50 protein-coding genes (2 of these 50 only partly in view) are annotated in these 56,476 nt (G+C 75.2%); 27 read left to right on the top strand and 23 right to left on the bottom strand.

Annotation, left to right across the window (positions count from 1 at the left end; genetic code table 11):
• The 3 genes from QSK52_RS00680 to QSK52_RS00670 all read right to left on the bottom strand — a co-directional run.
• Nucleotides 1-1,824 carry the 5' portion of an APC family permease gene (locus tag QSK52_RS00680; protein WP_285733390.1) on the bottom strand. The gene continues 138 nt to the left of window position 1, outside the view, so only the first 1,824 of its 1,962 coding nucleotides appear in the window; it begins with the start codon at nt 1,822-1,824; its stop codon lies off the left edge, out of view.
• Nucleotides 1,825-2,042: 218 nt separating this feature from the next.
• Nucleotides 2,043-2,603 (bottom strand): DUF421 domain-containing protein, encoded by a 561-nt coding sequence (locus QSK52_RS00675; protein WP_285732276.1) that lies wholly within the window; start codon nt 2,601-2,603, stop codon nt 2,043-2,045.
• Nucleotides 2,604-2,699: 96 nt separating this feature from the next.
• Nucleotides 2,700-3,275 carry an O-methyltransferase gene (locus QSK52_RS00670; protein ID WP_285732273.1) on the bottom strand — a complete coding sequence of 192 codons (576 nt, stop codon included), beginning with the start codon at nt 3,273-3,275 and terminating at the stop codon, nt 2,700-2,702.
• A 230-nt stretch (nt 3,276-3,505) separates the two neighbouring features.
• On the opposite strand from QSK52_RS00670, the gene QSK52_RS00665 reads away from it, so the two are divergent.
• Entirely contained in the window at nt 3,506-5,746 is a 2,241-nt protein-coding gene (locus QSK52_RS00665) for a SpoIIE family protein phosphatase (RefSeq protein WP_285732271.1), read from the top strand.
• A gap of 116 nt (nt 5,747-5,862) precedes the next feature.
• A complete protein-coding gene (locus QSK52_RS00660; RefSeq protein WP_285732269.1) occupies nt 5,863-6,645 on the top strand; it encodes a VOC family protein in 783 nt (260 codons plus the stop codon).
• An 89-nt stretch (nt 6,646-6,734) separates the two neighbouring features.
• Here QSK52_RS00660 and QSK52_RS00655 read toward each other — a convergent pair whose 3' ends face one another.
• On the bottom strand, nt 6,735-7,637 hold the full coding sequence (locus QSK52_RS00655) for a M56 family metallopeptidase (protein WP_285732267.1): 903 nt from the start codon (nt 7,635-7,637) through the stop codon (nt 6,735-6,737).
• Nucleotides 7,634-8,014: a BlaI/MecI/CopY family transcriptional regulator gene (locus QSK52_RS00650; RefSeq protein ID WP_285732264.1), complete on the bottom strand. Its 381-nt coding sequence runs from the start codon at nt 8,012-8,014 to the stop codon at nt 7,634-7,636. The genes QSK52_RS00655 and QSK52_RS00650 overlap by 4 nt, the downstream gene beginning before the upstream one ends.
• Nucleotides 8,015-8,178: 164 nt before the next feature.
• Here QSK52_RS00650 and QSK52_RS00645 point away from each other — a divergent pair, with 164 nt between their 5' ends.
• Entirely contained in the window at nt 8,179-9,201 is a 1,023-nt protein-coding gene (locus tag QSK52_RS00645; RefSeq protein WP_285732262.1) for a C40 family peptidase, read from the top strand.
• Here the strand turns inward: QSK52_RS00645 and QSK52_RS00640 are convergent.
• The 3 genes from QSK52_RS00640 to QSK52_RS00630 form a co-directional block, all read right to left on the bottom strand.
• A complete protein-coding gene (locus tag QSK52_RS00640; RefSeq protein ID WP_435053138.1) occupies nt 9,177-10,043 on the bottom strand; it encodes a helix-turn-helix domain-containing protein in 867 nt (288 codons plus the stop codon). The genes QSK52_RS00645 and QSK52_RS00640 overlap by 25 nt on opposite strands.
• A gap of 139 nt (nt 10,044-10,182) precedes the next feature.
• Complete coding sequence (locus QSK52_RS00635; RefSeq protein ID WP_285732260.1) at nt 10,183-10,998, bottom strand: alpha/beta fold hydrolase; 816 nt, start codon at nt 10,996-10,998, stop codon at nt 10,183-10,185.
• A 67-nt stretch (nt 10,999-11,065) separates the two neighbouring features.
• Nucleotides 11,066-11,884, bottom strand: a complete 819-nt coding sequence (locus QSK52_RS00630; RefSeq protein ID WP_285732257.1) for an MBL fold metallo-hydrolase — start codon at nt 11,882-11,884, stop codon at nt 11,066-11,068.
• A gap of 119 nt (nt 11,885-12,003) precedes the next feature.
• Here QSK52_RS00630 and QSK52_RS00625 point away from each other — a divergent pair, with 119 nt between their 5' ends.
• A complete protein-coding gene (locus tag QSK52_RS00625; protein ID WP_285732255.1) occupies nt 12,004-12,639 on the top strand; it encodes a helix-turn-helix domain-containing protein in 636 nt (211 codons plus the stop codon).
• A 124-nt stretch (nt 12,640-12,763) separates the two neighbouring features.
• Nucleotides 12,764-13,975, top strand: coding sequence for an aminotransferase class V-fold PLP-dependent enzyme (locus QSK52_RS00620; protein WP_285732254.1), 1,212 nt, complete (start codon nt 12,764-12,766; stop codon nt 13,973-13,975).
• A 10-nt stretch (nt 13,976-13,985) separates the two neighbouring features.
• On the opposite strand, the gene QSK52_RS00615 is transcribed toward QSK52_RS00620, so the two are convergent.
• The 5 genes from QSK52_RS00615 to QSK52_RS00595 all read right to left on the bottom strand — a co-directional run bounded on the left by QSK52_RS00615 (nt 13,986) and on the right by QSK52_RS00595 (nt 18,968).
• Nucleotides 13,986-14,393 (bottom strand): DUF3224 domain-containing protein, encoded by a 408-nt coding sequence (locus QSK52_RS00615; protein ID WP_285732253.1) that lies wholly within the window; start codon nt 14,391-14,393, stop codon nt 13,986-13,988.
• Between the two features lie 102 nt (nt 14,394-14,495).
• Complete coding sequence (gene lepB / locus QSK52_RS00610; RefSeq protein WP_285732252.1) at nt 14,496-15,203, bottom strand: signal peptidase I; 708 nt, start codon at nt 15,201-15,203, stop codon at nt 14,496-14,498.
• Nucleotides 15,204-15,312: 109 nt separating this feature from the next.
• Nucleotides 15,313-16,536, bottom strand: a complete 1,224-nt coding sequence (locus QSK52_RS00605) for a serpin family protein (protein WP_352230262.1) — start codon at nt 16,534-16,536, stop codon at nt 15,313-15,315.
• A gap of 365 nt (nt 16,537-16,901) precedes the next feature.
• Nucleotides 16,902-17,780 carry a carbohydrate-binding protein gene (locus tag QSK52_RS00600; RefSeq protein ID WP_285732250.1) on the bottom strand — a complete coding sequence of 293 codons (879 nt, stop codon included), beginning with the start codon at nt 17,778-17,780 and terminating at the stop codon, nt 16,902-16,904.
• 288 nt (nt 17,781-18,068) lie between these two features.
• A complete protein-coding gene (locus QSK52_RS00595) occupies nt 18,069-18,968 on the bottom strand; it encodes an AraC family transcriptional regulator (protein WP_285732248.1) in 900 nt (299 codons plus the stop codon).
• Between the two features lie 168 nt (nt 18,969-19,136).
• On the opposite strand from QSK52_RS00595, the gene QSK52_RS00590 reads away from it, so the two are divergent.
• Nucleotides 19,137-20,300, top strand: coding sequence for a hypothetical protein (locus QSK52_RS00590; protein ID WP_285732245.1), 1,164 nt, complete (start codon nt 19,137-19,139; stop codon nt 20,298-20,300).
• Nucleotides 20,301-20,328: 28 nt separating this feature from the next.
• On the top strand, nt 20,329-21,054 hold the full coding sequence (locus tag QSK52_RS00585) for a hypothetical protein (RefSeq protein ID WP_285732242.1): 726 nt from the start codon (nt 20,329-20,331) through the stop codon (nt 21,052-21,054).
• A 12-nt stretch (nt 21,055-21,066) separates the two neighbouring features.
• Here the strand turns inward: QSK52_RS00585 and QSK52_RS00580 are convergent, their stop codons facing one another.
• The gene (locus QSK52_RS00580; protein WP_285732240.1) at nt 21,067-21,849 is read right to left on the bottom strand and encodes a DeoR/GlpR family DNA-binding transcription regulator; all 783 of its coding nucleotides are present in this window, start codon (nt 21,847-21,849) and stop codon (nt 21,067-21,069) included.
• A 146-nt stretch (nt 21,850-21,995) separates the two neighbouring features.
• On the opposite strand from QSK52_RS00580, the gene galK reads away from it, so the two are divergent.
• On the top strand, nt 21,996-23,153 hold the full coding sequence (galK, locus tag QSK52_RS00575; protein WP_285732238.1) for a galactokinase: 1,158 nt from the start codon (nt 21,996-21,998) through the stop codon (nt 23,151-23,153).
• Nucleotides 23,154-23,218: 65 nt separating this feature from the next.
• Here the strand turns inward: galK and galT are convergent, their stop codons facing one another.
• A complete protein-coding gene (galT, locus tag QSK52_RS00570; protein ID WP_285732235.1) occupies nt 23,219-24,301 on the bottom strand; it encodes a galactose-1-phosphate uridylyltransferase in 1,083 nt (360 codons plus the stop codon).
• Nucleotides 24,302-24,455: 154 nt separating this feature from the next.
• Nucleotides 24,456-26,099 carry a phosphoglucomutase (alpha-D-glucose-1,6-bisphosphate-dependent) gene (gene pgm / locus QSK52_RS00565; protein ID WP_285732233.1) on the bottom strand — a complete coding sequence of 548 codons (1,644 nt, stop codon included), beginning with the start codon at nt 26,097-26,099 and terminating at the stop codon, nt 24,456-24,458.
• A 347-nt stretch (nt 26,100-26,446) separates the two neighbouring features.
• Here pgm and QSK52_RS00560 point away from each other — a divergent pair, with 347 nt between their 5' ends.
• Nucleotides 26,447-27,580, top strand: a complete 1,134-nt coding sequence (locus tag QSK52_RS00560; protein ID WP_285732231.1) for a PQQ-binding-like beta-propeller repeat protein — start codon at nt 26,447-26,449, stop codon at nt 27,578-27,580.
• A 10-nt stretch (nt 27,581-27,590) separates the two neighbouring features.
• Here the strand turns inward: QSK52_RS00560 and QSK52_RS00555 are convergent, their stop codons facing one another.
• On the bottom strand, nt 27,591-28,391 hold the full coding sequence (locus tag QSK52_RS00555) for a LysR family substrate-binding domain-containing protein (RefSeq protein WP_285732229.1): 801 nt from the start codon (nt 28,389-28,391) through the stop codon (nt 27,591-27,593).
• Nucleotides 28,392-28,484: 93 nt separating this feature from the next.
• On the opposite strand from QSK52_RS00555, the gene QSK52_RS00550 reads away from it, so the two are divergent.
• Both QSK52_RS00550 and QSK52_RS00545 read left to right on the top strand, forming a co-directional pair.
• The gene (locus QSK52_RS00550) at nt 28,485-28,913 is read left to right on the top strand and encodes a DUF5997 family protein (RefSeq protein ID WP_285732227.1); all 429 of its coding nucleotides are present in this window, start codon (nt 28,485-28,487) and stop codon (nt 28,911-28,913) included.
• Nucleotides 28,914-29,058: 145 nt separating this feature from the next.
• Nucleotides 29,059-30,624, top strand: coding sequence for an adenosine deaminase family protein (locus QSK52_RS00545; RefSeq protein WP_285732225.1), 1,566 nt, complete (start codon nt 29,059-29,061; stop codon nt 30,622-30,624).
• A gap of 76 nt (nt 30,625-30,700) precedes the next feature.
• On the opposite strand, the gene QSK52_RS00540 is transcribed toward QSK52_RS00545, so the two are convergent.
• The 5 genes from QSK52_RS00540 to QSK52_RS00520 form a co-directional block, all read right to left on the bottom strand.
• The gene (locus QSK52_RS00540) at nt 30,701-33,640 is read right to left on the bottom strand and encodes a tetratricopeptide repeat protein (RefSeq protein WP_285732223.1); all 2,940 of its coding nucleotides are present in this window, start codon (nt 33,638-33,640) and stop codon (nt 30,701-30,703) included.
• Nucleotides 33,640-35,514, bottom strand: coding sequence for an HSP90 family protein (locus QSK52_RS00535; RefSeq protein ID WP_285732221.1), 1,875 nt, complete (start codon nt 35,512-35,514; stop codon nt 33,640-33,642). The genes QSK52_RS00540 and QSK52_RS00535 overlap by 1 nt, the downstream gene beginning before the upstream one ends.
• Nucleotides 35,515-35,650: 136 nt before the next feature.
• Nucleotides 35,651-36,664: a hypothetical protein gene (locus tag QSK52_RS00530; protein ID WP_285732219.1), complete on the bottom strand. Its 1,014-nt coding sequence runs from the start codon at nt 36,662-36,664 to the stop codon at nt 35,651-35,653.
• 344 nt (nt 36,665-37,008) lie between these two features.
• A complete protein-coding gene (locus QSK52_RS00525; RefSeq protein WP_285732217.1) occupies nt 37,009-38,649 on the bottom strand; it encodes an amidohydrolase in 1,641 nt (546 codons plus the stop codon).
• Between the two features lie 46 nt (nt 38,650-38,695).
• Nucleotides 38,696-40,240: an APC family permease gene (locus QSK52_RS00520; protein WP_435053137.1), complete on the bottom strand. Its 1,545-nt coding sequence runs from the start codon at nt 40,238-40,240 to the stop codon at nt 38,696-38,698.
• A 230-nt stretch (nt 40,241-40,470) separates the two neighbouring features.
• Between QSK52_RS00520 and QSK52_RS00515 the strand changes: the two genes are divergently transcribed.
• The 8 genes from QSK52_RS00515 to QSK52_RS00480 all read left to right on the top strand — a co-directional run bounded on the left by QSK52_RS00515 (nt 40,471) and on the right by QSK52_RS00480 (nt 45,713).
• Nucleotides 40,471-41,187 carry a TetR/AcrR family transcriptional regulator gene (locus QSK52_RS00515; protein ID WP_285732215.1) on the top strand — a complete coding sequence of 239 codons (717 nt, stop codon included), beginning with the start codon at nt 40,471-40,473 and terminating at the stop codon, nt 41,185-41,187.
• Nucleotides 41,188-41,509: 322 nt separating this feature from the next.
• Nucleotides 41,510-41,692 carry a hypothetical protein gene (locus QSK52_RS00510; protein ID WP_285732213.1) on the top strand — a complete coding sequence of 61 codons (183 nt, stop codon included), beginning with the start codon at nt 41,510-41,512 and terminating at the stop codon, nt 41,690-41,692.
• Between the two features lie 44 nt (nt 41,693-41,736).
• Nucleotides 41,737-42,126 carry a VOC family protein gene (locus QSK52_RS00505; RefSeq protein ID WP_285732210.1) on the top strand — a complete coding sequence of 130 codons (390 nt, stop codon included), beginning with the start codon at nt 41,737-41,739 and terminating at the stop codon, nt 42,124-42,126.
• Between the two features lie 52 nt (nt 42,127-42,178).
• Nucleotides 42,179-42,958: a hypothetical protein gene (locus QSK52_RS00500; protein ID WP_285732208.1), complete on the top strand. Its 780-nt coding sequence runs from the start codon at nt 42,179-42,181 to the stop codon at nt 42,956-42,958.
• Between the two features lie 70 nt (nt 42,959-43,028).
• Nucleotides 43,029-43,706 carry a hypothetical protein gene (locus tag QSK52_RS00495; protein ID WP_285732206.1) on the top strand — a complete coding sequence of 226 codons (678 nt, stop codon included), beginning with the start codon at nt 43,029-43,031 and terminating at the stop codon, nt 43,704-43,706.
• Nucleotides 43,707-44,004: 298 nt separating this feature from the next.
• Nucleotides 44,005-44,682, top strand: coding sequence for a hypothetical protein (locus QSK52_RS00490; protein ID WP_285732205.1), 678 nt, complete (start codon nt 44,005-44,007; stop codon nt 44,680-44,682).
• Nucleotides 44,683-44,872: 190 nt separating this feature from the next.
• On the top strand, nt 44,873-45,067 hold the full coding sequence (locus QSK52_RS00485) for a DUF1272 domain-containing protein (RefSeq protein ID WP_285732203.1): 195 nt from the start codon (nt 44,873-44,875) through the stop codon (nt 45,065-45,067).
• A gap of 115 nt (nt 45,068-45,182) precedes the next feature.
• Nucleotides 45,183-45,713, top strand: coding sequence for an NUDIX hydrolase (locus QSK52_RS00480; RefSeq protein ID WP_285732201.1), 531 nt, complete (start codon nt 45,183-45,185; stop codon nt 45,711-45,713).
• 117 nt (nt 45,714-45,830) lie between these two features.
• Here QSK52_RS00480 and QSK52_RS00475 read toward each other — a convergent pair whose 3' ends face one another.
• Nucleotides 45,831-47,042 carry a hypothetical protein gene (locus tag QSK52_RS00475; protein ID WP_285732199.1) on the bottom strand — a complete coding sequence of 404 codons (1,212 nt, stop codon included), beginning with the start codon at nt 47,040-47,042 and terminating at the stop codon, nt 45,831-45,833.
• Nucleotides 47,043-47,580: 538 nt separating this feature from the next.
• Between QSK52_RS00475 and QSK52_RS00470 the strand changes: the two genes are divergently transcribed.
• The 8 genes from QSK52_RS00470 to QSK52_RS00435 form a co-directional block, all read left to right on the top strand.
• On the top strand, nt 47,581-49,149 hold the full coding sequence (locus tag QSK52_RS00470; protein WP_285732196.1) for an amino acid adenylation domain-containing protein: 1,569 nt from the start codon (nt 47,581-47,583) through the stop codon (nt 49,147-49,149).
• Nucleotides 49,150-49,307: 158 nt separating this feature from the next.
• Complete coding sequence (locus tag QSK52_RS00465) at nt 49,308-49,598, top strand: acyl carrier protein (RefSeq protein ID WP_285732194.1); 291 nt, start codon at nt 49,308-49,310, stop codon at nt 49,596-49,598.
• Nucleotides 49,595-50,986, top strand: a complete 1,392-nt coding sequence (locus QSK52_RS00460; RefSeq protein WP_285732192.1) for a flavin monoamine oxidase family protein — start codon at nt 49,595-49,597, stop codon at nt 50,984-50,986. Before QSK52_RS00465 ends, QSK52_RS00460 begins: the two co-directional genes overlap by 4 nt.
• Before the next feature lie 104 nt (nt 50,987-51,090).
• Nucleotides 51,091-52,800 (top strand): class I adenylate-forming enzyme family protein, encoded by a 1,710-nt coding sequence (locus QSK52_RS00455; protein ID WP_285732190.1) that lies wholly within the window; start codon nt 51,091-51,093, stop codon nt 52,798-52,800.
• On the top strand, nt 52,800-54,218 hold the full coding sequence (locus tag QSK52_RS00450) for a KamA family radical SAM protein (protein ID WP_285732188.1): 1,419 nt from the start codon (nt 52,800-52,802) through the stop codon (nt 54,216-54,218). The genes QSK52_RS00455 and QSK52_RS00450 overlap by 1 nt, the downstream gene beginning before the upstream one ends.
• Nucleotides 54,215-55,213, top strand: coding sequence for an ATP-grasp domain-containing protein (locus QSK52_RS00445; RefSeq protein WP_285732186.1), 999 nt, complete (start codon nt 54,215-54,217; stop codon nt 55,211-55,213). Before QSK52_RS00450 ends, QSK52_RS00445 begins: the two co-directional genes overlap by 4 nt.
• Nucleotides 55,210-56,433 carry a phenylacetate--CoA ligase family protein gene (locus QSK52_RS00440; RefSeq protein WP_285732184.1) on the top strand — a complete coding sequence of 408 codons (1,224 nt, stop codon included), beginning with the start codon at nt 55,210-55,212 and terminating at the stop codon, nt 56,431-56,433. The genes QSK52_RS00445 and QSK52_RS00440 overlap by 4 nt, the downstream gene beginning before the upstream one ends.
• Before the next feature lie 11 nt (nt 56,434-56,444).
• Nucleotides 56,445-56,476, top strand: the 5' end (the start) of a protein-coding gene (locus tag QSK52_RS00435; protein WP_285732182.1) for an MFS transporter. It continues 1,300 nt past the right edge of the window; only the first 32 of its 1,332 coding nucleotides appear in the window; the start codon lies at nt 56,445-56,447; its stop codon lies off the right edge, out of view.

Genomic DNA, 56,476 nt, shown 5'->3' with positions numbered 1-56,476 from the left:
GAGCCACAGGGCGGACTGGTTGTGCAGCAGGTTCTCCCACCAGTGGCCGACCACGTACTCGGGGACGATGACGGCCACCGCGTCGCCGGGGCGGGCGGCGGTCAGCTCCCGGACGTGCGCGACGACCGGCTTGGTGATCTCCCGGAACGGCGAGTCGAGCACCCGCAGCGGCACGTCGAGGCCGCTCTCCTCCCAGCGGGCGCGCAGGTCGGCGGTGGACTCGGGCTCGACGTCCACGGTGAGGGCCTCCAGCGTGTCGGGCCGGAACGCCTGGGCGTAGCCGAGCGCACGCAGGGTCGGCCGGTGCAGCTGGGAGACCAGCACGACGGCGTGCACCTGCCGGGGGCGGGGCGCCTCCGGGGCGTCCTCCCCGAGGGCCAGCTCGGCGGCCACCGCGTCGTAGTGGCGGCGGACGCCGCGCATCGTCAGCCACAGCAGCAGGGCGGCGACCACGGCCAGCCAGGCGCCCTGGGTGAACTTGGTGATCAGCACGATGACCAGCACCAGCGCGGTGGTGACGGCACCCAGCCCGTTGATCGCCCGGGAGCGCCGGGCGGCGGAGCGGGCGGCCGGGTCGGGCCCGGCGGCCAGGGCGCGGTTCCAGTGCCGGACCATGCCGATCTGGGAGAGCGTGAAGGAGGTGAACACGCCCAGGATGTACAGGTGGATCAGGCTGGTGACGTCCGCCCGGTAGAACCACAGCAGCGCCCCGGCCACCAGGGCGAGCGCGAGGATGCCGTTGGAGAAGGCCAGCCGGTCGCCGCGGGTGTGCAGCTGCCGGGGCAGGTAGCGGTGCTGGGCCAGGATCGAGGCCAGCAGCGGGAAGCCGTTGAACGCGGTGTTCGCGGCCAGGATCAGCACCAGCGCGGTGACCGCCTGGACGAAGTAGAACAGCACGCTGTCGGAGCCGCCGAAGACGGTCGCGGCCAGCTGCGCGATCACGGTCTGCTGGGTGTAGGAGTGGCAGTCCCCGGCCAGGCCGGTCAACTGGCAGGCGTCCTCGACGTAGTGCACGTGCGAGGTCAGTGCGAGCAGCGTGACGCCCGCGAACATCACCACCGCGACGACGCCCATCACCGCCATGGTGGCGGCCGCGTTGCGGGACTTCGGGGCCCGGAAGGCGGGCACGCCGTTGGAGATCGCCTCGACGCCGGTCAGCGCCGTGCAGCCGGAGGCGAAGGCGCGCAGGCCCAGCATCAGCAGCCCCAGGCCCTGCAGGGCGTCCCGGCCGCCCTCGGCCGCGACGCCCAGGTGCGCGGTGGGCGCCTGCGGGCTGTCGCCGAACGCGAGCCGGACCAGGCCGGTGACCACCATCAGCAGGATGCCGCCGATGAACAGGTACGTCGGCGCGGCGAACGCCCGGCCCGACTCGCGCACCCCGCGCAGGTTCACCGCGGTCAGCAGCAGGGTGAAGCCGAGCGCCAGCGCGACCCGGTGCCCGGCCAGCGAGCCGAACGCCGAGATGACGTTGTCCACGCCGGAGGCCACCGACACCGCGACCGTCATCACGTAGTCGACCAGCAGCGAGGCCGCCACCACCAGCCCCGGGCCCGCCCCCAGGTTGCGCGACACCACCTCGTACGAGCCGCCGCCGCTCGGGTAGGCGTGCACCACCTGCCGGTAGGACAGCACCACCACGGCCATCAGCGCGACCACGCCGAGCGCGATCCACGGCGTCAGGTACAGGAAGGCGGTGCCGCCGACGGTCAGCACCAGCAGGATCTCGCCGGTCGCGTACGCCACCGAGGAGAGCGGGTCGGAGGCGAAGATCGGCAGCGCCAGCCGTTTGGGCAGCAGCGTCTCGCCGAGCTCTTCGCTGCGCATGGCGCGGCCGATCACGAGGCGCTTGAGCGCCTGGGGGAGGTTGAACACAGCACGGGAGCGTATGCGCCACCGATGATCCGGCAATCAGCCTGTCCGATCGGCTGATTTTCCGCATTTCCGCAGGCCAGCGGCGGTTTCGTCGGCCGAATCGAAGGCTTGTGCCCGAAATGGGCCTGCCGTTAAGGATTCGTCAATATCGCGGGCGGAGGGCCCGGCGGTCAGTCCCCGGCGGGCAGCCGGGCCTCGATCGCGGCCAGCGCGGCCCGGAGCGCCGCCACGTCGTCCTTGTCCGCGACCTGGTCGCCGTCCTTCAGCCGCACCAGCAGCGTCCCGCCCGGCTCCAGCACGATCAGCGAGGTCTCCTCGATCGCGTCCCCGCCCTGGTGGCGCACCGCCACGTCCAGGTCGGCCACCCGGATGCCCTGCCGGGCGATCTGCCGCCGGTCGTACGCCCCGTCCCGGGCGAGCACCGTCGGCGTCCCGTTCAGCAGCCGGTTGAACCACTCCCGGCGGACCGCCTGCCGCACCAGCAACCAGTCCGCGGCCAGCAGCACCAGCGCCCCGTACACGCCGCCGGTCACCGAGTTGTCGTTCCCGATCACCGCGTTCTGGACGACGTTCGACAGCAGCAGCATGACCACCAGGTCGAAGGTGTTCAGCTGCGCCAGCCCGCGCTTGCCGATCACCCGCAGCAGCACCAGCAGCGCCAGGTACACCAGCAGGGTGCGGATGGTCTTCTCGACGTACGGGATGCCCGCGACGAACATGGCCTGCCACATGGCGGCCACCGTAGGCGCCGGTACGACCGTCGTACCGGCACCCACGCCAGCCGTCCCCCGGACGGCCCACGGGCGCGTCGGTCCGCGGGCGGCGGACTACCGGCGGGTGGCCAGCAGCAGGCCGCTGGCGCAGTCCAGGCGCGCGGCGTGCAGGCGGGGATCGGTGGTCAGGCGCTCGACCAGGGCGGTGACGGCCCGCGCGTGGTCCTCCGGCCAGGTCGGCTGCGGGAGGAGGTCGTCGACCAGGTAGAGGCCGCCCGGGGCGAGCAGCTCCAGCGCCTGGTCGAGGTGGTGGAACTTGCCGGGCCAGGTGTCCGCGAAGACCAGGTCGAAGCTGCCGGGCGCCTGCGCGTCGATCAGCTCCGCGCCGTCCCCCACCACCAGCTCCAGCCGCGGGTCCGCCCCCAGCTGCTCGGCGGCGACGGCGGCCACCGCCGCGTCCAGCTCCACGCTCAGCAGCGCGGCCCCCGCGTCCATCCCGCTCAGCAGCCAGCTCGTCCCCGCCCCGGCGCCCGTCCCCAGCTCCAGGATCCGCCCGCCGGGCCGGGCCGCCGCGAGCGTCCGCAGCAGGTGGCCGGTCTCCCGGTCGCAGGACATCGCGAACCCGAGCGCCGCGCACCGCTCGGCGATCGCGGCCAGCACGGCGGGGTGGGAGTCGGTGGTGAGCGTCAAGGCGCGGCCCTCCGGGGCGGTGATCCGTCAGTGGTCGCGACACGCTAGCGGCGGCCCGGCGCGCCGCACAGCGAATTCCGCCCTGCGGACGGGGCCGCACCGGTCGGCACCGCCGGGTGTTTGGCGAATCCGACATAAGCGATAAATATGACTTATGTGACCTTCTTCCCTTCTGGTCGCTCCGGGTCTCTGGAAGCCTTGCACCCACCCGACCTGCCGAAGGAGACCCCGTGACCGGCACCCCCCGGCGCGCCGTCCGGCTGCTGCTGGTGGCCGCCGCCTCGCTGTGCGTGCTGCTGCCGCTGCTGCGCGGGGCCACCTCCGAGGGGGCCGTCGCGGAGTTCGGGCTGGGGCGGAACGAGGCGGTCGCGGCGCAGCTGGGCTCGGCGCTGGCGATGCTGACGGCGTTCCTGGTGTCGGGGCGGGCCGTGGACGCCCGGGGGTGGCCCCGGGTGCTGCGCTGGACGCTGGGGACGATGGTGGTCGGCGGCGCGGTCTCGGTCACGGCCGGACACCCCTGGGCGTACCTGGCCGGACGGGCCGTGGAGGACGCCGGTTCCGCCGGGGTGCTGATCGCCGCACTGGCCTCCGTCCCGGTGCTGAACCTGCCCGGGCGGATCACCCGGGTGGTGGGCGGGGCCGTCGCGGGCGTCGCCACCGCCTTCGTGCTGGGCGCGAACATCGCGGTGCGGATCGACGCGGTCGCGGGCTGGCGGGTCGGCGAGGCGGTGGTTCCGGCCGCCGCGGCGCTGCTGCTGCTCGCTGCGCTGCGCCTGCTGCCGCGCGAAGGGCTCCCCCGCTCGCGGCCCGGCGCCGCCCCGGTGTGCGGGCCCGGGGTCGCGGCGGCGGCGCTGCTGGCCGTCGCGGGGCTGGAGCTGGGCCCGCTGCTCGACTGGTCGGACCCGCTGGTGGGCGCGCTGCTGTGCGCCTCGGCGGTGCTGTTCGCGGCCTGCCGGGCCCGGAGCGTGCTGCTGGCCCGGCGGCACCCGGAGCCGCTGCCGGTGCCCGGCGTCCCGGCCCGGGCCGCGGGCGGGGCGGTGGCGGCGGGCGCCACGCTGGGCTTCACCCAGCTCGCGCTGACCGCGGCCCTCCCCGTGGTCCTGCTGCAGCGCGGCGTGACGCTGGGGCACGTGTCGCTGTCCATGTCGGGCTACGGGCTGGGCATGCTGGCGGCCGGGCTGGTCGCCCGGCACTGGCGGCTGACCCCGCTGACCAGCGCCTCGCTGGGCCTGCCGCTGGCCGCGGTCGGCCTGGCCTCGCTGCACTTCCTGCCCGCCGGGGCCGGACGGGCCGCGCTGGTGGCGGGCGCGGTGTCACTGCTGGTCGGCTTCGGGCTGGTGGTCGCGCAGATCCCCTACCTGGCGGGTTTCCTGGCGGCCCTGCCGCGGCAGCGCCGGGCGGCGGCCTCGGCGCTGTACCCGGTGGCGATCCTGTTCGGCGGGGTGCTGGGGCAGGCGGTGCCGGGCAGCACGGAACTGGTGACCGGCGAGGGCGGCCCCCCGGAGCTGGGCACCGTGCTGTGGGTGGCCTGCGGCGTGGTCGCGCTGGTGGCGATGCTGCTGGGCCGCCCGGTGGTGTCGCTGGCGGTGGCCGCGGGCGCCGGGCTGCAGCACCTGCTGCTGGTGTCGCTGGCGGGCGAACGGGTCGCGGACCGTCCGGGCGCGGCGGTGGCGGCGCTGGCGGTGGGCGCGGCGATGGGCCTGGTGGCCTGGAGCCGGCGCCAGCAGTCGGAGCGGCTGGCGCGCGTCCGGGCCAGCGAGATCGCCCTGCAGCAGGCCGTGCTGCACCCGATCCCGGCGCGGCTGGGCGAACTCCGGCTGGTCGGGCACTACCAGCCCGCGACGGCCGGCACCGGCGTCGGCGGCGACTTCTTCGAGGCGGTGCGCACCCCGCACGGCACCCGGCTGCTGATCGGCGACGTCCGCGGCAAGGGCCTGCAGGCCGTGCAGACCGTCACCGACCTGCTGGGCTGCTTCCGCTCCCAGGCGCACGAGACCGCCGACCTGGGCGAGCTCGCGGCCCGGCTGGACCGGCAGCTGACCCGGCTGGCGGCGGCCCGCGGCGACGAGGAGCTGTTCGCCACCGCCCTGCTGCTGCAGCACCGGGACGGCGGCACCCAGGTCGAGGTGGTCAACTGCGGGCACCTCGCCCCGCTGCGGGTCGGCCCGGACGGGGTGCGCACCACCCCCGTCCCGGCCCTGCTCCCGCTCGGTCTGGGCGCGCTCGGCCTCGGCCCGGCCCCCGTCCCGACCCCGCTGGCCCTGCCGGGCGGCTCGGCGCTGCTGCTGCACACCGACGGGCTGAGCGAGGCCCGCAACTCCTCCGGCGAGTTCTACCCGCTGGGCGAGCGGCTGTCCGTCCTGCGGGCCGCCGACCCGGGCCGGCTGGTGCACCGGCTCACCGAGGACGTCCGCGACTGGACGCACCAGCTCTCCGACGACATCGCCCTGATCGCCCTCACCCGGGCGTAGCCCCTGCGGGCCGCCGCCGCGGGGCTCCGGCGGGTTCCGGTGGCGGATTCGGGGCCGCGCCGGGAGGGTGGCTGGCGGGGGACGCACCGGAGGAACCGAACCGGAAAGAGCGAGAGATGCCCGAAGTCACCACCCCGTACGCGACCGGCACCCCGTGCTGGGTCGACTTGATGGCGAAGGACCAGCAGGCGGCGCTGGACTTCTACCGCGACCTGCTCGGCTGGCAGGGGAAGCCCGGCCCGGCCGAGTTCGGCGGGTACGCGGTCTGCGAGCTGGACGGCCGGGCCGTCGCCGGGATCGGCCCGGCGATGTCGCCCGAGGGGATGCCGGAGCCGCCGACCGTCTGGACCGGCTACCTGGCCAGTACCGACGCGCGGGCCACCCAGGACGCGATCGTCGCCGCGGGCGGCACGCTGCTCGTCCCGACGGTGGACGTCGGCGACCTGGGCCGGATGCTGGTCGCCGCCGACCCGCAGGGCGCGGTGTTCGGCGTGTGGCAGCCCGGCGAGTTCTCCGGCGCCCGGGTGGTCAACGAGGCCGGGGCGCTGACCTGGAACGAGCTGCACACCAGCGACGTGCCGGCCGCCACCGCGTTCTACGGCGAGGCGTTCGGCATCGAGATCGAGCCGCTGGACGGCGCCGACTCGTACTGGGAGCTGCGGGTCGGCGGCCGCGCGGTCGGCGGCGTCACCCTGCTCGCCAACGACCCGCCCGGCACCCCGGCGCACTGGCTGACGTACTTCGCCGTCGACGACGTGGACTCCACGGTGGACGCCCTGGTGAGGCGGGGCGGCACGGTGCTCGCGCCGCCGTTCGACATGATGGCGGGCCGGATGACGGTGGTCGCCGACCCGCAGGGCGCGCCGTTCGCGCTGATCAGGCCGCAGCCGGCGGCGTAGCACCGCTCGCCGGACCGCCCGTCCGCCCGTCCCGGTTCGGTGCCGGGGCGGGCGGACGCGCGTGCCGCGGGGGCGGGGCGGCGCCGGGCTCAGGGCAGGACCGGGCCGCAGGTGACCAGGAGCGGGAGGACCGGGGCGGCGGCCGAGGCGAGGGCGGCGGCGGCGCGCAGGGCGGGGTGCGGGGCGGCGGCGGGGGCCAGCAGGCGGCGGACGCGCAGCAGGGCGGCGGGGCCGCCCGCGGCGAAGGCGGTGCGCGGGACCTGGCCGTCGGCGACCCGGTACATGGCGGCGGCCAGCACGGTGCGCGGGTGGCGGCGCACGGCCCGGTCGTCGGCGGCCATCTCCAGCAGCAGCGGGGTCTCCCGGGCGGCGAGCCGGGCCAGCGGCAGGAACGGGAACGCGGCGGCGAACGCGTCCGCGGCGGTGCGGGCCAGGTGGTGGCGGCCGGTGACGTGCGCACGCTCGTGGGCGAGGACCGCGGCCACCTGCTGGTCGGTGAGCAGTTCCAGGGCGCCGCGGGTCAGCACGATCCGGGAGCGGCGGCCGGGCAGGCAGTACGCGGCCGGGGTGGCGTGGTCCAGGACGTGCGCGCCGAGGTCGCGGTCGCGGGCGGCGACCAGGTCGAGCACGGCGCGGTGGCGGCGGCGGTGCCGGGCGGTGCGGGCCAGGGCGGCGGCCAGGCGTCCGAGCGGCCAGAGCGCGACGGCCGCGGGCAGCAGCAGCCGCCAGCCGGTGCCGGAGGCGAGCGAGCCCGGGTGGTCGACGCCGCAGACGTGCATCAGCCCGGCCAGGCCGAGGTGCAGGTGGACGCCCGGCACGGCGAGGTGGTGGACGGCCAGCACCAGGGCGGTGACGAAGGACAGCGCGAGCGCCTGCCAGAGCGCGACGGCCAGCCGGGGCGCGCGGTGCGCCCAGCCGGAGCGGGCCAGCGGCAGCGGGGCGAGCGCGCCGACCAGCAGCGCGTAGCCGAGCAGCGCGAGGGCCGCCGTCACCGGGGGCCGTCCCCGGGTGCTCCGCGGTCGACCGAGTCGAGGGCGCTGCGCAGTGCGGCGAGCTCCTCGGGGGTGAGCTGCTCGACCAGGTGCGCCAGCGCGCCGCCCGGGTTGGGACTCTCGCCGAGCACGTCGCGCATCAGGGCGGCGCTGTACGCCTCGCGGGTGCAGGCGGGCCGGTAGCTCCAGGCCCGGCCGGACTTCTCGCGGCGCAGCATGCCCTTGCGGTGCAGGATGTCGGCGACCGTCATCACGGTGGTGTACGCGAGCGGCCGGGTGCGGTTGAGGTCGTCGACGATCTCGCGGACGGTCGCGGGGCGGTCCCAGGTCCACAGGCGGTCCATGATCTCCGCCTCCAGGTCGCCGAGTCTGCGCACCGTTCCCGCTCCCGCCTCTCCTGGCCTGGCCGCTCCGGGTGCTCATCGTAGTGGGTGGGGGGTGGGTTGCCCGCCTTTCTACTGAACTACTAAGTTGTCTCGTACTGATGGCCCGGACGTCGCCCGGACGGCGGGTGCCCGACCCCGAGGAGAGAACGCCCCCGATGGGAACGCACCGCAGGCCCCGCCCCGCCGGACGCGCCAGGACCGCCGTGCTCGGCGCCGCCGCCGGAGCCGCCGTCCTGCTGCCCGCCACCGGCGCCACCGCCGAACCGGCGCCCGGCACCGCCCAGGTCAAGGCCCGGGTCGACGGCCTCTACGAGGAGGCCGAGGCGGCCACCGAGCAGTACAACAAGCTCGACGAGCAGGCCCGCCGGCTCCAGGACGAGGCGGGGCGGCTGCAGGACCGGCTGGCCCGGCAGCAGGAGAAGGTCCTGCAGTACCGGGAGACCCTCGGCGCGCTCGCCGCCGAGCAGTACCGCAGCGGCAGCATCGACCCGGGCGTCCGGCTGGTGCTCAGCTCCTCCCCCGACGAGTACCTGCAGCAGGCCGGGCTGCAGACCCTGGCGGGCGACCAGCAGGCCGAGGCCCTGCGCGACGCGCTGCGCCTGCAGCGGTCCGTGGACCAGGAGCGGGCCGAGACCGCCGCCAAGCTCGCCGAACTCGAACAGGCCCGCAGCGCCCTCGGCGCCAAGAAGGCCGAGGTGCAGGCCAAGCTCGGCGAGGCCAACCGCCTCCTGTCCGGCCTCAAGGCCGCCGACCGGGCCCGCGTCCTCGGCGACGACTCCCCCGCCGCGTCCCGGAGTTCGGCCCGCGGCGAGACCTACGACGGGCCCGCGACCGGCCGGACCAAGGCGATCCTCGACTACGCCTACGCCCAGATCGGCAAGCCCTACCAGTGGGGCGCCGAGGGCCCGAACTCCTTCGACTGCTCCGGCCTGACCCAGATGGCCTACCGGGCCGGCGGCGTCAGCCTCCCCCGCGTCACCCAGGACCAGTGGAACGCGGGCAGGCACGTCGCCCGCGCCGACCTCCAGCCCGGCGACCTGGTCTTCTACTACAACGACCTGCACCACGTCGGCATCTACGTCGGCAACGGCAAGCTGCTGCACGCCCCGCGCACCGGCAAGAACGTCCAGATCGTCGACCTGGACGTGATGCCCTACGTCGGCGCCGTCCGCCCCTGACCCCGGCGGGCCGGCCACGCGACGTCGTCGACGGCGAGCCACGGCGCGACGGCCACGGCGGCGGGCGTCACCCCGGTGAACGCCCTGACCTCGCGGTGGAGGTGGGCCTGGTCGGTGTACCCGCTCGCGGCCGCCGCCCGGGCGGCGGGGCGGCCCGCCGCGAGGAGGCGGGCGGCGTGGTCGAAGCGCACCAGCCGGGCGGCGTGCTTGGGGGTGAGGCCGATCCGGGACCGGAAGCGGGACCACAGGTGCTGACGGCTCCAGCCCACCTCGTCCGCCAGCGCGTCGACGCGCACCCGCCCCCGGCCGGCGAGCAGCAGCCGCCAGGCGGCGGACACCTCCGGGTCGAGCGGGGGGCGGGCGGCGATCCGCCGGCCGAGGGCGTCCGCCGCGATCGCGAACCGCTCCTCCCACGACGCGGCGGCCCGCAGCTCCCCCTCGACCCGCCCGGCGTCGCGGCCCCAGACGTCCTCCAGGGGCACCGCGGCCCCGGTGAGGGCGGCCGACTCGCCGAAGACGGCGGGCGCCAGGACCGGCGACAGCCGGATCTGGAGGCACTCGGTCCCCCCGTTCCCCCCGCCGCCGAGCCGGAGGTCGCCCGGCAGCAGTCCGATGACCGTACTGCCGCGTTCGCGTCGGCCCCGGGCCCGGCAGGACAGGCCGTCCCCGTCGCTCAGGTCGATCAGCAGGGTGACCGAGGGGTGCGCGACCATCGCGATGTCCGCGCGCTCCGGCCCGCGTTGGCGGAACCCGGCCATGCGGACCCCGGGCAGCCGGCCCGGCCGCCGGGGCACGGCGACCTCCACCGACGCCCGGTCAGGTGGTGGTTCGGCGGACCTCACGGCACCAGGGTAGGCGGTGGGGAGTCCGGTGGCCCCGGTGTTCCCGGAGGCCGCGACCGGGGCGATCGGCGAGGCGGCCGTCGGGGCCGCACCGGCCCGCGGGTCCTCCTGCACGGCGGCGCGGACCGACGCCGCGCCCTCACCCCCGGAGCTGCACCGCCGCGAAGCGCAGCAGCGACTCGGCGGTCGCCTCCGGCGCCTCGAGCATGGGGAAGTGGCCGACGCCGGGCAGCTGTTCGACCCGTGCGTTCGGCACCGTGGCGTACTGGTGCGCCGAAGCCGGGTCCCAGCGGGGGTCGGCGGCGCCGAAGAGCGCCAGGACCGGGAGGTCGAGGGCGGTCAGGCGGGCGGGCAGGCTCCGCTCGGCGATGTACGCGCCGTTCTGGCGCAGCACCGCCCTGAACGCGGGGTAGCCGATGCCCCGGACGTCGGCGACCAGCTCGTCCGGGACGTCCACCGGGCGGTGGCAGACCGAGGTCACGCCCCGGCGGAGCACCGCGTCGGAACGGGCCCTCCACAGGAGCGGCCCGAGCGGCGGTCCGAGCAGGGCCCGGAGGAGGAGGGGCTGCGGGAGGAGCGCGTCGGGGCTCGGGCCGCTGCTGATCAGGGCGAGCGAACCCACCAGGTCCGGGCGCCGTTCGGCGAGGGCGGTGGCGACGTACCCGCCGCTGGAGTGCCCGGCCGCGGTGACCGCGCGGACGCCGAGCTCGTCGAGCACCGCGGCCAGCCCGGCCGCCTGGCCGGGCACGTCGTACGACGGCGCGGGCGGGGACTGGCCGTGGCCCGGGAGGTCGATCCGGATGACGCGGTGCCGCTCGGCCAGGGCCGGCACCACCGGGCCCCAGGAGCTGCCCGCGGCCCCCGATCCGTGCACGAGGAGCAGCGGCGGCGCCTCCCGGGGGCCGTCGTGGACCACGCGCGTCCCGTGCACGTACCTGTCTTCGTGGGTTCCCATGCACGGAAGGGTGCCGGGGGCGCCGGCCCCCGGTCTTGTACGAATGTCGCCGCCGCCCCGGGCCGGGTCAGCCGAGCGGCGGGGCGAGGTACTCCAGGGCGTAGCCGTCGCCGTCGGGGGTGACCCGGGCGACGCCCGGGGAGTCGAGGTGGGCGCCGGCCACGTAGTGGTCGGGGGTGGCGAGCCGCTCCAGCAGGGCCAGGCGGGCGGCTCGGGCACCGGGCCGGTCGGCGTCGTACTCCCAGGTGACCCCGGGGCGGCCGAACTGGAGGGTGGGGACGTGGACGGTGTCGCCCCAGACGAGGAGGTGGCCGGCGGTGCTGCGGATGTCGTAGACGGTGTGGCCGGGGGTGTGCCCGGGGGCGGGGAGGGCGGTGGCCCAGTCGTTGAGGGCGGTCTCGGCGGTCAGCGGGACGGCCCGGTCGCGGAACGGGGCGAGCCGTCCGGTGAGGACCGCGGCGTCGCCCGCGCCGATCCACACCCGTTCGAGGGCGGGGAACGCCTCCGTGCCGTCGGGGGCGACCAGGCCGCCGACGTGGTCCTCGTGGTGGTGGGTGACGGCGACGTCGGTGACGGTCGCGCGGTCGATGCCCGCCTCGTCGAGCGCCTCGTGCAGCAGGCCCATGCCCGGCTCGGGCCAGACGTCGGAGCCGCCGGTGTCGACCAGCAGCGAGCGGGTGCCGTCGGTGACGTGGAAGGCGTTGACCGCCAGCCGCAGGTTGCCCCCGACCAGCGGGACGCCCTCGGGCAGCACGTCGAACCCGCACCCGTCCTCGTGGCGGAGCCGGGCCGGCGGCATGTCGATGTGGCCGTCCCGCAGCGCGACCACCCGCAGGGCGCCGAACTCGAACACGGTGTGCAGCCGGCCGGTGGAGACCAGGCGCATGGAACCCCCCTCGTGACGGGACGCGCAGGGCGCGTCTCTCATGGAAGAACAGGTCTTCTATGAGAGAAACACTACACTGTGGGCCGTACGGGCAGGCACCCCATCGACCGAGGAGCACGGTGGCCGAGCAGGACGGAACCGCGGCCGGAGCACCGCACGGCGACGAGCCCGCCGGGGCGCCCCGGGACGACGAGCTGGCCGGGGCGTTCGGCGGCCGGGTGCGGCGGCGGCGCGAGGAGGCGGGCCTGACGCTGGAGCAGCTCTCCGCTCGGTCGGCGGTCAGCCGGGCGATGCTCTCCAAGGTCGAGCGCGGCGAGAAGAGCCCGACGATCGGCGTCGCGTCCCGGATCGCCCACGCGCTCGGCGCCACGCTCTCGGAGCTGACCGGTGCCCCGGCCGCCGCCTCGCCCGGCGTGGCCGTGGTGCTGCGCGCGGAGCACCGCCCGGTCTTCCGCGACCCGGAGACCGGGTTCGAGCGGCACGTGGTGTCGGCGGCCCCGGGCGCGGGCGGGGCCGAGATGGTGCTGCACCGCCTCCCCGCCGGGGTCTCCACCGGGCTGCTGCCCGCGTACCCGGCGGGCGCCGAGAAGCAGCTCCTGGTGCTCGCGGGCGCCCTCACCGTCGAGCTCGGCGGCGCCGACGAGACCCTGCGGGCCGGTGACTCGCTGTTCCTGCAGGCCGACGCGGACCACGGCTTCGCCAACCGGACGGACGCCCCCTGCGAGTACGTCATGTTCATCTCCCGCCGGGCCTGAGCGGCGCGCTCCCCCACCACGGCTCCCGGGGCCGGGGGCCGCCGGTCGGGGCAGGTCCCGGTTGTGCCAGGATCTCCGCAGGTCAACGGGGCACTGTCGCTCCCGGCCGGATGGGAGAGAAGTCGTGGGCACCCTCGTCGCGCCCGAGCCCCTGCTGCTGCGGGACGGGCGTCCCGCCGCCGCCGGATGGTCGCTGGACCCGGGGATGCGGCACCTGAACCACGGCTCGTTCGGCGCGGTGCCGGTGGTCGCGCAGCGGGAGCAGCAGCGGCTGCGCGAGGAGATGGACGCCTCGCCGGTGGTGTGGTTCCCCGGGCTGCCGCGGCGGGTGGCGGCCGCGCGGGCGGCGATCGCCGACTTCCTGGGCGTACCGGCCGAGTTCACCGCGCTGGTGCCGAACGCCAGCGCCGGGGCGAGCACCGTGTACGGGAGCCTGCCGCACCGGGACGGCGGGGAGGTGCTGGTGACCGACCACGGGTACGGGGCGGTGACGATGGGTGCGGCCCGGCTGGCCCGGCGCTGGGGCGGGTCGGTGCGCACCGTGCACGTGCCGCTGGGGGCGGGCCCGGCCGAGGCCGCGGCGGCGGTGACCGGGGCGGTGGGCGACCGGACGGCGCTGATCGTGCTGGACCGGATCACCTCGGCGACCGCCCGCTACCTGCCGGTCGACCTGGTCGGCGCGTTCGCCCGCGAGCGCGGCGTCCCGCTGCTGGTCGACGCCGCGCACGTGCCCGGCCTGGACGAGGACCCGCTGGCCGGGGTGGACTGCGACGCCTGGGTCGGCAACCTGCACAAGTTCGGCTGCGCGCCGCGCGGCACCGCCGCGCTCGTCGCCCGCGGTGAACTCCGGCACGCACTGCACCCGTTGATCGACTCGTGGGGCGCCCAGGAGCCGTTCCCGGAGCGCTTCGACACCCAGGGGACGCTGGACGTCACGGGCTACCTGGCCGCACCGACCGCGCTCGACTTCGTCGCCGGGCAGTGGGGTTGGGCCGAGGCCCGCCGCTACATGGGCGAACTCGCGGACTACGCCGAGCAGTTGATCGGCGCCGAGATCGCCGCCGCGACCGGCGAACCGGCCGCGGCGGACGTCGGCATGCCCGTGAACGCCCTGCGCCTGGTCAAGCTCCCGGCCGGACTGGGCCGCACCCGCCTGGAGGCCGACGCCCTGCGGGACCGGCTGGCCGCCGAGTTCGGCGTCGAGGCGGCGTTCACCAGCTTCGGCGGGACGGGGTACTTCCGGCTGTCCACGCACGTGTACAACACCGCGGAGGACTACGAGTACTTCGCGGAGCGGTGCGTGCCGGTGCTGTGCGCGTGGGCGCGCGAGGGCTGAACCCGGGCCGCTACGCGGGGAGTTCGTAGTCGAGGTGGATGCGGTGGGTGCCGTCCTCGTCGATGACGATGGAGCCGGTGCCGGTGATGCCGACGAGGGCCCCGGTGCCGCTGCCCGGGACGATGACGAAGTACTCGTCGTCCCGGGCGACGCCGAGGGTGGTCGCCGAGTGGGCGAAGTTGAAGGTGCCCTCCGCCCCGCCCAGGGTGCCCGCGAAGGACTCCATCGCGAGGTAGGTGCCGACGCCCGTGACCTGGTCGAAGGCGGCGGTGAACAGGGTGTCGGCACGGCCCGCGACCTCGCCGCGGAACTCCTTGCGCATGGTGGCGACGCCGACCCCCGCGGCGGTCTTGACGTCGCCCTCCGGGACGGGCGCGGGGGTGAACTCGGCGACGGTGAAGGTTCCTGATGCTCGCATGGCCGCGATGGTAGGCCGCCGCACCGACAATCCGGCGGAGACTCGGGGCAGTTGGGCTCGGGACAGTTGGGATCGGGACAGTTGGGATCGGGACAGTTGGGCTCAGGGCGCCTTGTCGAGGGAGGTCGGGGCCGCGGGCTGCGGGGCCGCGGGGGGCGTCGCGCCGAGCACCCAGGCCGGGTAGGCGAGGGCCTCGGGCGGGGCGGTGCGCCGACGGCGGCGGGCGATCAGGGAGAGCACCAGGGCCACCGGGAGGAGCAGCACGCCGAGCAGGAAGAGCAGGCCGACGGTGGCCAGGGCGGCGGTGCTCCCCTGGGTGCGGCTGATCACCGAGGCGACCGGGAAGGTGCCCCGGTACCGGGAGTCGTAGGCGGCGGCCCGGTGGTCGCCCATCACGAACATCTCCCCGGTGGGGACGGTGGTGTCGAAGCAGTCCCCGCCGTTGGGCGCGCCGCCCTGCAGGTAGGGCTCGTCGAGCGGGGCTCCGTTCAGTTGGACGGGCCGGTCGCCGCACTGGGAGACGTGGTCGCCGCCGAGGGCAACCACCCGGCTGAGGGTCTTCTCGGGCGGGCCTCCGGGCTCCATGGCGGCCGTGAAGAGCACCACGTCGCCGCGCCGGACCTCCCCGGGGTCGACGGCGTACGTGGTGACCCGCTGACCGGCGTGGTAGGTGGGGGCCATGCTGCTGCTCCCCAGCACGATCACGTGCGGCCGCAGGGAGATCCCGTAGCCGATCGAGGCGGCCGGGAGTGCCAGGCCGAGGATCAGGAGGACCAGCGCCGCCTTGCCGAGTCCGCTCCATCGTTTCACGTTCGCGTCAACTCCCCGTGCCCCGCACCCCGGTACGACCGCGCCGTGCGCGCGGACAGACCGGGGAGTGTAGCGAGCGGGCCGGACGGTGCCGCGCGGCGGGGGGAGGTCACCACTGGTCTTCCGGGTCACCCTCCTCGGAGTCGTACGGGTCCGGGTCGGCCGGTTTCGGGTCGGCCACCCAGCCCGCGGCCAGGACCAGGCGGGAGGTGCGGTGGACGGCGAGGAAGGCGAACGGGCGGTCGAACTCCGCGGTGAGGCGCCGGGCCGCGTACGGGGGCCGTGCGGCGGCCCCGGCGGCCACGCCGAGGGCGGTGACCGAGGCGGCGCGGAAGCCGCGCGGGCCGAAGACGGCGGTGGTGGTCTGCCGGGCGGAGTCGACCGCCAGCGGTGCGGCGCTGATGCCGGGGAAGTGGCCGCGGGTGGTGTCGGAGGCGGCGCGCAGGCCGAACAGGTCGGGCCGTTCCAGCAGGTCGTGGTCGTCCGTCAGGTCGAACTCGACGGTGCCGACCAGGAGTTCGGGCTCACGGGAGTAGCTGCGCACCCAGCCCGCGGTCAGGCCCGGTCCGGGGGCGCCGTCGGGGAGTTCGGTGCCGGGGCGCAGCAGACCGGGCCGTTCGGCGGTGCGGACGGCGGCGGCGAGGACCGCGCCGGGGGCGGCGTCCGCGGGGCCCAGGCAGAGGTGGACGTCGACGCCGCGCAGGCCGAGCACCTTGAGGACGGTGAGCGGTCCGGCCTCGGTGCCGTCGGCGACGCCGACCCGGTCGAGCAGTCCGGTGCGGCGGTGCAGGCCCGCCACGGGACGGCCCTGCCAGGGGCCGGCCTCGGGCTCGTACGGGTGGGAGTGGAAGCGGCGGATCCAGTCGGTGCGGACGGTGAGGGCGCCGGCCAGCAGGAGTTCGGTGTCGGGCGTGACCTCGGCGGGCATCCGGGGGATCGCGCCCGCGGTCCGCTCGGCGGCCCAACCGTCCAGCGCGGCGCGGTCGGCGGCCGGGTCGCCGGTGATCCGGCGGTGGCTGTGCGGGGGCAGCGCCGCCGTCCAGGCCGGTTCGAGCGGGAGGCGTTCCCCGGTCCAGAGGCCGAGTGCGGCGGTGACGCCGGGCGTGCGGTCGAGGGCGGCGAGCAGTTCGCGTCCGGCCGCGGCGGCACCGGCGGTCGGGACGCCGAGGGCGTCGGCGAGTTGGCGGGCGGCGGGGCCGGTGGCGCCCGCGGCGAGGAGGGCGAGCGGGGCCCAGGCGCCGGGGGCGCTGAAGGCGGTGTTGCGGCCGTCGGCCGGGGCGGTGCGCCCCCAACGGGCGGTCAGCTCGTTGACGGCGCGGACGGTGTGGTGCATCGGCACGGTGCGGCTCTCCCCGGTGGCGGTCCTGTGCCGGAGGGTAGGCGCTGCGCGGGCCCGGCGGCGAGCGGTTATCGGCGGCGGTCGTCCGCGGCCTCGCCGCCCCGCCGGCGCACCGAGCGGGTGGGGTGGTTCCGGGGTGGGCGGCGGGGGGTTCGCGGACGCGCGGGGGTCGGGAGGGTGGTGCGCCATGGCGGCCCGGGCACCCCGCGCTCGGGCCGCCATGGCGCTGGCGGGCGCGGCCCCCGGTCTCCCGGTTTTCCCCTCCCGGGGAGTGGGGGCCGCGCCGCCGCTTCGGGTGGCTGTCGCCGCTGACCGTCCGCGTGGGGGTGGGGCCGGTCAGCGACGGGACCGGGGGCCGGTCAGCGGCGCTGCCAGAGGGCCGGGACGTTCGGCGGCTCCCACCCGGCGTACGCGATGTGGCCCTGGATGCAGACGTAGGTGACGCCGTTGTAGGTGACCACGTCGCCGGCCTTGTAGCTGGCGCCGACCGTCCAGGTGGTGGAGCCGCCGCCCGTGCTGCTCGGGCTGGGGCTGGGCGAGCCCGGGTTCGAGTTGCTGGGGCTGGGGCTGGGCGAGCCCGTCCCGTTGACGTTGAGCACGAAGTCGAAGCTGGCCTCGCGCCCGTTGCCGACCTGGCGGACCGTCATCAGCAGCGCCGGGTCGTAGATGGTGTCGGTGGCGTTGCGGGGCTCGTTCGGGAAGTACAGCTGGGTGGTGAGGATCGGCTGGTTGGGGGCCTGCACCTTGACGTGGATGTGCCGGGTGCGGCCCGGGTAGAGGCCCGGGACGATCGTGGTCAGGGTGTACGCGCCGTTGGCGGCGCTGAACTGGTGGCCGCGGAAGGTGTAGCCGGAGTTGTCGTAGGCGCCGTTGGTGTCGGCCTGCCAGAAGTCCAGCAGGGCGCCGGCGATCGGCAGGCAGTTCCGGCCGAAGACGTAGCCGCTGAGCGTCAGCGGGGTGCCGGGGGTGCCGCTGGTGACCAGGCTGGTGCGCAGCGGGGAGCCGGGCTTGAAGTACGGGCCCTCGATCTGCTCACCGGTGACGTGTCCGTCGGTGCACTCGGGGGTGAGCGGGGCCGGGGCGTCGGCGGCGACCGCGTCGCGGGCCAGCGCGACTCCGGTGCCGACCAGGACGGGGGCGGCGGCGGCCGCGGCGGCCGCCTTCAGCAGGCCCTTGCGGCTGATCTTGCGGTCGGCCAGTTCTCCCAGGCCGTCCAGTGGGTTGTGGGGGATGGACATGGCTCTCCGTTCGACTGCTTCGGATGGTCGCCGCACGCCCGGATTCCCTTGGATGGGACATGACACCTGGAGAGGTCGGGCCTCCCGGTGCGGCGGCGCTGTGGGGCGCCTCAGACGCTAGGCCCTGCCCGGCCGGGCCGTCGATGGACGGGGGCGGCGGGACGTGGTGCATTCCTCAGCAGCCGTCACGCGCCGTTCGACTGGCCTTCGGCCCGGATTCCGGCTCAACTTGCTTGTACGTCATGTGAGTTGTGGTGCTGATCGTCACGCCGTCGGGCCGCCTTGAGTTCACCTTGAGCCTGCCTTCAGGCTGCCTTCAGGCTGTCTCCAGCCGGACTGCTCGCGGAACTCGCCCGGGGTGCGACCGACTTCGCGCCGGAAGAAGCGGCAGAAGTAGGCCGGATCGGAGAAACCGGCCGCGGCGGAGACCTGACGGATCGTCATGTCCGTGGTGGTGAGCAGGTGCTTGGCCTCCAGGGTCTGCTGCTCGCGGACCAGCCGGGCCGGGGTGCGGCCGGTGGCCTCCTTCACCACCTCGTGCAAGTAGCCCGCGGAGACGCCGAGCTCACGGGCCAGTGCGAGCACCGAGCGGTCGGTGCGGTCCGAGTCGGCGATCAGCCGGGTGAACCTGCCGACCAGCGGGTGCCCGGCCGCGCGGGGCACCGCCGCCGCGTCGCGGCGGCGGGCCGCCCGCAGCGCCCGCACCAGCAGGACATGCAGCAGGGCCTGCAGGACGCTCGGCCCGCCGTCCAGCCCGGCCTCGTGCTCGGTGGTCAACTCCCGCAGGACGGACACCATTTCACGGTGCTCCCGGCGGTCCGGCCGGATCGCCGGGCCGGTCGCCAGGGAGCGCAGCAGGGCCAGGTCCTCGGGGTGCCGGTGCAGGAAGTCCTCGTTGAACAGCAGGATCCAGCCGTCGAGTCGGCCGGCCCCGCACCACCGGTGCACCTGCCCCGGCAGCACCGCGTACAGCATCGGGGGCTGGATCCGGTGCTCGACGAGGTCGATGACGTGCGTCCCGCTGCCCGCCACCACGTAGGCCAGTTCGTAGAACGAGTGCCGGTGCGGGAAGTCCGCCCTGGAGAGCGGCCCGATCGCGTCGAAACTGCCCGCCGCGAACGGCAGCAGCCCCGGATCGGGCACGTCCAGGTCGTGCAGTTCCAGGCCGGCGGCCGGTCGGAGCCTCATCGCGCCAGTGTGCGCAAACGGCCCGCCGGACGTCCAGTGGTCCAGACCAAGTGGCACGTACCGGCACACGCGGGCCCGCCCCGGCCCCATAACCGTTGGAGTGGAAGGGCGTTGATGTCCTACGGTGTGTCCGCGATCGGATCACGACGGCCTGGAGGTCGGATGCGGGTGGCGGACTTCGCTTCCTGGGAGCGGGAGTTCCCGCTGCGGTACGTGCTGGTGCGGGACGTCGGCGACGAACAGGACTGGGAGGCCGTCGAGTTGCTGGCGCGCTGCGTGGACGTCGAGGGCCTGTACGTGCCGCGTGAGCACCCGGACCGGACGGTGCTGGTGCTGGAGGGCTGCCCGGCCGACAGTCCGCTGGCGGTCATGGCCGCCGGACCGGGCGGGCGGCAGTTGGGCGATCTGATGCTGGAGGTGCTGGGCCGGAACGACGACTGGCCACCGCACGTGTTCGCCCTGTTCGACATCTCGACGGTCGCCATGCGACCGACGGCGGGCGCGCCCGGCCTGGTCGACCTGGTCCTGGGCACCCGCCTGCGCGACGACTGGGAGTACGGCCGCCCCCGTCCGCCCGCGCAGCCGTACTTCGAGGTCCGGTCGACGGACCAGCGGATCACCGCCCCGCTCACCCACTGCGGGAGCATCGGCGGCCTGTACGACCGCTACCCCCTCCCCCAGCCCGTGCAACTGATCGGCTGCGAGCCGTCCCCCGCGCTGCTCGACGGCCTGGCACCGTCCGGCGGGGGGAACGACGGCTGGGGGCAACTGGTCGGTCTCGACCGCTTCGGCGGCGTCCTGCGCACCGAGAACTTCCCGCTGCTGATCACCGAGGCCCGCCCCTCCGTCCTCGGCGGTGCGCTGCTGGACCTCACCTTCGCGGACGGCAGCCCCGACCGCCCCACCCCGGACTGCCGGAGGGTGCGCGACCTCTGGTTCGAGGGGCCGCCGAGCGAGCCCGGCGGGTGGGTCGGGTTCGACACCTCGGGCCGCGACGAGTGGCTGGGCCTGTGCCGTCCCACCAGCCTGTCCGCCGCCCCGCACGGCAGCGACGAGCACCACCTCGACGGCCGACACGCCACCGACGTCCCCGGCCTGCACCTGGCCCTCGGCGAGGCGTTCCTCGGCCCGGGCCTGTCCCTGGGCTTCGATCTGCACTGGTTGCACGAACACCTCGACGGGGGTGCCCGCCGCACCCTGGTCTGGCACGACGCGGAGACCGCCCGGCGCTCACTCGCCTGGCGGGTGGTCAGGACCGACCCGCTGCGCAGCTACTTCGACGCGGTGCTGGAGATCCTGGCGGAGCGCGGTGTGAAGGTCGTCCTGGACTGAGCCGTCCGGCGCCGGTGATGATGCCCGCATGGCGCACCACGACCACCCCTCCGCTCCCCCGGCCGTGATCCCCGGCTACGACGGCGGACCGTACCGGCACCGGCCCGAACTGCTGGACGACCACCTGTTCTGGGTGGGGCACCTGCACAACTGGTGCGCCGACCTGGAGGAGGCGGAGGAGTTCGTCGACGAGGCGGAGGACCTGGCGGCCGGGCGGTTGCAGGCGGGGCTGCTGAGCGGGGAGCAGTGGCCGGTGTTCACGGTCCCGCTGGGGGGCGGGCACCTGCTGCACGTGGTGTACCGGGCGTTCGCCGGGGACGAGGGGATCGACTACCTGCTGCACCACCCGGAGTGGGAGGCGGCCGAGCCGCTGGCCGCCGACGAGGGCTGCTTCAGCGGGCCCGGCCTGTGCTGGGACGAGCTGGTGGCCGCCGCGGACAACGGGCTGCCCGGCGGCAGCACGGCCGATCCGCACGCCCGGCTGCTCCTGCTGCTGCCCGCGTTCGGCGAGGCGGAGGCGCCCGCCGGGGCGGCCGACCGGCTGGCGGCCGCGCTGCGGGCGCGCACCCGGTTCGCGGAGCCGGAGCGGCTGGCCGCCGCGCTGCTGGCGGTCCAGGGGCCGTGCGGCGCGCCGCGCTGGCGCAGGGACCCGGACGGGGCGCTGGTCAACGACGGCGAGTACTCGCCCCGGTGCGCCACCGCGCTGCCCGCGGCCCGGCAGGCCCGGATCACGGCGGCGCTGGCCGCCCGCTGACGGCCCGGCGGGTCAGACCACCAGCAGTTCGCCGCAGGTCTCGGTGAGGACGGTGCGGGCGTCGGCGGGCAGGGCGCGGTCGGTGATGAAGCAGTCGAGGTCGGTGAGGGCGGCGAAGCTGCTGAGGCCGACGACGCCCCACTTGCTGTGGTCGGCGACGGCGACGGTGCGGTGGGCGGAGGCGATCAGGGCGCGGTTGGTCTGGGCCTCGGCGAGGTTGGGGGTGGTCAGGCCGGCGCGTTCGCTGACGCCGTGGGCGCCGATGACCAGCAGGTCGACGTGCAGGGAGCGGATGGCCTGGTCGGCGAGCGGGCCGACCAGGGCGGCGGAGCGGGTGGGGGCGCCGCCGGTGAGCAGCAGGGCGGGGCCGGCGTCGCCGCGGGTGCGGACGAGTTCGGCGACCGGCAGCGAGTTGGTGACCACGGTCAGGCCGGGGACGTCGAGCAGGCGGGTGGCGACGGCGTAGGCGGTGGTGCCCGCCGAGACGGCGACCACGCTGCCGGGCTGGACCTGGGCGGCGGCGGCCTCGGCCAGGGCGGCCTTGGTGTCGGCGGCCAGCGTGGACTTGGCCTCGAAGGCGGGCTCCTCCGCGGTGGTGGTGCGGGCGACCGCGCCGCCGTACACCTTGCGGACGGCGCCGGAGCGGGCGAGGGCGTCCAGGTCGCGGCGGACGGTCATGTCGGACACGCCGAGCTGGTCGACCAGTTCGGCGACCTTGACGGCTCCGTCGCGGCGGACCAGGTCGAGGATCAGGGCCCGGCGCTGGTCGGCGAGCAGTCCGCCGTCGGTCGTCACGGTGTCCTCCGGGTGGGGGTGCGAGTGGGACGGCGCTCAGCATAGTTCGCGGGGCGGCGCACCGACCCTGTTCGAGTCTGGTGCAGTGTGTTTGAATGTGTTGACTATATCGCCTGACCGTCCGTGACCGTCCGTTGGAGCACCCGATGACCACCGATGCCGCCGCCGATGCCGCCGCCGCCTTCGCCTCCGCCTTCGACGGCCCGCCCGACGGCGTGTGGGCCGCTCCCGGCCGGATCAACCTGATCGGCGAGCACACCGACTACAACGAGGGCTACGTGCTGCCCGCCGCGCTGCCGCACGCCACCCGGGTCGCGGCCCGCCGCCGCGAGGACGGCCTGGTGCGGGTGTTCAGCGCGCAGGGCGACGGCTCGGTGACCGCGTTCGCGCTCGCCGAGCTGGCGCCGGGCTCGGTGCCGGGCTGGGCCGCGTACCCGGCGGGCGTGTTCTGGGCGCTGGCCGAGGCCGGGCACCGGGTGGGCGGCGCCGACCTGGCGTTCTCCTCGGACGTGCCGACCGGGGCGGGCCTGTCCTCGTCCGCCGCGCTGGAGTGCGCGACCGCGATCGCCCTGGACGAGCTGTACGGCCTCGGCCTGGACGCCCCCGGCCGGGCGTTGCTGGCCCAGCGCGCCGAGAACGCCTATGTGGGGGTGCCGTGCGGCGCGCTCGACCAGATGGCGTCCAGCTGCTGCGTCGCGGGCCACGCGTACTTCCTCGACACCCGGACCCTGACCGGCCGCCAGGTGCCGCTGGACCTGCCCGCGGTCGGCCTGTCCCTGCTGGTGATCGACACCCGGGTCAAGCACGACCTCGGCGACGGCGCGTACGCGGGCCTGCGGGCGGGCTGCGAGCGGGCCGCCGAACTGCTCGGGGTGCGGGCGCTGCGCGACGTCGACACGGACGGACTGGCCGCGGCCGAGGAGCGGCTGCCCGCCGAACTGCGGCCGCTGCTGCGGCACGTGGTCACCGAGGACCGGCGGGTGCTGGACACCGTCGCGCTGCTCGACGCGGGCGACCCGCGGGCGCTCGGCCCGGTGCTGACCGCCGGGCACGCCTCGCTGCGCGACGACTACCGGGTCTCCTGCCCGGAGACCGACCTGGCGGTGGACGCCGCCAACGCGGCGGGCGCGCTGGGCGCCCGGATGATGGGCGGCGGCTTCGGCGGCTCGGTGCTCGCCCTGGTCGACACCGACCGGCTGGCGGAGGTCGAGCGGGCGGTGCGCGGGGCGTTCGCCGCGGCCGGGTTCGGCGAGCCGCAGACCTTCCCGGCGGTGCCCTCGCAGGGTGCGCACCGGCTGCGGTAGGGCGCGCACGCGGAGAACCCGCCCGGGAGGAGCCTCCCGGGCGGGTTCTCCGTGCGTGCGGGCGCCTACAGCTCGCGCAGGGTGCGGGCCGCGGTCTCGGGGCGGACGTCGTTCATGAACGCCCCCATGCCGGACTCGGTGCCCGCCAGGTACTTGAGCTTGTCGGCGGTGCGGCGCAGCGTGAACAGCTCCAGGTGCAGGGCGAGTTCGGTGGCGGCGGGCCGGGGCGCCTGGTGCCAGGCGGCGATGTACGGGGCCGGTGCGGGGAAGAGCCGGTCGAAGCGGCGCAGCAGGTCGAGGTAGATCCGCGGGAACTCGGCGCGGGCGTCGGCGTCCAGGGCGGTCAGGTCGGCGACCCGGCGGTTCGGGTAGAGGTGCACCTCGTACGGCCAGCGGGCGGCGAACGGGACGAAGGCCGTCCAGTGCTCGCCCGCCAGCACCACCCGGGAGTCCGGCTTGCCCGCGGTGGCGCGCTCGGCGGCCAGCACGTCGTCGTACAGGTTGCGGCCGGTCGCGGCGAGGTGGGCGGCGGCGCGGTCCAGGGCGAGGGAGGTGCGCGGGGTGGTGAACGGGAAGGCGTAGATCTGGCCGTGCGGGTGGCCGAGGGTGACGCCGATCTCGGCGCCGCGGTTCTCGAAGCAGTACACCTGCCGGACGCCGGGGCGGGCGTACAGCTCGGCGGTGCGGTCGGTCCAGGCGTCCAGCACCAGGCGGGCGCGCTGCTCGGACAGGTCGGCGAAGGACGCCCGGTGGTCGGAGGTGAAGCAGACCACCTCGCAGCGGCCGGTGCCCGGGGTCAGCGCGTACGGGCCGTCCGACCAGGGCGCGACGTGGGCGGCGGAGGAGTCGGCGAGCGACGGGAAGCGGTTCTCGAACACCGCGACCTGGTAGTCCGCGGCCGGGATCTCGCTGAGCCGCCCCTCCCGCGACGGGCACAGCGGGCACTCGTCGGCCGGCGGGTGGTAGGTGCGGGCCTGGCGGTGCGCGGCGACGGTGACCGCGTCGCCGGTGAACGGGTCGACCCGCACCTCGGAGACGCTCGCGGCCGGCTCCAGCGGCCGCCGGTCGGGCGCCTCGCGGTGGACGGGCTCCTCGTCGTAGTAGATCAGTTCGCGGCCGTCGGCCAGTTCGGTCACCGTCTTGTGCACGGCGGCACACTCCTCGTGGTTCGGGTCGCGGCTCGGGGCAGGAGGGGTGAGCCGATACACCGAACATCTTCGAACAGAGTGCACCACAATGCAACACCCCTCCGGTCGGCGGACCGGAGGGGTGCGGCAGGAGGGGGCGGGTTCGGGCCCCGGCTCAGGCCTTGGCGAGGACCTCGGTGACCAGGTCGCGGGCCGCGGACTGGACCTCGGCCAGGTGGGACTCGCCGCGGAAGCTCTCGGCGTAGATCTTGTAGACGTCCTCGGTGCCGGAGGGCCGGGCGGCGAACCAGGCGTTCTCGGTGGTGACCTTGAGGCCGCCGATCGCGGCGCCGTTGCCGGGGGCGTGGGTGAGGACGGCGGTGATCGGCTCGCCCGCCAGGGTGTCGGCGGTGACCCGGTCGGCGTCCAGGGCGGCCAGGGCCGCCTTCTGGGCGCGGTCGGCGGGGGCGTCGACCCGGGCGTAGACCGGGTCGCCGTGGCGGGCGACCAGCTCGCGGTACAGCGCGGAGGGGGTGCTGCCGGTGACGGCGGTGATCTCGGAGGCGAGCAGGGCCAGCAGGATGCCGTCCTTGTCGGTGCTCCACGGGGAGCCGTCGCGGCGCAGGAAGGACGCGCCCGCGGACTCCTCGCCGCCGAAGGCGACCGTCCCGTTCAGCAGACCGTCGACGAACCACTTGAAGCCGACCGGCACCTCGAGCAGTTCGCGGCCGAGCCCGGCCACCACCCGGTCGATCATCGAGGAGGAGACCAGGGTCTTGCCGACGGCCGCCGCCGCGGGCCAGCCCTCGCGGTGGCGGTACAGGTAGTCGATGGCCACGGCCAGGTAGTGGTTGGGGTTCATCAGCCCGCCGTCGGGGGTGACGATGCCGTGCCGGTCGGCGTCCGCGTCGTTGCCGGTGGCCAGGGCGTACGCGTCGCGCTTGTCGATCAGCGAGGCCATCGCGTACGGGGAGGAGCAGTCCATCCGGATCTTGCCGTCCCAGTCCAGGGTCATGAACCGCCAGGTCGGGTCGGTGAGCGGGTTGACCACGGTGAGGTCGAGGCGGTGGGTCTCGGCGATCCGGCCCCAGTAGGCGACCGAGGCGCCGCCGAGCGGGTCGGCGCCGATCCGCAGGCCCGCGTCGCGGACGGCGTCCAGGTTCACCGCGGCGGGCAGGTCGTCGACGTAGGCGCCGAGGAAGTCGTAGCGGCCGGTGGTGTCGGCGGCCAGTGCCCGGGCGTACGGGACGCGGCGGACGCCCTCCAGGCCCGCGGCGAGCAGGGCGTTGGCGCGGCGCTCGATCCAGCCGGTGGCGGTGGAGTCGGCCGGACCGCCGTGCGGCGGGTTGTACTTGAAGCCGCCGTCGGCGGGCGGGTTGTGCGAGGGCGTCACCACGATGCCGTCGGCGAGGGCCGCGGGGCGGCTGCGGTTGTGGGTGAGGATCGCGTGCGAGACCGCCGGGGTCGGCGTGTAGCCGTCCGCGGTGTCGAGCAGCACGGTGACGCCGTTGGCGGCCAGCACCTCCAGCGTGGTGGCCCGGGCGGGCTCGGAGAGTGCGTGGGTGTCGATGCCGAGGAACAGCGGCCCGGTGGTGCCCTGTTCGGCCCGGTAGTCGCAGATCGCCTGCGCGGTGGCCGCGATGTGGTCCTCGTTGAAGGCGGCGCGCAGCGCCGACCCGCGGTGCCCGGAGGTGCCGAAGGCGACGCGCTGGGCGACGTCCTCCGGGTCGGGCTGCAGTGCGTAGTAGTCCGTCACCAGGCGGGCGACGTCGATCAGGTCCTGCGGCTGCGCCGGCTGACCGGCCCGTGCGTGCACCATGTGGTTGATCCCCTCGGTCGGTACGGCAAGGATGCCCGCCGACCATCATGCGGGCCACACCGCCCCGACGTCGGCAACGGCGTGGGCTCCCGGCCCCGGGAACGGAGGAACCCGCCCGTCCGACCTGCGCGGACCGCGGGGCCGCCCGGCGTCAGCTCCCGCCGGAGCGGCCGGAGTTGACCGCGGTGACGCGGGCGCCCCCGTCCGGCCCGCCGGCCCCCGGTTTGTTCCCCGGCCGACGGGGCAGCCTAGGCTGGGGCTGCGGGAAGGACCCCGGCGCAGTGCGGTCGCGCACGGACCGCCGCGCGGGCACCCGCCGCAGGCGACGGCCGGGGACACGAGGGGCGATGGCGGGTTCGAGGACGATGCTGCAGGGCGGGCCGACCCGGAACGGGGTCTACCCCGAGGGGGCGCTCCCCCCGGACTTCCGGCCCTGGCAGTTCCGGACCGGGAGGCACCGGGACCTCCAGTCGCCGAGCGTCTGCGACGGCACGGTGTACGTCTGCTCCCAGGACGGCGTCTGCTACGCCCTGTCCGCGGTGACGGGAGCCCTGCGCTGGAGCACCACGATCGGCGGGCGGATGGACTTCGCACCCCCCGTGGTCAGCGACGGCGTCGTCTGCGTCACCGACGACGACGGAGGGCTGTACGCGCTCGACGCCGAGGACGGCCGGGAACGCTGGCGCCAGCGCCACAGGGGTCGGGTACGGCTCGTGGCCGACGACGGCGTGCTGTACGGGGTGGACTCCGCCTGGATGTACCACCGCGGCGCCAACCCTGCGAGCCTGTTCGCGGTGGACCTCGCCAGTGGTGAAACGCTCTGGTGGACCAGTGTCCTCGACCGTTCCTCGACCCATCCCGCCCTCGCCGACGGGCGGATCTTCCGCACCAGTGACGTCGGCGACCTGACGGCGTTCGACGCCGCCACGGGCGACCTCCTGTGGCGGGTGAAGTGCGACAGCACTTGGGTGGACATGGCCAACACCCCGTGCGTCGCGGGCGGGGTCGTCTACGCCGCCGTCCAGTCCACGCTGTTCGCGCACGCCGCGGAGGACGGCGAGGTGCTGTGGGCCCGGGCCTACGACGGGCTCATCCGGGAGAGCGTCTCGGTGCTGGGCGACACCGTGTACTTCGGCACCAGGAGGTCGCGCCGGACGGGCTGCTACGCCGTCGACGCGGCCGACGGCGAGGTCCGCTGGCACTCGGCCCACCCCGGCGACGCCTCGGCCGTCGCCCTCAGCGGCACCTCGGGCTGGACCGTCTCCGGCCGGGGCATGAACTACCTGTGCGCCGTCGACCTGGCCACCGGCGCCCGGCGCTGGAAGCGGTACCTGGGCCCCAGGGGCGGCACCGTGCCCGTCCTGTGGAACGGCATCGCCGTCGTCTCGACCCACGTGGGCAGGGTGAGCGCCGTCGACGCCCGGACCGGACGGATGCCGTCCCGGCTCGCCGCCTTCACCCGTGCCACCGGCGGTCGGTGACCGAGCGGGGCTACTTCTTGCGGCCGCCGCCGCTGCCGCGCTTGGGCTGGGCGGTGCGGCCGCTGCCGCGCTGGCCCCCCGGCTTGGGCTTGCCGCCCTGGCCGGTGCGCTGCTGGGACTGGGCCCCGGGCTGGCCCTTGGGCTGCGGGCGGGCGGGCTTCTTCGCGGACGGGCGGCGCTGCTCCTCGGCGGCGGCGGTGCGGCCGCGGGAGCTGTTGGCGGTGCGGCCGCGGACGATGCCGATGAACTCCTCGACCAGGTCGGTGGTGGCCTCCTCCGGCCAGGCGAGGGCGACCTGCGACTGCGGGACGTCGAGCAGCGTGCGGTAGGTCAGGTCGCGGCGGTGGTGCAGCCGGGCCAGCGACTGCGGGACGGCCAGCACGCCGACGTTGGCGGCGACTAGCTCGATCGCGTCGCCGGTGGTGGCGGGCCGCTCGAAGGCCGGGCGGCCGGGCAGTTCGGGCCAGTCGAGGGTGTCGTCCTGCGGGTGGAAGACGATCTCCTCGGCGAGGTCGGCGACGGTGACCTCCTCGGCGGCGGCCAGCCAGTGGTCCTTGGGGAACACCACGACGGTGGTCTCGGTGTACAGCGGGATGGCGCTCAGCACCGTCCGGTCCACCGGCAGCCGGACCAGCCCGGCGTCCGCGCCGCCGGACAGCAGCAGGGCGTGCCCGTCGGCGGGCGTCGACTGCAGCAGTTCGAGCGGGACGTCCGGCAGCCGCTCCCCCCACACCCGCAGCCACTTGGTGGGCGTCACCCCGGGCACGTACACCAGGCGGAAGGAGGCGGGGGACTGCTCGTTCTCGGTCACGGGCTCCAGGCTAGCGGTCCGCCGGAGGCCGCCGCGGGCGGCGGGGCGGTGGCCGTGAGCTGGGCAGGGGCTCGTTCCCTATACCCTTGTCGCATGACTACGCCCAAGCCCAAGACCTCCCAGACCATGAAGCCCGCGACCGCGGCCAAGAAGCTGGGGATCTACCTGGCGGCGACCCCCGCCGAGTTCCAGGCGGGCGTCGTCTCCCGCGAGGAGCTCAACGCGATGCAGGCCGAGCCGCCGCAGTGGCTGGCCGACCTGCGGCGCAACGGGCCGCACCCGCGGCAGGTGGTGGCCGCCCGGCTCGGCATCTCGGTCACCGGCCTGAACCGGGCCGGGATCGCCGAGGCGCTGACCACCGAGCAGATCGACGCGCTGCGCGAGGAGGACCCGGAGTGGCTGCGCCGCGAGCGTGCGCTCCAGGCCGAGGTGCGCAAGGAGGCGCAGCGGGTGAAGGACGCGGCGGACAAGGCGGCGAAGGTGAAGGCCGAGCGGGCCGCGGGCAGGTCCCTGCGCAAGTAGCGGGTGGCGCCGGGTGCCCGGCGCCGGGCAGTAAGTAGCACGATCCGATCGTTGCAGGGCCGTTTCCGTGCGGCGGCACTCTTTCGGATGGTGTGCCCACGACATGAACGGCGTTGCGGGGTACGGCGGCTGACGGTCCGCCAGCATGGCGATCATGATGTCGCTACGCCGTACCGCCCCAGCAGCTCTCGTCGCCTGCACGGCCCTGCTGCTGCCGCTCGCCCCCGCCGCCGGTGCCGCCGACCGGCCCGGGCCCCGTTCGACCGAGGAAGCCGTCTCCGGCGTGCTGGACGGCATCCGGCAGGACCCGGCGCGTCTGGACGCCTTCCTGCGGGCGATGCCCAAGGGCGGTGACCTGCACAACCACCTCTCCGGCGCGGTCTCCACCGAGCTGCTGATCCGGCTGGCCGCGCAGGACGGCCTGTGCATCGACTCGGTGACCCTCGCCTCGGCGACCGGCCCCTGCCAGGGCACCCTGCGTCCGGCGGGGGACGCGCTGGCGGAGGGCGAGTTCCGCACCCAGGTGATCCGGGCCTGGTCGATGCAGGACTTCACGCCGGGCCCGGAGTCCGGCCACGACCACTTCTTCGCCACCTTCGGCAAGTTCGGCGAGGCCAGCTGGCGCCACCCGGGCACGATGCTCGCCGAGGTGACCGACACCATGGCGGCGCAGCACCAGAGCTACCTGGAGACCATGCTTACCCCGTCCTCGGTCGGGGTGGCGAAGCTGGCCGCCGAGGTCGGCTTCGACACCGACTTCGCGGCGCTGCGGCAGAAGCTGCTGGCGGACGGCCGGATGCAGGCGCTGGTGGACGGGGCCCGCACCGACCTGGACACCGCGCTGGCCGAGTACCAGGCCACCGAGCAGTGCGGCACCGCGCAGGCCCGGCCGGGCTGTGCGGTGACGGTGCGGGTGCAGTCCCAGGCCTCCCGGGCGTCCACTCCGGCGCGGGTGTTCGCGCAGCTGCTGCTGGGCATGGAACTGGCCTCCCAGGACGAGCGGTTCGTCGCGGTGAACCTGGTGCAGCCGGAGGACTACCAGTCCTCGCTGGACAACTACCAGCTCCAGATGGAGATGCTGGACTTCCTGCGTCCGCTCTACCCGAAGGCCCACATCAGCCTGCACGCGGGCGAGTTGGTGCCCGGGCTGGTGAAGCCCGCGGACCTGGCCTTCCACATCCGGCAGGCCGTGCTGACCGGCCACGCCGAGCGGATCGGGCACGGCGTGGACGTCACCCACGAGGACGACTCGGCGGAGCTGCTGCGCACCCTGGCCGAGCGCAAGGTGCTGGTCGAGGTGCCGCTGACCTCCAACGCGCAGATCCTCCAGGTGGAGGGGCAGCAGCACCCGTTCCCGCTGTACCGCAAGTACGGGGTGCCGACGGCGCTGGCCACCGACGACCCGGGGGTGGAGCGGATCGACATCACCCACGAGTACGTGCGGGCGGCGCAGACCTACGGCCTGGGCTACGCCGAGCTGAAGGACCTGGCGCGCAACTCGCTGGAGTACGGCTTCGTGGCGGGCCGCAGCCTGTGGCGGGACCGCGACGGCTTCAAGCCGGTGCCGGAGTGCCAGGGGCGGACGCTGGGGGCGGAGAACCCGACGCCGAAGTGCGCGGCGCTGCTGGCGGCCAGCCCGAAGGCGGCGCTGGAGTGGAAGCAGGAGGGGGCGTTCCGGGCCTTCGAGGCCTCGGTGCTGCACCTGAAGTAGCCCGGTGAGGAGAGGGGCGACGGCCCGCCGGGGGTGGCTCCCCCCGGCGGGCCGTCGGCGTGCGCGGCGGGCTCGGTCAGTGGCGGCCGAGGTGGGCGCGGAGTTCGACGAGCGGTTCGGCGGCGTCGGGGGCCCCGGCGGCGCGGAACATCGCGACGGCGGCGTCCAGGCGGGCCAGGGCGGCCTCGGGGCGGTCGAGCCGGTTGGCCTCCAGCAGGGCGGCGACCCGGATCGACTCGGCCTGCCCGTGGTGCGCGCCGGGGCCGTAGGCGGCGAACGCGGCGACGGCCCGCTCCATCTCGGCCAGCGCCTCCTCGTTGCGCCCCAGGCTGCTCAGGGTGCGGGCCCGGGTGTCGTGCAGGGTGCCCTCGGGGCAGCCGCTGGCGAACTCCTGGTCCTCGGCCGCGGCGGTGCGCGCCACCTCGGCGGCCTCGTCGATCCGGGCCAGGGCCTGTTCGGCGGCCTCGGGGTGCTCGGGGCCGTGCCGGTCGGCGGTGTGGCGGGCCTGGCGCAGCAGCATGTCGAAGACGGCGTCGGGGTGCGGGGCGGTGCGGTGGCTGTCGAGGGCGCGCTGCCGGGCCAGGTCGGCGGCGGGCCACTGCTCGGCGGAGGCGAGGGCGGAGGCGGCCTCGGCGGCGACCATGGTGAGGATGTGCTTCTCCTCGAACTCGGCGACCCGGTCGGCGAGCAGCAGGTACTCCTCGGCGGCGGCCCGGGGCTCGCCGATCTCGCGCAGGCCGCGGGCCAGGGTCAGCCGGGCCTGGGCCTGCTCGCGGACGTCGAGTTCGGCGAACCCGGGTTCCAGCAGCACGGACTCCAGGACGGCGACCCCGTCGTCGGCGCGGCCGGCGCTGCACAGCGCCTGGCCGAGCATGACGCGCGCGGAGGCGGCGTCGTCGGCGTCGCCGAGGCGGTCGTAGCGGGCGGCGGACTCGGTGAACGCGGCCGCGGCCTCGGCCGGGCGGCCCAGGCCGAGGTAGGTGCGGCCGAGGGCGTCGTGCACCCGGGCGGCGCCGGCGGAGCGGTCGCCGTACTGGACGACCACCGCGACGGCCCGCTGGAGGTACTCCTCGGCGGTCTTCAGGTCGCCGTTGTACAGGGCGAGTTCGCCGCGCTGGCCGTGGACGTGGGCGAGCCGCCAGGGGGCGGCGGCCTGCGCGACCAGCTCCTCGGCCTCGGCGATCATCCGGTCGGCCTCGGCGGCGGCGCCGCCCTGCTGGTGGCGGCCGGCCAGGAAGCGGGCCCGGGCGCCCAGCAGGCGGGCGTTGGCCTGGCGGTGCGGGAAGCCGTGCCGGCCGGCCTCGGTGTAGAGCTGTTCGAGGGTGGCCTCGGCCTCGGCGAGGGCGGCCGGGTCGGGGCCGGGGCCGTCGGGGCCGCCCTCGGCGGCGGCCGCGAAGACGGCGCGCATCTCGGCGTTGACCTGCAGCTGCAGCACGGCGACCAGTTCGCGGCCGCCGAACGGGGCTCCGGCGGCCGCGAGTTCGGCGAGCCGGTCGCGGATGTCGCGGATCTGCCGGAGGTCGCCGGGCCGGTCGTCGGCGGGGCCGATCCGGCGGGCCCGGGCGCCGAGGGCGCGGGCGGTCAGCCCGGCCTGCTCGAACAGCTCGGCGGCCTGGGCGTACAGCGCGTTGGCCTCGGCGTCGGGCAGCCGCTCGTCGAAGGCGCGCTCCAGGGCGAGTTCGGCCCGGAGCTGGGCCAGCGGGCCGAGGCCGGTCTGCTCGGCGTCCTCGGGGTGGCGGTGCTCGGGGGCCTCGATCAGGGCGCCGATCCGGTTCCAGTGCAGGAGCGCGTCGGGGTGGTTGGTGTTGCTCAACTCGCGTGCCTTGGCTACGAGTTCGACCAGGTCGACGGGCTCCTCCGGGGTGCCGGGCGAGGCCGGGGCGGAGGTCGGGAGCGGGGTGTCGGCGGTGGCGGCGGCGCGCAGGCCCAGCGGCATCGGCTCGGCGAACAGCGGGGTGCGGGCCAGCCGGGCGCGGCGGGCCCCGCCGACCGCACCGGTGCCGTTGCGGGCGTCGAAGCGGGCGGCCAACTCGTCGCCCTCGGTGCGCAGTTCGGCGTGGAGCTGGGCGGCGGTGCGGTGCGCACCGGGCGGTCCGGCCACCGGAACGTCGCCGTGGCCGTCCTCGACCAGGCGGCCGAGCAGGAGTTGGGCGCCGGTGAGGAAGTGCAGCCGGGAGAGCGGGTCGCCGTGCCGGTCGAAGAGGTCCCGGTTCTCGGCGAGGATCTCCAGGCCGCGCGGCTCGTTGCGGGTGAGTGCGCAGAACTCGAGGTGCAGGCCGATCACCCGGGCGGCGCCGGAGCGGCCCCGGGCCCAGCGGTAGCCGGTCAGGTGCGCGGAGCGGGCCTCCTCGACCCGGCCGGTGCGCAGCAGCGGCAGCAGCGCGAGGGCCCGGCTGACGTGCGGCTCCTCGGAGCAGGAACGCTCGCCGGAGAACACCGGCTGCCAGGTCTCCAGGGCCCGCTCGTCGTCCCCGAGGTCGACGAAGTGCAGGGCCTGGTCGCGCAGTTCGCAGGCCTGGCAGTCGCTGTAGCGGGAGCGCCAGCGGGTCGCCCACAGCTCGAAGGCGTCCTGCACGCCCTCGCCGGTGTGCGCGGCGAGCCGGTACTGCCGGGCGTAGTAGGGCTGCAGGTCGTGGCCCTGGGCGAGGTAGTGGCTGCGCAGTTCGCCGTGCCAGCGGCGGACCGCCTCCAGCGGCACCTCGGGGACGCTCAGCAGGGCGTTGGCGACCCACTTGTAGCGCCAGTCGGTGGCGTGGTTCTCCCAGTCGCCGAAGCTGTCGGGGTGCTCCTTGCGGAGCTTGGCGATCCGGGCGAAGGCCACCGGCAGCTTGCGCTGCTCGGCGTCGTACTCGTACGCCTCGGTCAGCTCCAGCAGGGCGACGGCGAGCAGCTCGGGGTCGTCGAACTGCTCGGCGGCGTCGACGAGCTCCTCCGCGGTGACGGTGCGCTGGCGGCCGTACGGGAGCTGGTCGTTGTCGCGCAGGGCGGTGCGGACGGCGTCGATGGTGTCGAGCATCACGACTCCTGGGGCGGCGTGGCGGGCGGGTTCTGCGCGGCGGGCTCGTGGCCGAGCGTGGCGTGGTCGAGCAGGGCCAGGAAGGAGCGGTTCAGCAGCGCGGACTCGCTGGCCTTCAGCGGGCGGCGGGTGAGCAGCAGGGCCTGGCCGTACAGCGCCTCGACGGTGGTGATCGCCAGCTCGCGGTGCCGGATGCCGGCGGCCCGGCGCACCAGCGGGTTGAGGTGGTTGAGGACGAGTTGGGCGCGGGGCGCGGAGCTGCCCAGCGAGCCGAGGATGTCGGCCCACAACCCGTCCGCCTGGTCGGCGAGTTGGGTGCGGGTGCGCTCGTGCCGGGCTTCCCGGTCGTCGAGCAGCAGGGCGGGGGCGCTGCTGGGGTGGAAGGTGCGCAGGGCGACGTCGCAGTCGAAGCGGCCGAGCACCTCGCGGGCGGTGGCGAGGAACGCGGCGGCGGCCAGTTCGGTGGCCGGGTCGACGTTGTCGAGGTGCGCGGTCACGGTGGCCGGGTCGAGGTCGGCGACGGTGATGCCGGTGCGGATCTCGGGCAGCCGGTGCACCAGGTCGCGGTCGTAGGTGTAGCCGCCGTTGATGACGCCCAGGCCCGCGGCGCCCGCGATCGGGGCGACCTGGCGGAACTCCTCGACGGTGCGGGTGACCAGGACGACCGGGTGGGCGCGGGCGAACTCGTCCAGCGTGACGTTGCCGTCGGTGGTCTCGAACGGCAGCCAGGGCAGCAGCATCCGCAGCAGCTGGTCGTCGTGCCGGGCCAGCGACTTGACGGCCAGGTGGTGCACCGACAGGAAGCGGTGCAGCAGGCCCGGGTCGCTGGCGGACAGGTCGGTCAGCCAGTCGCGGATGCGCAGGCCGAGCGCGTCGCGGACGGCGGCGAGCGTCTCGTCCGCGTACAGCGCCTCGCGGGAGGCGGTGGGGCGCAGCCGTTCGGCGTCGACCACGCAGCGCACGAAGAACGCCCACTCGGGGAGCAGTTCGTCGGCCTGGTCGGAGAGCAGCATGCCCTTGAGGTGGACCCGGTGCCCGGCCCGGCGGGACGGCGGGACGGCCTCCGGCAGCACGTAGGCGACGCCGCTGAGGCCGACCAGCGGCAGGTCCAGGTCGATGGTGTCGAGCGGGGTGAAGTCGAAGGTGTCGCGGCAGTGCGCGGTGAGCGCCTCGCGCCGGGCGGCGGGGTTGCCGTAGCGGCGGGCCCACGGCGCGGGGGTGTCGTTGACCTGGGTGGTGCGCCCGGCGCCGTCGACCACGGTGACCTGGTGGCGCAGCAGGCTGCCGTAGTGGCGGGCGAGTTCGAGGACGCGGCGGGGTGAGGTCCACTCCTCGGCGTCGGTGCGCGGGGTGAGGGTGACGGTGGTGCCGGGCTCGGGACGGGCCTCGGCGGGCAGCGTGGTGATGGTGTAGCGGCCGTCGGAGCGGCCGCGCCACTCGACCACCGGCGCGTCGGGGGTGCGGGCGGAGCGGGTGGTGACGGTGATCTCGTCCGCGACGACGAAGCAGGCGAGCAGGCCGATGCCGAACTGGCCGATGAACTCGGCGCGGGCGTCGGCGAGTCGGCCGGCGTCCAGGTCGCCCTCGGCGGTCCGCTTGGAGCTGCGGCCGATGGTGGCGAGGAAGGTGTGCACGTCCGCCTCGGTGAGGCCGACGCCGGTGTCGGAGACCGAGAGGGCGTCGCCCGCGGTGACGGTGATCGCGGCGGGCGCGGCCGGGTCGAGGACCTGCCGGGCGGTGATCGCGTCGACCGCGTTCTGCAGCAGTTCGCGCAGGTAGACGCGGGGGCTGGAGTACAGGTGGTGGGAGAGCAGGTCGACCAGGCCGCGCAGGTCCACCTGGAAGGTGTGCGCGCTGGGGTCGTTGGGGGTCACCGGGGCTGGTCCTTCGGCTGGTGCGGGCGGAGGTCGGTCGGGGGCGGTGCCGTGGAGCTCGGCACGGCGGGTCCGGTACGGCGGGGTCCGGTGCGGCGGGGTCCGATGCGGCGGGGTCCGATGCGGCGGGGCGGGGTCAGCGTCCGGCGCACTGCAGGCGGGTGCGCTGGTACACCTCCGCCGGGTCGCCCCAGTAGGACCAGGGCCGTTCGGTGGCGAGGTCGCCGAGCTCGGCGAAGAGCAGGTGCGCGGCGGCGGGCTGCCCGGAGAGCGCGAACGCCATCGCGAACTCGTTGTGGGTGACCGCCCAGTCCCGGCCGCGGACGTAGTCGGGGTGCCGCACCGAACGGTCGGCGGCCTCGTGCAGCTCGGCCCGGACGTGCTCCTGGCCCATGTACGCGGCGTCCTCCTCCGGGGGCAGCGAGAGCCAGTGCTCGATGTGCGCGCGGGCCACCAGCTCGCCGTGCGGGCTGCCCCCGGGGGCGGCGAGCATCGCGCGGCGGGCGAAGGCGTGCATCTGCTCGTGCGAGCCCTGCCACTTCTCGCACAGCTGCTGCAGGCGCTGGCGGTGCGAGGCGAGGTGGCCGGGGCTGCGGCGCAGCGCGGCCTCGAAGCGGTGGCGGGCGGCGTTCCGGTCGAGGGAGGCGCCGCGGCCGCTGATCTGCAGGAAGTACCAGGGGCCGAGCAGGGCCGGGTCGAGTTCGGCGGCCCGGTAGAGGTGCTCCTCGGCGCTCTCCAGCCGCTCGTGGAAGGTCTTCCACTGCTCCTCGGTGACGTTCCGGGCGCTGGCCCTGGTCCGGGCCTCCCAGGCCCAGCTGACGTGCCGGGCGCCCTGCACCAGCTGCAGCAGCGGGTCGTCCGGGGCCGCCTCCAGCGCCTTGCCGACCAGCACCTCGGCGCCCGGGACGTCGGCGACGGCCTCGACCATCAGCGTCAGGTCCTCCTGGCCGTCGGCGGCGTCGAGGATCGCCCGGGCGGCGGGCCAGGAGCCGACCCCGACGAAGGCGCGCAGCTTGGCCAACTCGGCGTCACCGAACGCCGGGTCGATCCGGGGGCGCCCCTGCGCGCCCGCGGCGGGCCGTGCGTCCGCGGCCGCCGGGCGGCCGCCACCGGTGTCGCTGCGGCCGAGCAGCCGTGCGAACAGTCCCATTGCCGGGTCCCCTCCGAAGTGCTGTGCGTTCCCGTCGGGGCGTGCGCGTGGCACGCCCCGGATCGAGATTCCTATCACGTCCGTGCGACAGGTGTGCGAAGGGTTTTCCGGGACGGGGTGCGACGGGCGGGAGCAGGGGCCCGGGAAGAACGGCGAGGCTCGATGTCAGGGGCCCGGGGAACGGCGGGCTCGGGGCTGCTGGCGGTGCACTGCCGGTGCTTCGGGTTCTGTTGCTGGCCCGAAGCAACACGGACGCATCGGTGGGCTCCGACCGGCAGCAGCTCGGACTCGCCGTTCCCCGAGCCCCTGACGGGGCTCTCCGGCGGGGCTCTCCGGCGGGGCTCTCACTCGGCCGTGTGCACGGCCTGTCCGCCGACGTAGGTGCGCAGGACGCGGGTGTCGGCGATCTCCTCGGTGGGGGCGGCGAACGGGTCGCGGTCGAGGACCACGAGGTCGGCGAGGTTGCCGGGGCGCAGCACGCCGGTGTCGTCGAGGCGGTTGAGGTGGGCGGTGCCCGCGGTGTAGGCGGCGAGGGCGGTGGCCAGGTCGAGGCGCTGTTCGGGCAGGAAGACCGGGACGTCGGCGGCGGCGCCGGGTTCGCGGCGGTTGACGGCGACGTGGATGCCGTCGATCGGGACGGGGCTGGAGACCGGCCAGTCGCTGCCCGCGGCGAGGGTGGCTCCGGTGCGCTGCAGGGCGCCGAACGGGTACTGCCAGGTGGCGCGTTCGGGGCCGAGGAAGGGGATGGTGAGTTCGTCCATCTGCGGTTCGTGGGCGGCCCACAGCGGCTGGATGTTGGCGACGGCGCCGAGCGCGGCGAACCGGGCGAGGTCGTCGGGGTGGACGACCTGCAGGTGGGCGAGGTGGTGGCGGTTGCCGCGGCGGCCGTTGGCGGCGATCGCGGCTTCGACCGCGTCCAGGGCCTCGCGGACGGCGCGGTCGCCGAGGGCGTGGAAGTGCACCTGGAAGTCGAGCGCGTCGAGGGCGGTGACGTGCTCCTTCAGGGCGGCCGGGTCGACGAAGCTGAGGCCGCTGTTGCCGGTGGCGCAGCCGCAGCCGTCCAGGTAGGGGGCGGTGAGGGCGGCGGTGAAGTTCTCCGCGATGCCGTCCTGCATGATCTTGATCGAGCCGGCCCGGAACCGGCCGTGGGTGTACGCGGCGCGGCGGGCGACGAGTTCGGGGATCTGTTCGGCGCCGCGTTCGCGGTCCCACCACAGGGCGCCGACCACCCGGGCGGTGAGGGTGCCGTCCTGGGCGGCGGTGAGGTAGGCGTCGGACGGGTCGGGGTTGCCGCCGAACTCGCCGAGCAGGGCGTCCTGCCAGGCGGTGATGCCGAGCGAGTGCAGCATCGCCTGGGCGCGCAGCAGGCCGTCGAGGCGGTCGGCGGGGGTGGGGTCGGGGGCGTGCCGGCCGACCAGGCCGACGGCGCCCTCCTGGAGCACGCCGCTGGGCGTGCCGTCGGCCTCGCGCTCGATCCGGCCGTCGGCGGGGTCGGGGGTGTCGCGGGTGAGCCCGGCGAGTTCGAGGGCGCGGGTGTTGGCCCAGGCGCCGTGGTGGTCGCGGTTGGAGAGGAGGACCGGGCGGTCGGGGACGACGGAGTCGAGCAGCTGCCGGGTGGGCAGGCCGCCGTCGAAGCTCTCCATCGACCAGCCGCCGCCGGTGATCCACTCCTTCTCGGGGTGGGCGGCGGCGTACTCGGCGACCCGGGCCAGGTAGTCGGCGACGGTGACGGTGCCGGTGAGGTTGCAGGCGGCCGTCTCGATGCCGGCGTAGACGGCGTGCACGTGGGCGTCCTGGAAGCCGGCGATCAGCAACTTGCCGTGCAGGTCGACGACTTCGGTGCCGGGGCCGATCAACTCCCGTACCTCGTCGTGCCCCACCGCGGTGATCCGCTCGCCGGTGACGGCCAGCGCGCTCGCCCGGGTGCGGGCGGCGTCGCCGGTGTGGATCGGCCCGCCGGTGAAGACCAGGTCGGCACGGTTCATGGGTGGTGCTCCGTTTTCGTTGCGAGGTACGGGAGTTGACGGTACGTCAGGCCGTCGTGGCGGCTTCGGTGGTGGCTTCGGCGGCGGTGCCGGCCCGGTCGGTGGCGCCGGTGAAGTACGGCGAGCGGCGGACCCAGCGCGACCAGGCCGCGGCGGCCAGGCCGGAGGCGATCATCAGGACGGGGACGGTCAGCTCGAACCAGCCGTTGTAGGCGGTCAGTTCGAAGTGGTCGGTGGAGTCGTAGAAGGTCCAGGCGAGGTAGCCGCCGACCAGCAGCAGCACGACCGCGCCCAGCAGCGGGGCGACCACCGCCTTGAGGCCCTCGACGGGCTTCTCGCGCAGCAGGTGCCGGAAGCGCACCGCGGAGGCGATGGCGACCAGCGCGTAGTAGAGGGCGACGACGATGCCGATGGCGTTGACGGTGGCCGCGATCAGCTCGGTGACGGTCGGGATGACCAGCGCCAGCCCGGCCAGCGCCAGGGCGATGCCGGTGATCAGCCACGTCCCGGCGGCGGGGGTGCGGTGGCGCGGGTGCAGCCGCGTCCAGACCCTGCCGAGGGTGCCGTCGCGGCCCATCGCGTAGGTGCCGCGGGCGGTCGGGATGACCGCGGCCTGCAGCGAGGCGGCGGCGGAGAAGGTCAGCGCGACCAGCGGCAGGGCGGCCAGCGGCTGGTCGGCGAGCTTGTCGGCGAAGTACGCCAGGCCGGTGGCGCCGTTGTCGGCGAGCTCGCCGATCGGCAGCACCCGCTGGAAGGCGGTGCCCGCGAACAGGAACAGCCCGAGCATCAGCAGCAGCGACAGGAAGCCGCCGCGGGTGGCGTCCTTCGGGTCGTGCACCTCCTCGCCGACGCTGAACACCGACTCGAAGCCCCAGTAGCAGAACACCGCGAGCACCATGCCCTGGGCCAGCGCCGCCGTCGACGGGATCTCGAACGGGTCGTACCAGGACAGGCTGAACGGCTGGTCCCCGGCGAACAGGCCGTAGCCGCAGAACGCGATCAGCACGGCGTACTCGAAGACCAGCAGGTACTTCTGCAGCTCGGCGGCGAGGTCCAGGCCGCGGACGGCGACCACCGTCGCGGTGAGCAGCACCAGCATGCCGAGCAGCGTGCACTGGAAGCTGGAGTCCGGGTCCAGCCGCACGCCGGGCAGCGCGTGCAGGCCCGCCGTCCCGGCCAGCTGGATGATCGCCGAGCCGGTGACGGTGGTGGTGTACGCCATGAAGACGACGGTGGTGACGATGTTGACCCAGCCGGTCAGGAAGCCCAGCCACGGGTTGAGCGCCTTGCCGACCCAGCGGTACGAGCTGCCCGCGTCCGGTTCGACCCGGTTGAGCCGCCCGTAGCCGCAGGCGATGCCGAGCACCGGCAGGAAGGCCAGCAGCATGATGGCGGGCAGGTGCAGGCCGACCACGCCCGCCATCAGGCCCAGGCCGATGCCGATCGAGGTGGTGGCGGCCGTGCTGGACGCGGCGATCACCACCACCGCGCCGACGCCGACCGACCTGCGCATCGCGTCCGGGCCCGCGGCGGAGCCGCCGCCGGAACCGCCGTCGGGGACGGGGCCCCGGTCCTTGACCGTCGTTGCCAAAGGATCACCGCCGAGAGGTGTCGTGGGGGGACGCCCGCGGGCGGGCGCCGGGTGAGGGTGCGCCGGAGCGGTGGCGCGGGGGGGCACTGGTCACCGGCGGGCGTCGCGGGCTCGGCCCGCCGGGTGGGGGTCACCGGTGGGGAACCGCCGGTAGGGACGCCATGAAACCCCCGGCCCCGCAGAACGTCAATGCTGTTGTCGTAAGGGCGGATGGCCTAGGCTCACGGGCCATGACCGACCGCCCCGACCGCCCCGACCGCGTCGTCCCCGAGACCGCGCGCCGCCGCCGACGCCCCACCAAGCAGGGCACCGTGCTCTCCGAACAGGTCATCGTCGACACCGCGCTGCGCCTGGTCGGCCAGCACGGCGCCCAGGCCTTCACCGTCCGCCGCCTGGGCCTGGCGCTCGGTGCCGACCCCAGCGCGATCTACCGGTACTTCCACAGCACCGACGACCTGCTGCTGGCCGTCGCCGACGAGCTCATCGGCCTCGGCCTCGACGGCTGGCGGCCCACCGGCGACTGGCGCGCTGACCTGCGCGAGGTCGGGATGCGCATCCACGCCCGCTCGCTCGCCCACCCGCAGGCCGCCGTCCTCGCCGCGTACCGCACCACCGGCCGGGCCAACGAGATCCGCGCCATCGAGACCATGCTCGGGATACTCCGCGAGGCCGGGTTCCCCGACCCCGACGCGGTCAGCCTCTACCACGCCTTCATCGACCAGGCGCTGGGCTTCGCCGTCCTCGACTCCGCCGCGCTCGCCCTGCCCGCCACCGCCCGGCACGCCGACAACGGCGTCTGGGACACCGCCTACCGCGGCCTCTCCCCCGACACCCATCCGCACATCGCCGCCACCGCCGACCTGCTCGCCGCCGACATGCGGCGCAGCGCCTACCCCCTCGCCCTCGACCTGCTGCTCGACGCCCTCGCCGCCCGCCTCCCGTCCTGACCCGGCCCGGGAGCCCTCGGTGTGCACCTGCTCCCCCGACTGCGCCGAGCGCCTCGACATCCCGGTGCCGGTGCTGCGCCGGTTGCCTGGAGCAGGTCGAGCGGGAGCTCGAGACCTCCCGGGCCTGGATGCGGCTGCGTCCCGGGGTCGTCGCCCCGGTCAAGGAGTTGCGCGACGAGTACGGCGGCGGCATCGACGACGAGCGCTACCCCCCCGGTCCGGCGGCTCCTGACGGGGCGGGGGTCCGGCGCGCCGTCGGTTTCCCGGGCGGGCGGCCGTCGTAGGGTCGGAGGTCCGAGCCCCCGGCACCTGGAGCCGTGCGATGATCGACGTGCTTCCCGACCTGCCGCCCGGCGTGCTGGGGTTCGAACTCGGGCCCGGGCAGGGGGACGGGATCCGACTGGTGCTGGTCGTACCGGAGTTCGGCTGGATGGTGCCCGGCGAGACCCGGGTGTTCCCGCTCGCCGAGCGGGCGGCGGCGGTCAGCTGGGCCGCCGCGTCCTGACCCGCCCTCCCCCACCGTCCCCAGCCCTCCCGAGGAGACCCCGCATGCGCATCCACCTCACCTCGGTCTTCGTCGAGGACCAGGCCGCGGCACTCGTCTTCTACACGGAGGTGCTGGGCTTCGTGAAGAAGCACGACGTCCCGCTCGGCGGCGGCGCCCGCTGGCTGACGGTGGTCTCCCCCGAGCAGCCCGACGGCCCCGAACTGCTGCTGGAGCCCTCCGGCCACCGCGCCGTCCCGCCGTACAAGGCGGCCCTGCGCGAGGACGGCATCCCCGCCGCGTCCTTCGCCGTCGACGACGTCCCCGCCGAGTGCGAGCGGCTGCGCGCCCTGGGCGTGGTCTTCACCCAGGAGCCGACGGCCACGGGCCCGGTCACCACCGCGGTCTTCGCCGACACCTGCGGCAACCTGATCCAGATCGTGCACGCCCCGTAGCGGTGGAACGGGCGCGCCCGCCCGGTGCGGTCTCCGCTACTCTCCCCCCGTGATGATCGAGGGGACGCGCCCGGGCGGCGCGAGTTGGTGGGGGACCGTCGCCGAGCGGGTCCGGGCCTGCGGGTGGCCGCTGCTGCTGGTGGTGACGGTGTCGGCGGTGGTCGAGGGGGCCGTCGCGCTGGCCATGTACGCGGTGCCGCAGCACGACGCGGTGCGCGTGGTGCGCACCGTCCTGCTCGTGCTGCTGTCGGCGTGCGAGTACGGCCTGGCGATGCGCCTGCTGGCCTTCGGGCCGCGGACGGCGGCCGTCCTGCGGGTGACGCCGCGGCAGTTGGGCCTGATGACGACGTGGTCGGTCCTGCTGTCGGTGCCCGTCGTGTCCGAGCTGCTGCTGATCCTCTCCCCGGCTACCGCCTTCGGCCTGTACCGGGGGCCGCAGTTGGTCCCGGTCGTGCTCCTGGCCCTGCTCGGGGGCGCGGTGGCCGCGCCGCTGCCCGCCGCCGTGTTCCTGGAGGACGGCGGGCTGCGCGCCTCCTGGCGGCTGCTGTGCAGCGGTTGGGCGACCGCCCTGCGGCTGGGCGCGATCGCGCTCGGCGGGGCCGTCGCCGACCTCCTGCTCGAGCAGCTGTACGTGGACGCCCTCTTCGCGAGCAGGTCCGTCCTCGTCGCGCTGGTGGTGCGGGCGCTCGTGGTCCCGGTGCACTTCGCCCTCCCGCTGGCACTGTTCGCCACCTACCTGCGCTCGCCCGCCGCCCGGCCCGCCGTGCCGCTCGCCGGGCCTCCGGTCGCGCCGTCCGCGTACCCGCCGGTGGACGCGGCGTTCGGGCGCTGAGGGCGGGTCCGGGGCGCGGGCGGCGACGGGCGGCGACGGGCGGCGACGGGCGGTCCGGTAGCGTCGGGACGTGGTCAACGACGTTGCGGGGTACGGGTCGGCGTGGTGGGCGGTCGTGCGGGAGCTGGCGGCCGCCTGCTGGTGGCGGCTGCTCGCGGTGAACGTGCTGTTCCTGGTCGCGGTGAACGTGCTGAACGCTCTCGTCGGCTCGGCCGGGGCGGCCCCGGAGGCGTCGGCGGTGCTGCTGTTCGCGGCCGGGGCGGTGCTCTCGGCGTGGCGGTGGTCGGCCCAACTGCGGGTGCTGGGTGGGGAGTCCGATCCGCTGGCGGCGTTCCGGACGGGCCGGTCGCCGGTGCTGCGACTGGCCCTGCTGTCGTCCGCGGTGAACCTGCCCGGGCTGCTCTGGCTGCTGTCCGTGCTGTTCCCGAGCGGGTACGAGTCGCTGGCGCGCCCGCTGCTGCCGGTGCTGGACCCGGCCGCGCTGTACCTGGCGGCGGTGGCCGCGATGCTGCCGATGGCGGTGCTGTTGGAGGGCCGCGACCTGCGCCGCTCCTGGCAGCTGCTGCACGGCAGTTGGGCGTCCGCGCTGCGGATCGGCCTGGTGGTTTTGGGCCAGGCGGCGCTGACCCGGGCGGTGCCTGGAGCGATCCTGATGCTGGTGCTGGACCCGGCCTGCGCGGTGCTGCTGTTCGCGTCCTACCGGCTCTCCCTGGACGAGGAGAACGCTGCTGTGCAGAAAGCGGACTGACGATTCGTCAGGAATTCCGGAGGACCGGTTCGGCGGCGGTCCCGGGCCGGTCGACCGGCAGGGAGTGCCCGGCCCCCGGGACGGCTTCCACCCGGGCGGCGGGCAGCACGCGGCGCGCGGGGGCGGGGGCGGCCGGTCCGCCCGCGACCGGCCAGGCGTGGCAGCGGGGACCGACGCCGTTGAACCCGGCCGGGGCGGTCGGGGCCCGTGGTGGTGATTCCCCGGTCTCCCGGGCGGGTTGGTATGTTCTCCGACCGTCGTCACCACCAACGCCGTCCCACGGGGGGATTCCTTGAGCATGCGCAACCGTCGACTCGCCGCCGCCGCGGGCCTGCTGACCGTCGCCCTGGCCGCCACCGGGTGCGGCCCGGACGACAGTTCGGGCACCGGCTCGACCACCACCGCGGCCGCCGCGGCCAGCTCTGCCGCCGCGTCCGCCCCGTCGACCCCGTCCGGCGCCGCGAGCGGCGCCGCGACCGGTGGGGCGAGCGGCGGGGCGTCCAAGCCCGCTGCCGCCGCGCCCGCCGGCGGACAGGCCGTCAGCCCCGCCGACGAGGCCGCGTTCGAGAAGGCCAGCATGGACACCGCGGGCTGCGCCGCGTACTACAAGACGCACCAGGTGCTGCTGGTCACCTCGGCGGCGGGCAGCCAGATCAAGGGCACCAAGGTGAAGACCGAGTGCAGCCAGTACGGCCTGCAGCTGGACACCTCCGGCCCGGAGACCACCTTCAAGGTCGCCGCCGACGCCTCGGTGGTCATGTTCGTGAAGCCCAGCGGCACCAAGCAGGGCTTCCCGCGCTACGACGCCCAGAAGATGTCCTTCGCCGAGTACGCGAGGACCCGCAAGCCCTGCTTCGACATCCCCGAGCCGGACAACCGGCCGGCCGGCCTGCAGTGCGGCCCGCTCTTCATCTACAGCACCGACGGCAGCGGCACCGTCACCTCGATGCACGAGACCTGGGAGGTCGTGGACTGAGGCCGTCGACCGACGGCGGCACCGGACGGGCGGTCGGCGGTTCCGGTCCGTCGCGCCCGTCCGGCACTCCCTCCGGGTGGCAGGATCTTGCGGGGATCTGACAACGGTGCCGCTTGTTGCCCAAGATCCCCCTGCGGAGGATGGGCGCGTGTCCGGTCGTCGGCGGATGCCCGATCCCCAGGAGAGAACGATGGCGTTGGAGATGCGTGACCGCTGCGAGAGGTGCGAGGACGCGGTGCTGCCTCCGGACGCCCCGGCCCGGATCTGTTCGTACGAGTGCACCTTCTGCCCGACCTGCAGCGACGCCATGCAGCACGTGTGCCCCAACTGCGGCGGCGAGCTGGTGCCGCGGCCGCGCCGCACACGGGGCGGCGACGCGGCCTGAGCCAGGGGCCCTTCGGGGACCGTGCTGCGCGTCCCGACGTCGGCGGTCTGGCGGTCCGACGGTCTGGCGGTCTGACGGTCTGGCGGTCCGAAAGGAACTGCCTAGGATCGAAGTCATGACACCGCGCCCCGAAGACGCTCCGCGCCCCCTGCGGAACACCTCGCGCATCCTGCTGCTCGACAACCGGGACCGCCTGCTGCTGCTCTGCTCCCGCGACCCGCGGCCGGGCGGCGGGCGCTGGTGGTTCACCGTCGGCGGTGGCGCGGAGGAGGGCGAGGACTCGCTGAGCGCCGCCGTGCGGGAGTTGCGCGAGGAGACCGGGCTCGACCTGCCCGCCGAACGCCTCGGTCCGCTGGTCATGACCCGCACCACCGGGTTCACCTTCGACGGCCGCCCCCACCGGCAGTGGGAGGAGTACCGCCTGCTGCGCCTGACCGCGGCCGAGACCGCCGCCGTCCGGGTCGACCCCGGTGAGGCCAGGTTCGGCCACCACTGGTGGAGCGTCGCGGAGTTGGCGGACACCGACCAGGTCATCCGCCCGCGCAACCTGGCCGTCCTGCTCACCGACCTGCTCCGCGACGGCCCGGGCCGGACCCCGCTGGACCTCGGCGAGGTCGACGACGACGCGGACCTTTCCCTCAACTGAGCACCGTGCGAGGGGCGTTGCGGGTGGGCCGGACGAACTCCGGTAACCGACGGCCCCGTCGCGACGCCCTTCGGCGGACCGGCACCACCGGCACCGGACTCCCGGCGGGCGGCGCCGTCAGGCGGGTGCCGTCCGGGCGGGGCGGTCGGCGAGGGCGAGGACCAGGGCCGCCGCGACGGGGAGGGCGACCATCGCGCGGAGCAGGCCGCTCTCGGGGTAGGTGTCGTGGCGCAGGTGCAGGGCGAGCCAGGCCGCGGCCAGGCCGGTGGTGCAGGCGAGGGCGAGCGGGAGGGCGGCCGCGCGGATGCGGCGGTCGGCGAGGGCGGCCAGGGCCACCAGCAGGGCCGCGGCGGCGGAGAGTCGGGGGTGCGCATAGCCGAGGCCGTAGCGGACGGCGAGGGCCGGGGGCAGGAACAGCACCAGCGTCCGGTGCAGCAGGACGGTGAGCGCGGCGGTGCCGGGGCCCGGGGCGGTGGGATCGGGGGTGGCGGGGCGACGGTCGTACGCGGTGGCGGCGAGGACGGCCAGGGCGAGTGCGGCCTCGGGCCAACGGCTGGACAGGTGGCGGAGGTTGTAGAGCAGCGCGGTGTCGTAGACGACCATCACGAGGGTGCCGACGGCCCACAGTTCGGCGGCGAAGCGCAGCAGTCCGAGGGTGCCGGGGCGCCGTTCCGCCCCGGGGGCGCGGCGGGCGGTGCGGAGCAGCAGCGGCGCGGTGCCCAGGGCCGCCAGCGTCCGGATCGCCACGTCCTGGAGGGTCCACGGGTTGCGCAGCGCCCATTCGACGACGGAGAACACCAGGGTGTACGAGGCGGCGGTCGTCCACACCAGGGCGGGCGAGCCGAGGACGCGGCGCAGCAGGGCGGGGCTGAGGCGGTGGAGCACGGTCGCGTAGGCGAACAGCACGAACGGCAGCTCCAGGAGGGCCTGCACGCGCAGCACGGTCGGCGCGAACAGCCCGGGCTGCGGCAGGTGCGCGGCCAGCGCCCGGACGGCCGGGTGTCCGGTCGGCTCGGCGAACCAGCCGGGCGGCAGGTAGCGGGCGACGTACCCGGCGTCGCCGCCGTGCACCCGCAGCAGGTAGGCGGAGCAGAGGAGTTGGTTGAGGAAGATCAGTGCGGTCACCGCGGCCAGCAGCACCTCCGGCCGGGGGGCGGTACGACCGGTCGGCTCGGCGGCGCGGTCGGCCGGCTCGGCGGCGCGGTCGGCCGGCTCGGCGGCGCCGTCGGCGGGCCGGGCGGGTGCGCGCAGGGTGCGGGGGCCGAGCAGCAGGGCGGCGCCGGTGGAGCCGAGGGCGGCGGCATCGACCAGCAGCACGGTGGTCTTCATTCAAGGGATGCTACTGCCGACCGTCACGCCGCGTCACCGCGGGCGGCCCGGGCCGGACGGCGGACGGGGGTGATCGGCGGCGGAGCGGCGGGCTCCGGAGCCGGTGGCGGCGCGGCGCTCCGGACACTTTCGGCGGGCGGCCGACCGTTCCGGTAATGCGGTGTTCGAGGCCGGGCAGGGGAAAGTCGGTTCGGACGCCAAGCAAGCATGATCGGTCGGCTCCGCTATCGCGCGCGTCGTTTTCCGCGCACGCTTCCGCCCCGCCACCGGAAAGCCGCACCGATTCGCCGACGAAACGTCGCTCCCCTGCGCACCGGCTCCCGCAGCGGGCGGGCCGGGCCGCCCGGGAGGGCCGCACCGGAGCACGTCCGGCCGATCACTGAACGTGATCAAGGGGTGGGTGGGTGACGTTCACGGGTCGATCACGGCTCCCCCGGATATCCCGCCCAGCAGCCATTGTGGGCCCGGATCACGGGGGGTAGAGTCCGGGTTCGCCGAAGCACGGACGGGCACCTCTGGGCATTTTCTTGGAGCGGGCATGTCAAAGAACGGCGGCGTCAACCAACCGGGTTCCGACCTGTTCGACGCGTTCGCGGATACCGCTCTCCGGTGGCCCGAACGGATCGCAGTGGAGTCACCCGGAAGCACCCTCAGCTACCGTCAACTCGCGCTGTCCGCACACCACTTGGCGGCTGCGCTGGGTGACCGTCCGGGCCCGGTCGCGGTGTCGGCCGGGCACGCGCCGGAGACCGTGGTCGCCCTGCTGGGCGTCCTCGCGGCGGGCGGCGCGTACGTCCCGCTGGATCCGGCCTTCCCGCTGGAGCGGCAGCGCCGGATGGTCACGGCGGCCCGCTGCACCGCGCTGGTGGGGACGGCCGGGCAGGCGGCGGCGCTCGGGCTCCCGCACGTCGAGCCGGTGCGCGAACCGACCGGTGCGGGAAGGGAGTTACCGGCCGCGGTGGCCGTCGACCCGACGGACCCGGCGTACCTGCTGTTCACCTCCGGGTCGACCGGGCAGCCGAAGCCGGTGCTGACGCCGCGCCGGGCGGTCTCGGCGGTGGTCGGGTCGCTGCGCGGGCTGTTCGGGGTGGGCCCCGAGGACCGGGTACTGCAGTTCGCCTCGCTGAACTGGGACACCTGCTTCGAGGAGATCCTGCCGACCCTGACCTCCGGCGCCCGGCTGGTGTTCGACCCGGAGGCGCACTCGGCCTCCTTCCCCCGGCTGCTGCGGGCGGTGGAGCGGCGCGGCATCACCGTGCTGGACCTGCCCACCGCGTTCTGGCACGAACTGGTGCTGCACCTCGCGGAGGACGGGCCGGACGCCGAACTCCCCTCCTGCCTGCGGCTGGTGGTGGTCGGCGGCGAGGCCGCGGACCCGGCCAGGCTGGCGGACTGGAGCCGGTTGGCGGACAGCGGCCGGATCCGGCTGCTGAACACCTACGGCTGCACCGAGACCACCCTGATCACCCACGCGGTGGACCTGCTCGGCCCCGACACCCCGGAGCCGGGCCGCCCGTGGGACGCGGCCGAACGCGCGCCGATCGGCCGCGCCCTGCCACACGTCGAGGAACTGCTCACCACCGAGGGCGAGTTGCTGATCGGCGGCCCGGCCCTGGCGTCCGGCTACCCCGGCCTGCCGGAGACCACCGCGGAACGCTTCGTCGAGCGGGACGGGCAGCGCTGGTTCCGCACCGGCGACCGGGTCTCCCGGGCCCCGGACGGGGTGCTGACGCACCGCGGACGGATCGACCACGAGGTCAAGATCCGCGGCATCCGGGTCGACCCGGGCGAGGTGGAGACCGCGCTCGGCGCCCACCCCCGGGTGGGCCTGGCCGCGGTCACCGCCACCACCCTGGCCGGACGCACCGCGCTGGTCGCCTACGTCGTCCCGCGCGACCGGGCCGCGGCCGCGGCCGACCCGCTCAGCTCCGCGGAACTCCTGCGCCACCTGCGGGAGTTCCTGCCCGAACACCTCGTCCCGAGTCGGCTGACCGTCGTCCCGGACCTGGCCCGCACCGCCGGCGGCAAGATCGACCGCGCCGCCTCGCACCGCCTGTACGGCAACACCAGCACCAGCACCAGCACCAGCACTGCGGCTGTTTCCTGAACCGCCTTTCTCCACACCAGGTCTGACGAACCGTCGGGCCAGGTGACCGCACCGTCGCGCACCACCTCGCGCACCCCCTGCTCCGTCGTACAGCGCACCACGCACCGCTGGCACCACCGGACCACGCGCACCCCGCACCGGTCGAAGGAGACCCCCTGATGAGCCTCGACACGCCCGCCGTCCCGCCCGCCACCACCGCCCCGCCCGCCCTCTCGGGCCCGGAGCTGCTCGACTCGCTGACGGCGGTGTTCCGCCGCGTCCTGGAGCTGGCGGAGGTGCCCGCGGACGGCAACTTCTTCCTGCTGGGCGGGGACTCCCTCGTCGCCACCCGGGTGCTGAGCGCGGTGGCGCGCACCCACGGCGTCGAACTGACCTTCGACGAGTTCCTCGCCGACCCGACCCCGGCGGGCCTCGCCGCCCGCGTCACGGCCGTCGCGGCCGCCCGGTGAGCGCCGCGGCGTTCTCCCCCTCCCCCGCCCTCCCCGCCCCCGCCGGTGCGCCGCGTTCGGTGGTCGTGGTCGGCGCCGGTCCGGCCGGGTTGACGGCGGCCGTGGAGCTGGCGGAGCGGGACGTGCGGGTGACGGTGCTGGAGGCCCGGGAACGGGTCGGCGGGCGGACCCGGGGCATCGAGGTCGCGCCCGGCCGGTGGATCGACGCGGGCGCCGCGTACCTGGGCGACCGGCACACCGAGCTGCACGCCCTGCTGGCCGCCTGCGACCTGAAGACCGCGCCGACGGAGATGACGGGTGCCGCCCGGTTCGCCCTGGGCGCCGACGGCGGAGCCGCCGCGACCGTCGAGGGGCGCTTCCCGCCGCTGAACGCGGTCGCCCTGGGCGACCTGTTCGAGCAGTTGGAGGAGCTGGCGGCAACCGTCCGCCCGGACGCGCCCTGGCTGACGCCGGACGCCGAGCGGCTGGACGCACTGACCGCCGCCGACTGGGCGGAGCGGCAACTCCCGCACCCGGACGCCAGGTTGTTCTTCCCGCTGTTCCTGGGCGAGATGATGGCGGCCGACCCGGCGAAGGTGTCGGTCCTGCACATGGCCTTCTACCTGCGCTCGGGCGGTGGCCTGCGCTACCTGAACGCCTTCGCGGGCGGCGCCCAGCAGGACCGGGTCGCGGGCGGCGCGCACCGGCTGTCCGAGCGACTGGCCCGGCGGCTGCTGGCGGCGGGCGGGGTGCTGCGCACCGCCGAGCCGGTGCTGTCCGTGGAGCAATCCGACGGCGAGGTCACCGTCCGTACACCGGAGGGCAGTTACCGGGCGGAGGCGGCGGTGGTGGCGGTGCCGCCGCTGCTCGCGGACGCGATCGAGTACCGTCCGGGGCTGCCGGTGCGGCGGGCCGGTGCGCGGACCGGACGGGGCTGCGCGGTGAAACTGCACCTGGTGTTCCCGGAGCCGGTGTGGCGGGCGCACGGCCTGTCCGGCTGGTCGGTGAACGCGGCCGGTCCGCTGCTGTCCACGGTGGACGACACCCCGCCGGAGGGCTCGCCCGGCGTGCTGACCGGTTTCGTGACCGGCGCGGAGGCGCACCGCTTCGCCGCCCTGCCGCCCGCCGAGCAGCGGGCGGCGGCGGTCGCGCAGGCCCGGCGGCTGTTCCCGCTGCTGCCCGAGCCGGTCGCCTTCCACGTCACCGACTGGGTCAACGAGCCCTGGAGCAGGGGCTGTTACGCGGCCCTGTTCGGCCCCGGCGACTGGTCGGCGCTCGGGCCGACGCTGACCGCCCCGCACGGCCGGGTGCGGTTCGCGGGCACCGAGACCAGTACCGCGTTCTTCGGCCTGCTGGAGGGCGCGGTCCGCTCCGGCCGCCGGGTGGCCGCCGAACTGCTCGGCGACTGACCCCCGTCACTTCCCCATCTGATCAAGCCCGTCCGGACCTTTCCCCTGACCGGTGCGCGCCCCGCGGGGGCGGGCCCGGCGACGAGTCCTGCTTGGAGACCGCCATGAGCGACCAGACGCCCCTCGCCCCGCTGCCCGTCCGGGAGCGGTTCATGACCGATCCGACCCTCGGGGCGGGCAACTTCCTCGACCGGGCGATCGAGGCGAACCCGAACTGCGCGGTGCCGTACGCGTTCTCCCACCGGCTGGACCACCGCGGGCAGGTGGTGCTGGTCGGGCACAGCCTGCTGGACCTGGCGGCGCTGCGCGACCGGTACGCGGCCTGGTACCACGCGATGGGGGTGCGGCCGGGCGAGCCGGTGGGCGTGGTGGTGGCGGAGGGGCTGGAGCCGCTGCTGCACTTCTTCGCGCTGACCGCACTGGGGGCCGTCCCGGCGCTGGTCAACGACGCGATGCGGCCGGACGTGATGGTGCGCTACCTGAACCACGTCGGCGTGGTCGGGGTGGTCGCGGACGACACCACCCGGCTGGCCGCGGCGTACCGGCAGGACCCGCAGCGCAGACCCCGGTTCCTGGCGCTGACCGCCGAGGTGCAGGCGTCCGACCCGGCCGCGGCGGCGCTGCCGGAGCAGTACCCGTACCGGCACGCGGCCGAGGACGTGGTGGCGCTGATCCACTCCTCGGGGACGACGGGCACCCCGAAGTCGACGATCCTGGCGCACCGGCAGTTCTGGGAGGGCAAGCAGCCGCGGATGACCCGCTTCCCGGCCGAGCCCTCGGACCGGCTGATGTCGCTGATGCCGCACACCCACGCGGGCGGCCTGAGCTACTTCCTGACCGCGACGCTGCTGGGTCTGCCGACGGTGGTGATGGCGGGGTGGAGACGCACGGTGGTGGAGCCGGTGATGGAGGCGTTCCAGCCGACCATGGTGGCCTCCTTCCCGCGCACCTTCGTCGAGTTGGCGACCGGCGAACTGCCGGTGCGGGGCGCCGCCAAGGTGCACTCCTGGTTCAACACCGGCGACAGCGCGCACTACGGGCACGTCCGGCGGCTGGTCCAACTGGGCGAGCGCCCGGCCGGGTTGATCAGGCCGTGGCTGCTGCCGCAGGAGAAGGCCGACCAACCCGCGCTGCCGGGTTCGCAGTTCGTGGACGGGCTGGGCTCCTCCGAGATGGGCATGGCGCTGTTCGGGCAGGTCACCTCGCCGGAGACGGAGCGCGCCGACCGCTGCGTGGGCAGGCCGTCCGAGGTGGTGGAGCACGCCACCGTGCTGGACGAGGACGGCGCCGAAGTCCCGGACGGAACGGTCGGGTTGCTGGCGGTGCGGGCGCCCTCGATCACGCCCGGGTACTGGAACAACGAGCGGCTGACCGCGAGCTTCCACCTGTCCGGGTACTGGCTGACCGGGGACGTGGCCTACCGGGACGCCGAGGGCCGGTTCTTCCACCTGGACCGGACGGTGGACGTGATCGACACCCTGGACGGGCCGGTGTACAGCCTGCCGCTGGAGGAGGTGCTGCTCGCCGACTGCGCCGAACTGGTGCAGGACTGCTCGGTGGTGGGCGTCCCGCACCCGGACGGCGGACAGCGGCCGATCGCCGTGGTCCGGCTCCAGGAGGGGGCCGGAGTGCTGGACGAGGAAGGGCTGTTGAAGGCCGCCAACGCCGAACTCGGCCGGGCCGGGCTGGCGGAGCTGGCCGCGCTGCGGGTGGCCCGCACCGACGCGGACTTCCCGCTCGGCCCGACCGGCAAGGTGCTCAAGCGGGAGCTGCGCACCCGGCACGCCGGCCTGCTCACCGCGTCGGCCGCCTGATGGAGCACCGGGCCCAGCCCTACCAGTACGTGCGGCGGCCGCTGGTGGAACCGGACTGGCGGCGGCTGCCGGGCTGGCGGGGGGTGACGGCGGCGCAGTGGCGGGACGCGCAGTGGCAGCGGGCGCACTGCGTGCAGGGCGAGCGGCAGCTGCGGCAGGTGTTCGGTCCGCTGCTGACCGACCGCTTCTACGACGAACTCGCCGCCGATCAGCGGCAGTTCGCGACCATGTCGATGCTGGTCCCGCCGCAGATGCTCAACACCATGGCGGCGGGTGCCGAGTTGGCACCCGAGGCGTTCACCGAGGCGTTCCTGGCCGATCCGGTGCGGCGCTACATGCTGCCGGTGCGCTCGGACCGGCACCCGTCCTGGCCGAGCCACCCGCTGGCGGCCCGGGACTCGCTGCACGAGGCGCAGATGTGGGTGGTGGAGGGGCTGACCCACCGCTACCCGACCAAGGTGCTGGCCGAGCTGCTCTCCACCTGCCCGCAGTACTGCGGGCACTGCACCCGGATGGACCTGGTCGGCCGCTCCACCCCGCAGGTCGCCAAGACCCGGCTGGTGCTGCGCCCGGCGGACCGCGAGGAGCAGATGCTCGACTACCTCAAGCGCACCCCGTCGGTGCGGGACGTGGTGGTCTCCGGCGGCGACCTGGCGAACGTGCCGTGGCCGCGGCTGGAGTCGTTCCTGCTGCGGCTGCTGGAGCTGGGTTCGGTGCGGGACGTCCGGCTGGCCAGCAAGGCGGTGGTCGGCCTGCCGCAGCACTGGCTGCAGCCGAAGGTGCTGGCCGGGGTGGAGCGGGTGGCCCGGCTGGCGGCCCGGCGCTCGGTCAACCTGGCGGTGCACACCCACGCCAACCACGCGGCGTCCGTCACCCCGCTGGTCGCCGAGGCGGCCCGGGCCCTGCTGGACGCGGGCGTGCGGGACGTGCGCAACCAGGGCGTGCTGATGCGCGGCGTGAACGACAGCCCGCGGGCGCTGCTCGACCTGTGCTTCGCGCTGCAGGGCGAGGCCAACGTGCTGCCGTACTACTTCTACCTGTGCGACGTCGTCCCGAACGCCGAGCACTGGCGGCTGCCGCTGGCGGCGGCGCAGCGGCTGCAGGAGGCGATCCTCGGCTACCTGCCGGGCTACGCCACGCCCCGGCTGGTCGCGGACGTGCCGCACGTCGGCAAGCGCTGGGTGCACCAGGCGGTGGGCTACGACCGGGTGCGCGGCGTCTCGTGGTGGACCAAGAACTACCGCACCGGGCTCGAACTGCGCGGCGGCGAGCCGCCGTCCGGCCCGGACGGGCTGGCCCGCCGGTACCCGTACGTCGACCCGGTGGACACGCTGCCCCCGGAGGGGCGGGCCTGGTGGGCCGAACGGGCTGCCGCGGGGCGGGACTTCGACGCGAACGAGCTGGAGGAGAGCGAATGAGCGGGCCGCAGGCGCCGTTGCGCCGGATGTGCTGGATCTTCCCGGACCGGGAGTCGAGCCGGTCGGGCGCGATGTGGAAGCACTACTTCTGGGACATGTACGCGGAGATCGCCGCCGAGCTGGGCCTGTCGTGGACGATGCACGCGCCGGAGGCGGTGACGGTGGACGGCACCGACCCGGGCCGCCCGCGGGTGTACGTGGACGGCGAGCCGGTCACGCCCGCGGACACCCTGTTCATCACGGCGCTGTACTCGCTGCCGTACCAGTCCATGGACGTGTTCAACCAGTTGACGCTGTGCACGGTGCTGGAGCAGGCCGGGTTCTACCTGCCGTTCCCGGCCCAGGTGTCGCTGCTGGGCAACGACAAGCTGGCGACGGTGCTGTTCCTGGCGGACTCGCCGGTGCCGCCGGTCCCGTCGGTGCGGATCGGCTCCGGCCGGGACGTCTCCAAGCACCAGTACGAGGCGGCGCTGGACGGGTTGACCTTCCCGGCGATCGTGAAGCCGTCCGGCTGGTGCGGCGGCGGCGGGATCTGCCTGGCCCGCTCCCGGGAGGACGTGCGCGGCCTGGCCAGCCTGGCCCAGGGCGGCGACACCGTGCTGGTGGCGCAGCCGTACCTGGGGGACGGCACGGTCGACTACCGGGTGTACGTGATCGACGGGCGCCCGTACGCGGCGCTGCGGCGCACCCCGGAGGCGGGGTCTCCGGTGGCGAACGCCAGCCGCGGCGGGTCGATGGAGTTCTGCGAGATCCCGCCCGAACTCGTCGGCGCCACCGCCTACTTCGCGAAGAAACTGCCGATCCCGTTCTTCTGCGTGGACTTCCTGCACGACGGCGAACGGTTCTGGTTCTCCGAGCTGGAGCCGGACGGGGTGATCGCCCCCGACCTGGAGGACCCCGGCCGACCGGTGCAACGCGCGGTCACCCGGGCCCGGTTCGCCGCCTACCGGGACGCGCACGCGGCCTTCCTGGCGGACGGGGGTGCGGGGCGATGACCGCTCGGACGACCTTCTCGCTCACCGAGGAGCAGGCCGCGGACGGCCTGGCGGTGGCCCGCCGGACGCTGGAACTGCTGCGTGGCGTACCGGAGTTCGGCGAGCGCTACGCCGCCGCCGCGCCGCCCGGCACGCTGGCGGAGCTGGCCGCGCTGCCGCCGCTGGCCAAGGACGACCTGAACACCGCGCTGGCGCACCTGGAGCCCGCCGCCGAGCACGGGGCGACCTGGCTGTTCCAGAGCGGCGGCTCGACCGGCGCGCCGAAGGTCGGGTACGCGCCGACCGGGTTCTACATGGCAAAGGTGTTCGAGCACTGGCGGCCGCTGGAGCGGGACGACGTGTTCGTCAACGCCTGGGGCGCGGGCCGGATGTGGGGCGCGCACTTCCTGGCGGCGGGCCTGGCCGACCTGTCCGGCTGCCGGGTGATCGCGCTCGGCTCGGTGACCGCCGAGGAGTACCCGCAGTGGCTGGGCTTCCTGGCCGACCGGCAGGTCACCGCGATCGGCGGCACCCCGAGCGTGCTGCGGCTGTGGTTCGCGCACGCCCGCGCTGCCGGGATCGAACTCCCGTCGCTGCGGAAGGTGCTGTGGCTGGGCGAAGCCTGGCAGCCGCAGCTGGAGGAGGACCTGGCGGCCGTCGCGCCGAAGGCCCGTCGGCACGGCATGTTCGGCTCCACCGAGACCTGGGTGGTGGGCTCCAACTCCCCGGACTGCCCGGCCGACACCTTCCACCCCTTCCCGCACCAGCTGGTGCACGTCGGCGACGACGGCCTGCTGGACTTCACCTCGCTCGACCCCGCCATGCTCAACCCGGTGCTGCGCTACCGCACCGGCGACGCGGGCGAGTTGGGCCCCTGCCCGTGCGGGCGTCCGGGCCCGGCGATGCGGGTGCTGGGGCGCCGCGACAACGTGGTGCAGGTCCGCGGGCTGGGCCTGCACGTGGACGAGCTGCTGGCCCGGGTCGAGCGCGAGCCGGGCGTCGTCCGGGCGCAGGTGCTGGTCACCGAGCAGGGCGGCCGGGCCCGCTCGGTGGACGTCCTGGTGCTCGGCGAGCTGCCCGATCCGGACGCCCTGCGGCGCGAACTGCTGTCCGCCACCTTCACCCTGAGCACCGCCTTCGTCCACGACCCGGAGCACGTGCGGGTGCGGGTGGTGGACGCACTGATCAGCAACGAGCGCACCGGGAAGACCGCGGGCTTCGTCGTCCGGGAGGAAGCGTGAAACGAGGGCTCGTGAAACTGCGCAGGCCCGAGCAACTGGGCCG

The organism is Kitasatospora phosalacinea (assembly GCF_030268885.1).
In the GTDB taxonomy this organism is placed as follows: Bacteria; Actinomycetota; Actinomycetes; order Streptomycetales; family Streptomycetaceae; genus Kitasatospora; species Kitasatospora phosalacinea_C.
The sequence above is the reverse complement of the archived record's forward strand: the minus strand, read 5'-3'. Positions and strand labels throughout refer to the sequence as shown.

Excerpts from the sequence above, each read along its gene's own strand:
- QSK52_RS00675 (WP_285732276.1), bottom strand. The coding sequence starts at position 2,603 with ATGTGGCAGGCCATGTTCGTCGCGGGCATCCCGTACGTCGAGAAGACC.
- QSK52_RS00660 (WP_285732269.1), top strand. The coding sequence starts at position 5,863 with ATGCCCGAAGTCACCACCCCGTACGCGACCGGCACCCCGTGCTGGGTC.
- QSK52_RS00645 (WP_285732262.1), top strand. The coding sequence starts at position 8,179 with ATGGGAACGCACCGCAGGCCCCGCCCCGCCGGACGCGCCAGGACCGCC.
- QSK52_RS00635 (WP_285732260.1), bottom strand. The coding sequence starts at position 10,998 with ATGGGAACCCACGAAGACAGGTACGTGCACGGGACGCGCGTGGTCCAC.
- QSK52_RS00630 (WP_285732257.1), bottom strand. The coding sequence starts at position 11,884 with ATGCGCCTGGTCTCCACCGGCCGGCTGCACACCGTGTTCGAGTTCGGC.
- QSK52_RS00615 (WP_285732253.1), bottom strand. The coding sequence starts at position 14,393 with ATGCGAGCATCAGGAACCTTCACCGTCGCCGAGTTCACCCCCGCGCCC.
- QSK52_RS00605 (WP_352230262.1), bottom strand. The coding sequence starts at position 16,536 with ATGCACCACACCGTCCGCGCCGTCAACGAGCTGACCGCCCGTTGGGGG.
- QSK52_RS00600 (WP_285732250.1), bottom strand. The coding sequence starts at position 17,780 with ATGTCCATCCCCCACAACCCACTGGACGGCCTGGGAGAACTGGCCGAC.
- QSK52_RS00595 (WP_285732248.1), bottom strand. The coding sequence starts at position 18,968 with ATGAGGCTCCGACCGGCCGCCGGCCTGGAACTGCACGACCTGGACGTG.
- QSK52_RS00585 (WP_285732242.1), top strand. The coding sequence starts at position 20,329 with ATGGCGCACCACGACCACCCCTCCGCTCCCCCGGCCGTGATCCCCGGC.
- galK (WP_285732238.1), top strand. The coding sequence starts at position 21,996 with ATGACCACCGATGCCGCCGCCGATGCCGCCGCCGCCTTCGCCTCCGCC.
- pgm (WP_285732233.1), bottom strand. The coding sequence starts at position 26,099 with ATGGTGCACGCACGGGCCGGTCAGCCGGCGCAGCCGCAGGACCTGATC.
- QSK52_RS00560 (WP_285732231.1), top strand. The coding sequence starts at position 26,447 with ATGGCGGGTTCGAGGACGATGCTGCAGGGCGGGCCGACCCGGAACGGG.
- QSK52_RS00550 (WP_285732227.1), top strand. The coding sequence starts at position 28,485 with ATGACTACGCCCAAGCCCAAGACCTCCCAGACCATGAAGCCCGCGACC.
- QSK52_RS00545 (WP_285732225.1), top strand. The coding sequence starts at position 29,059 with ATGGCGATCATGATGTCGCTACGCCGTACCGCCCCAGCAGCTCTCGTC.
- QSK52_RS00540 (WP_285732223.1), bottom strand. The coding sequence starts at position 33,640 with ATGCTCGACACCATCGACGCCGTCCGCACCGCCCTGCGCGACAACGAC.
- QSK52_RS00530 (WP_285732219.1), bottom strand. The coding sequence starts at position 36,664 with ATGGGACTGTTCGCACGGCTGCTCGGCCGCAGCGACACCGGTGGCGGC.
- QSK52_RS00525 (WP_285732217.1), bottom strand. The coding sequence starts at position 38,649 with ATGAACCGTGCCGACCTGGTCTTCACCGGCGGGCCGATCCACACCGGC.
- QSK52_RS00515 (WP_285732215.1), top strand. The coding sequence starts at position 40,471 with ATGACCGACCGCCCCGACCGCCCCGACCGCGTCGTCCCCGAGACCGCG.
- QSK52_RS00510 (WP_285732213.1), top strand. The coding sequence starts at position 41,510 with ATGATCGACGTGCTTCCCGACCTGCCGCCCGGCGTGCTGGGGTTCGAA.
- QSK52_RS00505 (WP_285732210.1), top strand. The coding sequence starts at position 41,737 with ATGCGCATCCACCTCACCTCGGTCTTCGTCGAGGACCAGGCCGCGGCA.
- QSK52_RS00500 (WP_285732208.1), top strand. The coding sequence starts at position 42,179 with ATGATCGAGGGGACGCGCCCGGGCGGCGCGAGTTGGTGGGGGACCGTC.
- QSK52_RS00490 (WP_285732205.1), top strand. The coding sequence starts at position 44,005 with ATGCGCAACCGTCGACTCGCCGCCGCCGCGGGCCTGCTGACCGTCGCC.
- QSK52_RS00485 (WP_285732203.1), top strand. The coding sequence starts at position 44,873 with ATGGCGTTGGAGATGCGTGACCGCTGCGAGAGGTGCGAGGACGCGGTG.
- QSK52_RS00480 (WP_285732201.1), top strand. The coding sequence starts at position 45,183 with ATGACACCGCGCCCCGAAGACGCTCCGCGCCCCCTGCGGAACACCTCG.
- QSK52_RS00475 (WP_285732199.1), bottom strand. The coding sequence starts at position 47,042 with ATGAAGACCACCGTGCTGCTGGTCGATGCCGCCGCCCTCGGCTCCACC.
- QSK52_RS00470 (WP_285732196.1), top strand. The coding sequence starts at position 47,581 with ATGTCAAAGAACGGCGGCGTCAACCAACCGGGTTCCGACCTGTTCGAC.
- QSK52_RS00465 (WP_285732194.1), top strand. The coding sequence starts at position 49,308 with ATGAGCCTCGACACGCCCGCCGTCCCGCCCGCCACCACCGCCCCGCCC.
- QSK52_RS00455 (WP_285732190.1), top strand. The coding sequence starts at position 51,091 with ATGAGCGACCAGACGCCCCTCGCCCCGCTGCCCGTCCGGGAGCGGTTC.
- QSK52_RS00450 (WP_285732188.1), top strand. The coding sequence starts at position 52,800 with ATGGAGCACCGGGCCCAGCCCTACCAGTACGTGCGGCGGCCGCTGGTG.
- QSK52_RS00445 (WP_285732186.1), top strand. The coding sequence starts at position 54,215 with ATGAGCGGGCCGCAGGCGCCGTTGCGCCGGATGTGCTGGATCTTCCCG.
- QSK52_RS00440 (WP_285732184.1), top strand. The coding sequence starts at position 55,210 with ATGACCGCTCGGACGACCTTCTCGCTCACCGAGGAGCAGGCCGCGGAC.